This window comes from Psychrobacter sp. M9-54-1, assembly GCF_016613355.1.
In the GTDB taxonomy this organism is placed as follows: Bacteria; Pseudomonadota; Gammaproteobacteria; order Pseudomonadales; family Moraxellaceae; genus Psychrobacter; species Psychrobacter faecalis.
Genome location: NZ_JADGFW010000002.1, coordinates 1 through 57,671, shown reverse-complemented (window position 1 = coordinate 57,671; position 57,671 = coordinate 1). Strand labels below are relative to the sequence as shown.

47 protein-coding genes and 4 tRNA genes (1 of these 51 running past the window's edge) are annotated in these 57,671 nt (G+C 43.4%); 30 read left to right on the top strand and 21 right to left on the bottom strand.

Going from position 1 to position 57,671, the window contains the following annotated elements; all coding sequences use genetic code 11:
- Positions 1-846, bottom strand: the 5' portion of a protein-coding gene (locus IQ457_RS00630; RefSeq protein ID WP_200661666.1) for a glutathione S-transferase family protein. It extends 132 nt beyond the left edge of the window; only the first 846 of its 978 coding nucleotides appear in the window; it begins with the start codon at positions 844-846; its stop codon lies beyond the left edge, outside the window.
- Between the two features lie 424 nt (positions 847-1,270).
- On the opposite strand from IQ457_RS00630, the gene IQ457_RS00625 reads away from it, so the two are divergent.
- The gene (locus tag IQ457_RS00625) at positions 1,271-2,044 is read left to right on the top strand and encodes a TSUP family transporter (RefSeq protein WP_200661665.1); all 774 of its coding nucleotides are present in this window, start codon (positions 1,271-1,273) and stop codon (positions 2,042-2,044) included.
- Between the two features lie 37 nt (positions 2,045-2,081).
- On the opposite strand, the gene IQ457_RS00620 is transcribed toward IQ457_RS00625, so the two are convergent.
- On the bottom strand, positions 2,082-2,807 hold the full coding sequence (locus IQ457_RS00620) for a GntR family transcriptional regulator (protein ID WP_102076937.1): 726 nt from the start codon (positions 2,805-2,807) through the stop codon (positions 2,082-2,084).
- Positions 2,808-3,105: 298 nt separating this feature from the next.
- Here IQ457_RS00620 and IQ457_RS00615 point away from each other — a divergent pair, with 298 nt between their 5' ends.
- The 4 genes from IQ457_RS00615 (at position 3,106) to IQ457_RS00600 (ending at position 7,814) form a co-directional block, all read left to right on the top strand.
- Positions 3,106-4,395 carry an SLC13 family permease gene (locus IQ457_RS00615; RefSeq protein WP_200661664.1) on the top strand — a complete coding sequence of 430 codons (1,290 nt, stop codon included), beginning with the start codon at positions 3,106-3,108 and terminating at the stop codon, positions 4,393-4,395.
- A gap of 300 nt (positions 4,396-4,695) precedes the next feature.
- Positions 4,696-5,733: a Bug family tripartite tricarboxylate transporter substrate binding protein gene (locus tag IQ457_RS00610; protein ID WP_068406035.1), complete on the top strand. Its 1,038-nt coding sequence runs from the start codon at positions 4,696-4,698 to the stop codon at positions 5,731-5,733.
- A gap of 117 nt (positions 5,734-5,850) precedes the next feature.
- Positions 5,851-6,306: a tripartite tricarboxylate transporter TctB family protein gene (locus tag IQ457_RS00605; RefSeq protein ID WP_068406033.1), complete on the top strand. Its 456-nt coding sequence runs from the start codon at positions 5,851-5,853 to the stop codon at positions 6,304-6,306.
- Between the two features lie 5 nt (positions 6,307-6,311).
- Positions 6,312-7,814 carry a tripartite tricarboxylate transporter permease gene (locus IQ457_RS00600; RefSeq protein ID WP_068406030.1) on the top strand — a complete coding sequence of 501 codons (1,503 nt, stop codon included), beginning with the start codon at positions 6,312-6,314 and terminating at the stop codon, positions 7,812-7,814.
- Between the two features lie 267 nt (positions 7,815-8,081).
- On the opposite strand, the gene IQ457_RS00595 is transcribed toward IQ457_RS00600, so the two are convergent.
- Positions 8,082-8,158 (bottom strand) — tRNA-Val (locus tag IQ457_RS00595).
- 211 nt (positions 8,159-8,369) lie between these two features.
- On the opposite strand from IQ457_RS00595, the gene IQ457_RS00590 reads away from it, so the two are divergent.
- A complete protein-coding gene (locus IQ457_RS00590; protein ID WP_200661663.1) occupies positions 8,370-9,122 on the top strand; it encodes a type 1 glutamine amidotransferase in 753 nt (250 codons plus the stop codon).
- 73 nt (positions 9,123-9,195) lie between these two features.
- On the opposite strand, the gene IQ457_RS00585 is transcribed toward IQ457_RS00590, so the two are convergent.
- The 3 genes from IQ457_RS00585 to IQ457_RS00575 form a co-directional block, all read right to left on the bottom strand.
- Positions 9,196-10,140 (bottom strand): DMT family transporter, encoded by a 945-nt coding sequence (locus tag IQ457_RS00585; RefSeq protein WP_200661662.1) that lies wholly within the window; start codon positions 10,138-10,140, stop codon positions 9,196-9,198.
- A gap of 102 nt (positions 10,141-10,242) precedes the next feature.
- Complete coding sequence (locus tag IQ457_RS00580) at positions 10,243-10,731, bottom strand: M48 metallopeptidase family protein (protein WP_144297041.1); 489 nt, start codon at positions 10,729-10,731, stop codon at positions 10,243-10,245.
- Between the two features lie 51 nt (positions 10,732-10,782).
- The gene (locus IQ457_RS00575; protein ID WP_144297040.1) at positions 10,783-11,127 is read right to left on the bottom strand and encodes a DMT family transporter; all 345 of its coding nucleotides are present in this window, start codon (positions 11,125-11,127) and stop codon (positions 10,783-10,785) included.
- Positions 11,128-11,582: 455 nt separating this feature from the next.
- Here IQ457_RS00575 and IQ457_RS00570 point away from each other — a divergent pair.
- From IQ457_RS00570 to IQ457_RS00560, 3 genes are all read left to right on the top strand, one after another.
- Positions 11,583-11,658, top strand: a tRNA-Asn gene (locus IQ457_RS00570).
- A 207-nt stretch (positions 11,659-11,865) separates the two neighbouring features.
- Entirely contained in the window at positions 11,866-12,195 is a 330-nt protein-coding gene (locus IQ457_RS00565) for a CopG family transcriptional regulator (protein WP_068408103.1), read from the top strand.
- A 234-nt stretch (positions 12,196-12,429) separates the two neighbouring features.
- A complete protein-coding gene (locus tag IQ457_RS00560) occupies positions 12,430-13,185 on the top strand; it encodes a hypothetical protein (protein ID WP_242465300.1) in 756 nt (251 codons plus the stop codon).
- 241 nt (positions 13,186-13,426) lie between these two features.
- Here IQ457_RS00560 and IQ457_RS00555 read toward each other — a convergent pair.
- From IQ457_RS00555 to IQ457_RS00545, 3 genes are all read right to left on the bottom strand, one after another.
- Positions 13,427-13,517: transfer RNA gene (locus tag IQ457_RS00555), tRNA-Ser, on the bottom strand.
- Between the two features lie 154 nt (positions 13,518-13,671).
- Entirely contained in the window at positions 13,672-14,805 is a 1,134-nt protein-coding gene (locus IQ457_RS00550; protein WP_200661689.1) for a type I glyceraldehyde-3-phosphate dehydrogenase, read from the bottom strand.
- 118 nt (positions 14,806-14,923) lie between these two features.
- Positions 14,924-16,846, bottom strand: coding sequence for an AAA family ATPase (locus tag IQ457_RS00545; protein WP_200661661.1), 1,923 nt, complete (start codon positions 16,844-16,846; stop codon positions 14,924-14,926).
- 322 nt (positions 16,847-17,168) lie between these two features.
- Between IQ457_RS00545 and exaC the strand changes: the two genes are divergently transcribed.
- The 10 genes from exaC to IQ457_RS00495 all read left to right on the top strand — a co-directional run bounded on the left by exaC (position 17,169) and on the right by IQ457_RS00495 (position 29,373).
- Positions 17,169-18,695 carry an acetaldehyde dehydrogenase ExaC gene (gene exaC, locus IQ457_RS00540; RefSeq protein ID WP_200661660.1) on the top strand — a complete coding sequence of 509 codons (1,527 nt, stop codon included), beginning with the start codon at positions 17,169-17,171 and terminating at the stop codon, positions 18,693-18,695.
- A gap of 111 nt (positions 18,696-18,806) precedes the next feature.
- On the top strand, positions 18,807-19,835 hold the full coding sequence (adhP, locus tag IQ457_RS00535) for an alcohol dehydrogenase AdhP (protein WP_342343295.1): 1,029 nt from the start codon (positions 18,807-18,809) through the stop codon (positions 19,833-19,835).
- Positions 19,836-20,007: 172 nt separating this feature from the next.
- Positions 20,008-20,340 (top strand): DUF779 domain-containing protein, encoded by a 333-nt coding sequence (locus IQ457_RS00530; RefSeq protein ID WP_068408108.1) that lies wholly within the window; start codon positions 20,008-20,010, stop codon positions 20,338-20,340.
- 109 nt (positions 20,341-20,449) lie between these two features.
- Positions 20,450-22,093 carry a GMC family oxidoreductase gene (locus IQ457_RS00525; RefSeq protein WP_200661659.1) on the top strand — a complete coding sequence of 548 codons (1,644 nt, stop codon included), beginning with the start codon at positions 20,450-20,452 and terminating at the stop codon, positions 22,091-22,093.
- A 356-nt stretch (positions 22,094-22,449) separates the two neighbouring features.
- Positions 22,450-24,090 (top strand): ABC transporter substrate-binding protein, encoded by a 1,641-nt coding sequence (locus IQ457_RS00520; protein ID WP_200661658.1) that lies wholly within the window; start codon positions 22,450-22,452, stop codon positions 24,088-24,090.
- A 200-nt stretch (positions 24,091-24,290) separates the two neighbouring features.
- Complete coding sequence (locus IQ457_RS00515; protein WP_193031282.1) at positions 24,291-25,307, top strand: ABC transporter permease; 1,017 nt, start codon at positions 24,291-24,293, stop codon at positions 25,305-25,307.
- 139 nt (positions 25,308-25,446) lie between these two features.
- Entirely contained in the window at positions 25,447-26,361 is a 915-nt protein-coding gene (locus IQ457_RS00510) for an ABC transporter permease (RefSeq protein ID WP_200661657.1), read from the top strand.
- The gene (locus tag IQ457_RS00505; RefSeq protein WP_242465299.1) at positions 26,362-27,444 is read left to right on the top strand and encodes an ABC transporter ATP-binding protein; all 1,083 of its coding nucleotides are present in this window, start codon (positions 26,362-26,364) and stop codon (positions 27,442-27,444) included.
- A complete protein-coding gene (locus IQ457_RS00500) occupies positions 27,441-28,412 on the top strand; it encodes a peptide ABC transporter ATP-binding protein (RefSeq protein ID WP_200661656.1) in 972 nt (323 codons plus the stop codon). Before IQ457_RS00505 ends, IQ457_RS00500 begins: the two co-directional genes overlap by 4 nt.
- On the top strand, positions 28,405-29,373 hold the full coding sequence (locus tag IQ457_RS00495) for a DUF4424 family protein (RefSeq protein WP_200661655.1): 969 nt from the start codon (positions 28,405-28,407) through the stop codon (positions 29,371-29,373). The genes IQ457_RS00500 and IQ457_RS00495 overlap by 8 nt, the downstream gene beginning before the upstream one ends.
- Positions 29,374-29,399: 26 nt before the next feature.
- Here IQ457_RS00495 and IQ457_RS00490 read toward each other — a convergent pair whose 3' ends face one another.
- Positions 29,400-30,431 carry a nuclease-related domain-containing protein gene (locus tag IQ457_RS00490; RefSeq protein WP_200661654.1) on the bottom strand — a complete coding sequence of 344 codons (1,032 nt, stop codon included), beginning with the start codon at positions 30,429-30,431 and terminating at the stop codon, positions 29,400-29,402.
- A 210-nt stretch (positions 30,432-30,641) separates the two neighbouring features.
- Here IQ457_RS00490 and IQ457_RS00485 point away from each other — a divergent pair, with 210 nt between their 5' ends.
- On the top strand, positions 30,642-31,247 hold the full coding sequence (locus IQ457_RS00485; RefSeq protein WP_200661653.1) for a YceI family protein: 606 nt from the start codon (positions 30,642-30,644) through the stop codon (positions 31,245-31,247).
- 160 nt (positions 31,248-31,407) lie between these two features.
- Here IQ457_RS00485 and IQ457_RS00480 read toward each other — a convergent pair whose 3' ends face one another.
- From IQ457_RS00480 to serS, 3 genes are all read right to left on the bottom strand, one after another.
- Positions 31,408-31,608: a hypothetical protein gene (locus tag IQ457_RS00480; protein ID WP_200661652.1), complete on the bottom strand. Its 201-nt coding sequence runs from the start codon at positions 31,606-31,608 to the stop codon at positions 31,408-31,410.
- A 313-nt stretch (positions 31,609-31,921) separates the two neighbouring features.
- A complete protein-coding gene (tkt, locus tag IQ457_RS00475; protein WP_200661651.1) occupies positions 31,922-33,919 on the bottom strand; it encodes a transketolase in 1,998 nt (665 codons plus the stop codon).
- 279 nt (positions 33,920-34,198) lie between these two features.
- Positions 34,199-35,485, bottom strand: a complete 1,287-nt coding sequence (gene serS, locus IQ457_RS00470; protein ID WP_200661650.1) for a serine--tRNA ligase — start codon at positions 35,483-35,485, stop codon at positions 34,199-34,201.
- 533 nt (positions 35,486-36,018) lie between these two features.
- Here serS and IQ457_RS00465 point away from each other — a divergent pair.
- Entirely contained in the window at positions 36,019-36,684 is a 666-nt protein-coding gene (locus IQ457_RS00465) for a YcxB family protein (protein ID WP_068407072.1), read from the top strand.
- Between the two features lie 380 nt (positions 36,685-37,064).
- Entirely contained in the window at positions 37,065-37,553 is a 489-nt protein-coding gene (locus IQ457_RS00460; RefSeq protein WP_068407074.1) for a Dps family protein, read from the top strand.
- Between the two features lie 159 nt (positions 37,554-37,712).
- Here the strand turns inward: IQ457_RS00460 and IQ457_RS00455 are convergent, their stop codons facing one another.
- From IQ457_RS00455 to IQ457_RS00445, 3 genes are all read right to left on the bottom strand, one after another.
- Positions 37,713-38,411, bottom strand: coding sequence for a DUF2057 family protein (locus IQ457_RS00455; protein WP_102077249.1), 699 nt, complete (start codon positions 38,409-38,411; stop codon positions 37,713-37,715).
- A gap of 95 nt (positions 38,412-38,506) precedes the next feature.
- Positions 38,507-39,310 (bottom strand): DnaA regulatory inactivator Hda, encoded by an 804-nt coding sequence (gene hda, locus IQ457_RS00450; RefSeq protein ID WP_068407080.1) that lies wholly within the window; start codon positions 39,308-39,310, stop codon positions 38,507-38,509.
- 217 nt (positions 39,311-39,527) lie between these two features.
- Entirely contained in the window at positions 39,528-40,634 is a 1,107-nt protein-coding gene (locus IQ457_RS00445) for an AI-2E family transporter (RefSeq protein WP_200661649.1), read from the bottom strand.
- Positions 40,635-41,008: 374 nt separating this feature from the next.
- On the opposite strand from IQ457_RS00445, the gene purM reads away from it, so the two are divergent.
- Both purM and purN read left to right on the top strand, forming a co-directional pair.
- Positions 41,009-42,058 carry a phosphoribosylformylglycinamidine cyclo-ligase gene (purM, locus tag IQ457_RS00440; RefSeq protein ID WP_200661648.1) on the top strand — a complete coding sequence of 350 codons (1,050 nt, stop codon included), beginning with the start codon at positions 41,009-41,011 and terminating at the stop codon, positions 42,056-42,058.
- On the top strand, positions 42,058-42,759 hold the full coding sequence (purN, locus tag IQ457_RS00435) for a phosphoribosylglycinamide formyltransferase (protein WP_242465298.1): 702 nt from the start codon (positions 42,058-42,060) through the stop codon (positions 42,757-42,759). Before purM ends, purN begins: the two co-directional genes overlap by 1 nt.
- Before the next feature lie 221 nt (positions 42,760-42,980).
- Here purN and IQ457_RS00430 read toward each other — a convergent pair whose 3' ends face one another.
- Positions 42,981-44,369 (bottom strand): NAD-dependent succinate-semialdehyde dehydrogenase, encoded by a 1,389-nt coding sequence (locus IQ457_RS00430; RefSeq protein ID WP_200661647.1) that lies wholly within the window; start codon positions 44,367-44,369, stop codon positions 42,981-42,983.
- Between the two features lie 373 nt (positions 44,370-44,742).
- The gene (locus IQ457_RS00425) at positions 44,743-45,732 is read right to left on the bottom strand and encodes a LysR family transcriptional regulator (protein ID WP_068407091.1); all 990 of its coding nucleotides are present in this window, start codon (positions 45,730-45,732) and stop codon (positions 44,743-44,745) included.
- Positions 45,733-46,476: 744 nt separating this feature from the next.
- On the opposite strand from IQ457_RS00425, the gene IQ457_RS00420 reads away from it, so the two are divergent.
- The gene (locus tag IQ457_RS00420; protein ID WP_102077245.1) at positions 46,477-48,063 is read left to right on the top strand and encodes an isocitrate lyase; all 1,587 of its coding nucleotides are present in this window, start codon (positions 46,477-46,479) and stop codon (positions 48,061-48,063) included.
- 289 nt (positions 48,064-48,352) lie between these two features.
- Complete coding sequence (locus IQ457_RS00415; RefSeq protein ID WP_200661646.1) at positions 48,353-50,077, top strand: CYTH and CHAD domain-containing protein; 1,725 nt, start codon at positions 48,353-48,355, stop codon at positions 50,075-50,077.
- 161 nt (positions 50,078-50,238) lie between these two features.
- Here the strand turns inward: IQ457_RS00415 and IQ457_RS00410 are convergent, their stop codons facing one another.
- Positions 50,239-50,778, bottom strand: a complete 540-nt coding sequence (locus IQ457_RS00410) for a L,D-transpeptidase (RefSeq protein WP_068407100.1) — start codon at positions 50,776-50,778, stop codon at positions 50,239-50,241.
- Between the two features lie 155 nt (positions 50,779-50,933).
- Between IQ457_RS00410 and IQ457_RS00405 the strand changes: the two genes are divergently transcribed.
- Entirely contained in the window at positions 50,934-52,235 is a 1,302-nt protein-coding gene (locus IQ457_RS00405; RefSeq protein ID WP_200661645.1) for a hypothetical protein, read from the top strand.
- Between the two features lie 121 nt (positions 52,236-52,356).
- Here the strand turns inward: IQ457_RS00405 and IQ457_RS00400 are convergent, their stop codons facing one another.
- The gene (locus IQ457_RS00400; RefSeq protein WP_068407105.1) at positions 52,357-53,595 is read right to left on the bottom strand and encodes an argininosuccinate synthase; all 1,239 of its coding nucleotides are present in this window, start codon (positions 53,593-53,595) and stop codon (positions 52,357-52,359) included.
- Positions 53,596-53,927: 332 nt separating this feature from the next.
- On the opposite strand from IQ457_RS00400, the gene pyrC reads away from it, so the two are divergent.
- From pyrC to IQ457_RS00385, 3 genes are all read left to right on the top strand, one after another.
- Positions 53,928-54,998 carry a dihydroorotase gene (pyrC, locus tag IQ457_RS00395; protein ID WP_200661685.1) on the top strand — a complete coding sequence of 357 codons (1,071 nt, stop codon included), beginning with the start codon at positions 53,928-53,930 and terminating at the stop codon, positions 54,996-54,998.
- Between the two features lie 298 nt (positions 54,999-55,296).
- Positions 55,297-55,980 carry a ribonuclease T gene (gene rnt / locus IQ457_RS00390; RefSeq protein ID WP_200661684.1) on the top strand — a complete coding sequence of 228 codons (684 nt, stop codon included), beginning with the start codon at positions 55,297-55,299 and terminating at the stop codon, positions 55,978-55,980.
- 353 nt (positions 55,981-56,333) lie between these two features.
- Positions 56,334-56,409: transfer RNA gene (locus IQ457_RS00385), tRNA-Glu, on the top strand.
- Positions 56,410-56,805: 396 nt separating this feature from the next.
- Here the strand turns inward: IQ457_RS00385 and IQ457_RS00380 are convergent.
- A complete protein-coding gene (locus IQ457_RS00380) occupies positions 56,806-57,429 on the bottom strand; it encodes a BLUF domain-containing protein (RefSeq protein ID WP_102077240.1) in 624 nt (207 codons plus the stop codon).
- Positions 57,430-57,671 lie beyond the last annotated feature (242 nt).

The following is a 57,671-nucleotide window of genomic DNA, read 5'->3' as shown; positions in this document are numbered from 1 at the left end:
GATACCGGGCACCTGATATAAATCACGCAGATAACCCCAAAGATTGGGATAATCAACAATACGGCGGATATTACATTTAAAATGCCCAACATATACCTCATCGAACCGTACTAGCGTGGTAAATAAGCGCCAATCGGCCTCAGTAATCGTATCACCGAGCAAGTAACGTTGGTCAGCCAAACGTGCCTCTAACGTATCAAGCGCGTCAAATAGCGTCACTACCGCTTCTTTGTACGCAGCTTCGGTTGTGGCAAACCCTGCTTTATACACGCCATTATTCACCGCTGAATACACGAATTCATTAATCGTATCGATTTCTGCGAGCAACGCTTTTGGTAAAAAATTAACGTCCGTCGCCCCTACTTCATCGAAAGCAGAATTTAACATCCGAATAATCTCAGACGATTCATTACTAACGATGGTATGGGTTTTTTTATCCCATAATATTGGCACTGTGACGCGTCCGGTATAATCAGGCTTAGCAGCGACATATACTTCATATAAATAGCTGGCATTGACAATAGGGTCAGCAATCACGCCAGCTCCTTCTGCAAACGTCCAACCTTTATCGCCCATAAACGGATGCACAACAGACAGCGAAATCATATCTTCCAAGCCTTTGAGCTTGCGATAAATCGTGGTGCGGTGTGCCCAAGGACAGGCAAGCGAGACATATAAATGATAGCGATTGGCTTCGGCCTTAAAGCCACCCACGCCAGTTGGGCCTGCGCTACCGTCCGCTGTTACCCAGTTTCTAAAACCAGCATCTTCGCGTACAAAGCGTCCATCGCTCGCCTCGGTGTCATACCATTTATCCTGCCATTGACCATCGACCAATAAGCCCATGTTTTGCTCCTAATTATTTTAGTTTTAAATGAATGGATACTAAAAACGACTGCTAGCAAACAATCAGCATTAAATAACTGTCATCGTTATTAGTTTTAAGAGTTATAGTAACATTTCTATGTGGCCTAGCCATTAGCTTTGTTCGTCTCTCAAACAAAGCTTAATGGCTAGCAGGTCTAGCGGAACAACAATGAGCAAGCGTTGGTGCCACCATACTTTATCAAAGATTAAGATAATGTAAGTCTCTTTCAAACAGCATTAAATACCAGTTATTTTGAACTGAGCTATTATTGGTTCTACAGCTTATTGCCGCGATCTGCATTTTAGGGGCTGTAATAAAGTAGATTGCTAGGTTAAGCATCTCGACTACTCATACTATCAGTCATTTAAGATACTTTAGAATTTGATGGAATAGGATTTTATAGTGACCAATGTTTTAGAGCTATTGCACACCATCCCGAATTGGCACTTGGCTGGCTTGTTTGTCGCTGGCATGGTCGCTTTTATCATCTCTACGGTGTCTGGTGGCGGCGGGGCCATGCTATTGATACCTGTTACCTCTTCAATGATAGGAACAGCCGTTACGCCTCCCGTGATCAATTTGGCCACGCTTATTAGCAATGCCTCACGGCTCTATCTATTTTGGCATGACATTGATTGGTCCTTGACCAGATACTATGTTCCTAGTGCCATCGTAGGGGCATGGCTTGCCGCCTTGGTATTTAGTCGCTTGGATGCAGGGTGGATTCAGTTATTGGTTGGCGTATTTTTGGTATCGACCATTTTCCAATATAGGTTCGGTAAAGTCGATAAAACCTTTGATATGCCAAAATTCGGCTTTATACCTTTGGGTTTTGTCATTGCTTTTATGAGTACTTTGGTCGGTGGTCTCGGCCCTATACTCAACCCTTTTTATATGAATGCTGGGCTAGAAAAAGAAAACCTGATTGCTACTAAAACTGCCAACTCCTTTTTTGTGGGTATCATGCAAATCGGCGGCTACGCTTTCTTTGGCGTATTCCCTGCCAGACTTTGGCTATATGGACTGGTACTAGGGTTAGGTGCGGTCGTCGGCAATATCATTGGTAAGCATTTTTTAGCGGGAATGACGATTAGTCAGTTTAGAATAATGCTACTCATACTCATGGTTATTAGTGGGCTGATAATGATAATAAGAAACGTCAATGTGCTGTTTTAATAAGTCATTTGGTTTTATTGACGATCTATCATAATGATTAAATGATATTGACTTCATAACTAAATTTCCCTGCCAGTCCATATGACTCTCTATACTCGATAGGGTCACCCTCTAAATTTTTGGCAATACGGCATACTTTAACCAAACTTTCTTGTTTATTATTGCCTAAATAAGGGTCTATATGATTGGTTATAAAAAATAGCGTCTCTACGGCAGACGACACAAACTGTCCACACTTTGTATAATAAAAAGGATAAAGAAGATTCTCAAAATCTTCAGGCGCCAAGTTGGCAAAGGCTTCGTAACAGCTTTTAGGAAGCCATATCTTTTCACTCAGTAAGACTTTGTCTTCGACGATACGAACCCGCTCTATATAAATGAGCGCTTCATGTTCATCTATATCTAATTTTTGGTTAATATCATCAATCGCGTCTATCACTGAGATTTTTTTAATTATTCCCGTTGGCGTGACATAACCAGACTCTTTATCACGAAATTTAAAAAACCTTAATAATGAGCTATTAAAATCTGGACGCTTTAAAAACGTCCCTCTGCCCTGCTGTTTTATTAAAACCCCTTCCTCCACCAGTTTTTCAACCGCTTTACGCACGGTGCCTACCGATACCTGATATTTATCAGCAAACTCCTGCTCGCTAGGTAAAGGTGTATTTTCATCCCACTTGCTCTCTGTCAGTAAGGTTTGTATGTGCCATCTTACCTGCTCATATCGTGGCATTTTAAAGTTTTTGAAATTGTCTATCATTGTTTCACCGTCATGGAAAATTTTTAATAACTCGATTCTTTTTAAGCGACATTATTGCCGTAAAAGTAAGACCATTCTAATCGTTTTAATAGGTATTTTTGATCCGCTTGTTATTATCAACCTTATCTAATTCATATGAGTTTTTTTGCTATCATTCTACTTAATTAGAGGCGCTGCTCAGGCTTATTTGACTTATCGTTTATGAAGTTATTTTTCGATATTAGCGTACTGCTTTTTACTCTATAAAAGCTGCTATGGCTTTTTATAGAATTCATACCGTTAAAATCAAGGGGCAGTTGTGACACTTTATATTCTCGCAGCCATCGTAATATGCATTATTTTAGGCTATACCACCAAAATCAATATCGGCTTGTTTGCTATTGCGTTTTCGTATCTGATTGGTTGTTTCGGTATGGGTCTAAAGGCTTATGAGATTATTGAGCTATGGCCGCTAAAAATCTTCTTTGTCATTTTTGCTGTGACGCTTTTTTATAACTTCCCTCTCGCAAACGGTGCGTTAGAAAAACTATCGAACCATTTAATCTATAGGTGTCGTCATTTTCCAGCATTTTTGCCATTGATTATCTTTTTTGTTGCTACAGTTGTCGCAGGCTTAGGCGCAGGCTATTACACCGTTTTGGCGACAATGGCACCGATGATTCTGCTTTTGTCTAAACGTACCAATTTAAATATCGTCATTGCCACCTTATCTGTCAATTATGGCGCGCTCGCCGGTGCAAACTTTATTACCTCACAAAGCGGCGTTATCTTTAGAGAGCTGATGCGCGGCGCAGGCGTTGCCAATGACAATAGCTTTACTTATGTTTTAGGGGTTTTCGCTGCTACTTTTGTCATACCTGTAATCCTCTTGGGTGGCTATAGCGTGTTCAATGCCAAAAATAGCAAAATCTCGATTCAAACGACAGTGCCAGAGCCTTTTGATAGTAAGCAAAAACAATCTATTATGCTGATTTTTATCATGATGGCGACTGTGCTTATAGTGCCCATTTTAAATCTGCTCATGCCGCAAATATCAGCGATTGAGTTTTTGAACGCTCGGATTGATATTGGTTTTATCGCGGTTATTTTTGCTTTAATCAGCCTATTTTTAAAGTTAGGCGACGAAAGAGCGGTGATAGCACTCATACCTTGGAATACGCTTATTATGATTTGCGGTGTCGGTATGTTGATTCGCCTCGGTGTAGAGGTAGGAGTTATTTACGAGCTCACCGAATGGCTCAGTACCAACGTCCCTATCTGGTTGATACCGACGCTAGTCTTCGTTATCAGCGCAATCATGTCCGTATTTGCCAGTACACTTGGCGTCGTCGCCCCTACTTTATTTCCTATAGTGTTACCCCTAGCCGTTGCTTCTGGCATAAGTCCTTTATTACTTTTTACCTGTATTGTTGTGGGCGCGCAAAGCTCATCACTGTCACCTTTTTCATCAGGTGGTAGTCTCATGTTAGGCGCTTCTCAAGTCGTTATAGAAAAAAATAAGCTCTTTACTGCTCTGTTATTCAAAGCCGTGCCCTTAGACATCTGTATTGGGATAATAGCAATCTTAGTGATCCAACTTATCTTTTAATGCCTTATAAATAAGAGAAAGCTATAAAAGTGTTTGTTATTTATAACTGAAAGCTAAGCATAAGAATAATAGTCAATACCCTTATGCGTCTCTATAGTATAATAAAATTCATACAGACATACATATGTTTCTTGTCATTTACAAAATATTCTGTTACTTTTATACAGTGACAAAAAAACATATTTTGATGAAATGCAGTAACTTCGTTAGTCTGATCGTAGCTTCAAACATTAATAACGGGTTGCGCCGATCAGAATTCTATTGAAACTTTAGTACAAATATACACACAAGGAGTGTCGTGTGAAAAAACTTTCCTATCTGGCTCTTGGCCTATCTATTCTATCTTTGACTGCCTGTAACAACGCTAATGAAACGACCAGTACAGACGCAGCCGCGACAGATGGCTCAAGTGAGCTGACTGCTCCTTCACGTCCTGAATGTATCGCACCTGCCAAGCCAGGCGGCGGCTTTGACTTGACTTGTAAGCTTGCTCAAGCGGGTTTGAAAGACACTGGCATCTTAAAAGATCCTATGCGCGTGACTTATATGCCAGGCGGGGTTGGTGCGGTTGCTTATAACAAAATCGTTGCCAATGATCGTGATAATGGTGATGCCATTATTGCCTTCTCAACCGGCTCTATTCTTAATTTATCACAAGGTAAATTTGGTAAATTCACTGAAAAAGATGTGAAATGGCTAGCCGGTGTCGGCACAGATTATGGCGCTGTCGCCGTCAATGCGGATTCAGACATCAAAACTTTAGATGATTTGGTTAAGGTTCTAAAAACAAATCCAAAATCAGTCAGCTTCGGCGCGGGCGGTAGTGTCGGTGGTCAAGATTGGATGCAAACTGCCATATTGGCCAAAGCCGTTGGCGTCAATCCTAACGACATGACGTATGTGGCGATGGAAGGTGGCGGTGAAGCAATCACAGCGGTCATGGGTAATCACATCACCGCCGTTAGTGCTGGCATTGCCGAGCTTATGCCGCAAACCACTGCTGGCAAATTGCGCGTCCTAGCCGTATTTGCCGATGAAAGGTTGGATGGCACTATGAGCGATATTCCTACTGCTAAAGAGCAAGGCTATGATGTCACGTGGCCGGTCGTTCGTGGTTACTACATGGGTCCAGATGTGAGCCCAAGTGCTTATAACTGGTGGAAGGATGCCTTTGATAAGATGCTTGCCGATCCAAAATTTGCTGAGCTACGTGAACAGCAAGAATTATTGCCGTTCTCTATGACCGGTGAAGAGCTACAAGAGTATGTTTATAAGCGTACGGGCGAGCTTCGTGAGTTGTCTGCTGAATACGGTCTTGTTGAGGCTGAAGCCAAATAGTGAGCTTGGTGTTCAATCACGTTATTGATTGAATACTAAAGTTTAATCGTATTCTCAAAAGGCTGGCAAAAAATAGAGATGCCAGCCTTTTTGCCCTAACATTCTAGGAGTCCTATTATGACTATGGAACGTCTGTTTTCTGGGCTAATGGCACTGGTGAGCTTATTTTTGATATACCTAGCCATTGGCTATGTCGCCCCTATTGCCTACGATCCCATCGGCCCTCGCCCTTACCCGATTTTAATTTTTTCATTGCTGGCATTTGGCGCGCTAGTTGTTGCTTTTCGTCCAGCAAGCTTTACCAAGCCGATAGAATTAGGGCTTACCAAACCAATCATTAGAAACTTAGTACTTTGTGCGCTTGCGTTACTTGTCTATGGTTTGATTTTTGAGGTACTGGGCTTTATTGTTGCCACCATTCTGATGTCCTTTGCCGTAGGTTTACTATTTGCTGGCAACCCGCTTAAAAGCTTTATCTTTTCAGTGTTAATCAGTATTGGCTTATACGTCTTATTTGACATACTTTTGGATGTCAAATTACCACTTGGATTGTTATCAGGGATAATAGGATAGCCAGTATGGATACTTTTGATTTTTTGATGCATGGTTTCGCTATTGCATCTACCCCAGAGAACTTACTGATTGCACTTATCGGTGCTTTTTTGGGTACCATTGTCGGTATGTTGCCTGGACTTGGTCCTATTAACGGTGTGGCGATATTACTGCCTTTCGCCTTTGCTTTAGGATTACCACCAGAAAGTGCGCTCATCTTACTTGCCGCCGTCTATCTTGGTTGTGAATATGGTGGTCGTATCTCCGCCATTCTTATCAACGTACCAGGTGATGCTGGCGCTATTATGACGACGTTAGATGGTTATCCATTAGCCAAACAAGGCAAAGCTGGTATTGCACTGTCTTTATCCGCCGTTAGTTCCTTCATTGGTGCAACGATTGCCACGATCGGTGTGGTTTTATTTGCCCCGTTATTAGCCAAGTGGGCCATCTCATTTGGGCCCGCCGAATATTTTGTATTGATGGTATTTGCTATTACGTGTCTAAGCGGTTTGGTCGGTGATCAACCGGTTAAAACTGGTATTGCCGCTCTAATCGGTCTTGGTTTGGCGACGGTTGGTGTCGATGCGGTTACAGGGATTTACCGCTTTACTTTTGATTCGGTCAATCTATCTGATGGCATCCAATTTACCACCATTGTAATTGGTTTTTTCAGTGTCAGTGAAATCTTAATCTTACTCGAAAAAACTACTACTGGACACAAGGTCATTGAGCAAGGTAAGCGTAGTTTATTAAACCTTAAAGAGTTTATGTTTACCTTGGGCGCGATGTTACGTAGTGGTTTAATGGGCTTTGTCGTTGGTATCTTGCCAGGTGCAGGGGCTACTATTGCAAGCGCCATGACTTATGCCAGTGAACGCAAAATCGCTGGTGATAAAGGTACGTTTGGCGACGGTGATCTGCGCGGTGTTGCATCGCCAGAGGCAGCGAATAATGCCTCAGCTTGTGGCTCGTTTGTGCCTATGCTGACTTTAGGTGTGCCAGGTTCAGGTACCACAGCGGTCATGATGGGCGCATTGACTCTATATAACATCACACCAGGTCCGCAGTTATTTACCGAGCAGCCTGATATCGTTTGGGGTCTGATTGCCTCTTTATTTATCTGTAACGTTATTTTGCTGGTAATGAATATTCCATTGGTTGGCTTATTTGCAAAATTGCTAAACGTGCCAAATTATATCTTAGTACCAGCAATTGCTGCGGTCAGCTTTGTTGGCGTATACTCGATTCATAGTACGACTTTTGATCTGGTCTTTATGGTCGCACTCGGGGTGTTCGGTTATTTCTTACGTAAGTTAAACTTCCCATTATCAGCGCTTATTTTAGGTTATGTTTTGGGCGAGCTGATGGAATCTAACTTAAGACGCGCGCTATCTATTTCTCAAGGTGAGCTAAGTATTCTGTGGGGCAGCCCTATCACTATGGTGCTATGGCTGTTGGCAATTTTGATGGTGTTTATGCCAGTGTTGCGAAGTATCTATCGTAGAAAATTTAAGCCTGCTGTTTAGTTTTTAGCGATTCTGTTTTTGAAACACTCTGCTGTGGTGGTTGTACTTTAAGTATGATCACCATTTTTTTATGAAAATTAGCGTCTATCGTCTAATTTTCCTACAAAAAACATAACCATTGCATTAGCTAATGTCGTCTTTTTGAATCGTGCGGAGCTGATTATCTAACTGTGTTTATAAAATGTTGGGTGCAGATATTTCCTGCTACAACGCTTGTAAAACGGGCATAAAAAAAGCCCCAATCATCAAGATTGGGGCTTTCGAATCTGGTAGGCGTAACTAGATTCGAACTAGCGACCTCTACCATGTCAAGGTAGCGCTCTAACCAACTGAGCTATACGCCTATTTAGGACATGCATTTTAGCAAGTTTTTAAAACTTTGCAAGCCTTTTCTATCACAATATTAGGTTATTATAAGAATAGCTAATTTTACGCTTTATAATGAAACACTTAAGAGAATTAGAGTACTCTAAATAGTTTCCACTATCTAAGACAGCTCATAGCTTATAGACTGTCAATATTATAAAAATATAACTTCTTAATCGAGATCATCAGATGACCTTACGCATTCATGCTTTATTTCACACAGATTACGAAGACCTCAACTTTATTAAGCATTGGGCAATTAATCATCAACACACTATTACCTACACGCGTTCTTATAATAAAGACACCTTGCCAGCGCTCGGCAGTTTTGACTGGTTAATTGTGATGGGCGGGCCGATGAGTGTCCACGATGAGGACAACCATCCTTGGTTAATTGAAGAAAAACGTCTGATTAAACAAAGTATGGATAGCGGAAAAACAGTGATAGGTGTATGTTTAGGGGCGCAGCTTATTGCGCACTGCTTGGGGGCGAGCGTAAAGCCGGCAGGCGTAAAAGAAATCGGCTGGTTACCCATTCAGTTGACTAAAGACGCTCAGGCGCATCCTTTACTACAGGACTTACCAAAGCAGCCGTTTACGGTCTTTCATTGGCATGGCGATGGGTTTGAATATCCACAAGGAGCGATTCCGTTAGCGACATCAGCAGCGTGGCCTAATCAAGGCTTTCTTTATCAAACGCCGCAGCAAAAAGCGCTTGCCACTTGGGTCATGGTTTGGCAGTGTCATTTTGAAGTCACCAAAGAAAGCATCGTTAAGATGGTAGCAAATGGCGACAATGCCATTCAAAAAGGACTAATTAACTATCCTAAAACCGTACAATCACCTACTGAGATAATAACGCTTGGCGATAAATATATTGCCGATAACAATGCGCGCTTAGCAGCCATGCTCAATCGTATGACAAAGACGGCGGACATTTAAACCTAATCTTTCAATCCTAAAAAAACTTAACGGTTTATCTACTTTTTACCCCTTTTAGCCGCAAGCCCACCCTTTATCGAGTCTGCTGGTTTGATGCCGCCATTTTTACCCCGCCATAGGTAACCAACACGACACCAAGCGCTATCAAGGATGCACCCAAAAACAACCCTTCTGGCGGACTTTCTCCCTGCAAAAAGATAGCGACAGGCACACCGACGACCGCCCCAACCGAACCTAATAAGCTTAGTAATACTGGGCCGCCCGTTTTTTGCAGTAAAAATAACAGTAAAAACTGACCAGCGAAAACGAACGCCTGCACCGCAATCAACCCTAACGGCAACATCTCAGCTAGCGGAACGGCAAGAGAATAATTAGGTAAAATGCTAAACAAACCAAGTAGCACGGATGCGGCTATCAGCATACCCGGTGCCAGCGCGCTCGGAGAGAGATTATCAGGCCAATATAAGGTGCGATAAATATTACCAATTGCCAATAAGACCGGACCACAAAGCGCTAGCCCAATCCAAAACACACTGGCATCGGGCGCAGCGAATTTACGGGCGGCGAGCACCCCGGCGCCGACAAGTGCCGCGACCACGCCAAGCGCGCGCAGCTTGGTAAAGCGCTCTATTCTTAGAATGATAGCGGCGAGATACGTCAATAGCGGCGGCAGAGAAATAATCAAGGCGACAAAACTGGCGCCGACATGCGGAATAGCGGAGAAGAAAATGAGATTGGAGCCTGCCACACTCACCAACGCCGCAACCAAATAATAGCTCAGGGTTGATTTACTTAACGGCGGCAGCTCGCGGCGTAACAACGCATAACTAAATAAAATAAACGCCGCACCCGTAATAGACCAAAACAGAAATCCCAGCGGCGTCAGACCGACCTCGCCGGCAAATTTGGCTAGATTGGTAGAAATACCGATCAATCCACCACCCGCGATCAAACACAGTACAGGAATGAGCCAGGCTTTTTTACCTTTAGCCATGGACTGCGGCGCTGACTGACTCATAGACTACCTTACTCTTAAAACAGCGGCCTTATTCATCGTCATTAGCCCTGTTACTATTTTATTGATTAGCATTATTGTTAGCTTTTATTTCATCACGATAGATTAGCACTCGCGCCAATGCAACCATAAACGAGTATCAAGCTCATATTGATGATAGTTCGGCTCCATATGACAGCAAAGTTGATAAAAGGCCTTGTTATGCTCTTGCTCCTTAAAATGCGCCAACTCATGCACCACTATCATTCGCAAAAACTCAGGCGGCGCTTCCTTAAATAGGCTGGCTACCGTGATGCTATTATGTGATTTTAGCTTGTTGCCTTGCACGCGCGATTGGTAGGTATGAATGCCAAGTGCCTGATTGAGCACCGCAAGCTTACTGTTATAAGAAACTTGCGACAGCGGACTGCTTTTGCGCATATACTGATTTTTGATCTCATTAATATATTGATATAGCGCTTTATCGCTTTGTACTTGGTGACGGTTTGGATAGTTTTTATCCAAATACTCACCCAGCCTGCCCGTGCTAATCAGCGTCGCCGCTTGGCTTTGAATTTGCTCAGAGTAATGCGCGATATACTTTAATGTGGTCAATGTGTTTGTCCTTGACGTTTCAATGTTTAACGACTACTAATGCCTGTTTACTTAATGTGCCACAGAATTAGACAATAAATTCATCACCACTACCCCACCAACAATCATCGCAATGCCGATGATCGCTGCGGTATCGAGCGTTTGCTTAAAAAAGAACAGTCCTACTAATGAAGTCAATACGATACCAAGCCCGCCCCATAATGCATAAGCTATACCAATAGGGATGATTTTTATGGTTTGGGTTAATAAATAGAACGAAATCGCATAAAGCACCGCCATAATGAGCGTGGGCACAAAGCGCGTAAACTGCTCTGACTTGACCAAAAAGGTAGTGCCAATGACTTCGCAGACAATAGCGATGGCAAGGTAACCGTAAGCAATCATGGTTGGACTCATATGTAGGGCACCTATATTGGTAGAAAGTATTGAATTAGAAACAGTCAGTTAAACAAAACGATAAAAAATCTGGGCTAACTATTTTATAGGTTTATATGAGTGCGTGAAATAGAGATTTTAAGGGTTAAAGTAATATAAGGTTTTTCTTTAGTTTCAAATAGATAGTCTTATCAAACTAAGGAATAAAGTAAGTTGTTATAATATTAAGAAAAATTAATTTTTATACACATTTTAGCAGCAGCAATCATCGTCACCGTCAATAAAGGCGCCGCTTTAACAAGAAACACCCACAATTTTATCCTATTTATAATTATATTTATTATTTATCGCCTAATAAGGTTGACAGCCCAGAACTACTTGGCTAAAATGTGCCCCACATAACGCAAACAAGATAAGCAATCGCACCTACCAAAGGCTTTGTAAAACTTGTTTAATCAACCGTTATCACAACTTATTCTCCAATAGCTCAGTTGGTAGAGCAACGGACTGTTAATCCGTGTGTCCCTGGTTCGAGCCCAGGTTGGAGAGCCATATTCTAAAAGACCTTCATCAACTATTTGATGGAGGTTTTTTTGTGGTCGTTATTTAATCCTTAATATCTTACCTTATTCACCAATACAATATTTATACGGCGACGGTGTTCTTTTAGCGACTTTTATTGTATGGTAGGAGTGGCTGTGACCAAGTTCGTTTTTGTCTGAGTGTTTTATTCCTACTCACTAAAAGTAATGGTTTATTATGATACCTGTTCGTATAAAAAATAAATTCTCTGATCATCCGCAAAAAATCACGCGTCCGATCAGTATTCGCTTGTCTGAAGAGATGATTAGATTATTAGAGTCTACCTCAGCAGAGCTGGGCTTTAAACGTATCCAAGGTCTGATTCGTCTTTATATCCGTCAAGGATTGGATCGCGACCATCAAGATTATACCTTGGCGCATGATGAAGTGTTTATTGAAAGCCTACGTAAGCGTGGGGTCAGCCAACGTATCATTGATGAGGCGATTGTGGTCACGCATAATAATACTACCACCCACCCGCTGTCTGAGCTGCAGGATAAAGAGTAGCATTTGGCTTATCATACATACAAAAAAAGACTAAGTTTGCTTAACGGCGCTTGGTCTTTTTTTTGCTATTTAATTTAAACTTGCTACGTAAAATATGCCCTTCTCAATGCGCTTAATAACATCGAATACCCATTAGCGATAAACATACATACAAAATTATCATAAGCGCTATATTGATAAGCGCTATATTGGTCTAAAAGTTATTAGTATCTGTATGGGTTGAGAAGGAGGCATATGATGACTGGTTTATATAAACACGCAGGCCGTGCACGCTATATTAAAAAGGTTATGTTATTGGCATTTACTGTAGCGATGTTGCCAGTTACCAATGGCTGCACACAGCCGCCAGCAGATCCAAGTAGGCAGACTATACCAACCAACTCTGACCAATGGCAAAAAAAGCTTGGCGATACGTTTGAGCGGTTGCCTGAGGCTGATAGACAGCTCTTGAGCCGCTATATGCTACGTATGAAGCTTAGCGGCGCGTATGAGTCCGGAGCGATGCCACGTATCACCATCAAGCAAGCCATTATCCAGCAGCGTGAATATGAACGCTTGCATCCAAATAATCCCACTGGCAAAAAAAGCCCGATTGTCACCAGTCCGCAAGTGCATACTGCCAAAGCACAAAATTACCCTGTCGCTTTACTGCCCGTCAGAACCAGCGATAGCGACAGTTTAAACCAAGTAAAACTACAGTTTATGCTGTCAAACCACGGTAAGGTAGCGATTAAAAGTTTTAAGGGTAAGCTCACCATGCAAGAGGCCAATTTGACCAAAAGTAAAAGCTTTAATGTACCGTTGACCCAGTTCCAGCCACCAATCGAACCTGAACAGTCTGGCAAAATCATCATCGAAAGCAGTATTGAAGATATCAATGTCATGCGCGCGATTAAAAATCATACGGACATACACATTGAGATTAGCGAAGGCAAACTGGTATTAATGGATGGGCAAGAAGTAGAGTTTGAGCAAACGCTGGCGAAATAATAGAGAGTTCATATAGTCCATTCAAAACAAAATCGATAGGAGCATAACGATGTGCGACTGGTATAAATTTTCCTTGCTTGCTGCTAGCGCAGAGGCTGCGAAAAACCCATCCCAGTCGCACGGCACGGTATCAGTTTTAACGTAAGGCTGCTATGAAGCGGTCACTAAGGCTTTTAAAAACCACATTTATGCAAACATAAAAAAAGCCCCAATCAATAACTGATTGGGGCTTTTTCGAATTTGGCGGAGACGGAGAGATTCGAACTCTCGAAGGGCTATGAACCCTTGCCGGTTTTCAAGACCGGTGCATTCAACCGCTCTGCCACGTCTCCATTGGTGCATCATTATATAGATATCATCGTATAATGCAAGCGCTTCATATTAAAAAAATGAAATTAATTTACAGCCAGTTTTAAATCAATGACTTAGCTTGTGTCAATTCTTTCTACTTAGCCTTTTTATCTCAGTATATTCACTTCAAATATGTTATTTACTTAAAGCGAGATGTAAGCACATATCAAGCAGCCTGTTGGCATACCCCCACTCGTTATCGTACCAAGCAAACACCTTATATTGCTCGCCTACTTGCATCAACTGCTGACCATCGATAATCAGCGATTCTGGCTGATGGATAAAATCACTGGAAACGAGCGGCTCATCAGTATACGCCATGATATTTATCAAATCACCAAGGCTAGCAGCTATTAACTTTTCTCGTATCGCATCGACGCTGACATCCGGCGTAACAAAGACAAACGTCACATCAATCGCCGCCACATCGATGGTCGGTACGCGTATCGAGTGACCGTTTATTTTGCCTACCATCGCAGGCAATACCCGTTCTGTCGCAGCAATACTACTTGAGGTGGTCGGAATAATATTATAACCAGAGGCGCGCGCGCGTCTTGGGTCGCGGTGCGCTTGGTCGAGCACTGTCTGGTCAGCAGTCACGGCATGAATCTCGGTCATCATTGCCGACTTTACGCCAAATGCCTTATCAAGAGTAGCAATCAGCGGCACCAATGCCTGCGTGGTACAAGAAACGCTCGAGATAATCGGCAGCTTGCGTGTGAGCTCAGCGGTATTGACGCCCATGACAATACAAGCATCGACATTGTCAAAGGGCGCTGCACCAATAATGACTTGCTGTGCACCCGCTGCTATATGTAGCTGTGCTTGCTCATAAGAGCGAAAATGCCCCGTACACTCTAATACCACATCGATACCAAGCGTTTGCCATGGCAGGTTTTTTGGGTCAGCTTCTGAGAGCATTTTGATGCAATAAGTCAGGTTGTTCTTAGTCAAACACAGCTGAATATTGTTATTATCGTCTAAAACCTCCGCACTGACGCCAAGGCGACTTAAGCGACCATGAGTACTATCGAATTTTAACAAATGCAATAAGATATCAGCCGATGCCAAATCATTAATCGCCACCACATGAATAGCGCGTCCCAACACCTCAAAGCGCTCTAACAAGGCACGCAGTACATTACGTCCAATACGGCCAAAGCCATTGATAGCAATCCTCAAGGGCTGCGTATGCTCGCCTGTCGCATGCGTAAGCGCCACTCTAGGTTCGGCGTTCAATTGGTAAGTTGCGCTAGAAAAATCAGGCATAACGTCAGACATAAAAGGGTATCGCTATAAAGAGATATAAAAAGAGTGGCGCGCTACATTGAATATTATCAGCATGATGAGAGTCTATCTTTAAAGATTTTTTCTCACTGATTGGAGGCTACGGCGTAATAAAAATCAATGCCAAACGAATGGTGTTGTAATTAATCGCTTGTTTTAGATGCTCAAAAATTGGACGCAGCTTAACACTGCCATCATCGTTAAAGTCATTAGGGTTATTGGCGACCTTAATGGCCACATAAGCGTTGCCAACCGCCGTCATCACTTCATCGTCTGGGCGCAGATGATCACAAGCCAAACTTGGATCTTGCGATTTTAATTCTGCAATATGGCGCATGATGGTCGATTGTGACAGCTGCCGCGCTTGTGAAATTTCGGCAATCGATAAGCTCTCTTCTAATAAAATACGAGTCGCCAGCAAGGTGCTGTCCGATTTATCAGAAACTTGATTGCCAAGTTTCTGTTTTTTATCTATCTGCGCTTGTTGTTGCTCGCGGCGTTTCTTCTGCAAATTGGCATACGCTTCAATCACCGACTTGCTAAGCGTGCCGCCTGATTTTAGAATAAATTTCTCATGCGCCTGCGTCATGCTTTCTTCATCGAGCATGGCATAATTGGCATCCGCTTCCTCTGACAGTGCCAAAAAGCGTTTATCGGCGCCGCGTGCCAGCGGATCAAGCTGCAAGCTCATGTCATTCATACCGAGCAATTGCAAACCTGCCAGCGACTTTAAGCGTGACAATGCCACATAACCTTGTCCAAGCTCAAAAGTGCGCGATAAATCAATCTCGGCCGCCTCAAGGGTCATGCCTTGCGATTTATGAATAGTAATGGCCCAAGCCAAACACAGCGGCACTTGTAAGTAGCTTGCCAGCACGTCGCCGGTTTCGTCTTCGATGATCCATTCTTCAGGCTCAGCGATGACTTCACGACCTGAGTTTAGTCGAACTACAGGCATTTTTTGCGTGGTTGGTTTTTCATCTTTTGGTTTTTCCTTACTTTCTTTATCTTTTTTGGCTTTGTTTTTCGTATTCTTAGCAATAGCATCTTGCGCAGTATCTTCAATCAAATCATCGCTCGTATCTTTACTATCGTCAATTTTTACCGCAGCAAAACCAATCAGCTCACCCATCGTGCCGTTAGAGACACCAAGCTCGCTGTTGTTTTTGATAAACATCACCTTAGCACCGACCTTTAATACCAAATCGTCTTGAGTGCGTACCGTTTTTTTGAGGGTCTCAACCAATTTACTATCGCCAGTCGAGGTGGCCTCAAAACGCATCATCTTCCCATCTAAGGCGGCCAGCTCTTTATCATTGATTTTATTAACGTTGAGATTATGGGTATAAAGACGGGTACGCTTGATATCAACGTCTTGATCAAAGGTCGCCTCTAAGGCAGCAATGGCTTCAAAGGTCACTTCTTGACGACGGATTTGATTGAGGATATCGTCTAAATCAAGCCCGCCATTTGCTGCTTCGCTCACTTGTCGATGTTGCTCAGATAGATAGCAAATATGAAATTTGGCATCGAGCCACGCTTCACTCATAAAAGCAAACTTTTCACGGTTGGTTTCGCCTTTACTTCCAATCGGTGGCAGCTGAAAAAAGTCGCCTGCAACGACGACCTGAATACCGCCAAAGGCCTTGTCGTTTTTGCGCACATACTTTAAAACTTGGCTGACCAAATTCAGCTGCTTAGCGTGCAACATCGATATCTCATCGATGATAAGTACCGCCGTGTCTTTTAATCTATCGGCCAAAAACTGTTTACGAGATAAGTTGGCCAAATCGCGATCAGATAACTCGTCTTTAATCCCAATGCCCGACCAACTATGAATGGTCGTGCCGTTCATATGGGTGGCAGCAATTCCGGTACTAGCCGTCACGGCAACGGGGACACGGCGCGCGCGTAGATAATCGATATATTGGTTGAGTGTATAGGTCTTGCCTGAACCTGCTGAGCCAGTCAAAAAAACATTTTGACCCGTTTTTAAAATATCAAGAGCAGAAGATTGACGCATATATCCAAACCAACCAATAACATAAGAAAAAGGAAACTACCGTCGTAGCATCATAATGGTAGCAATTATAACAGCTGTACCAAGTTTTCGAACCAATTTAAGCAGATACTTATGCATAACCTAAATTTATGAAACAACCTGATTTGCTTTAGTAAAAGTAACTATCCTTATGTATAAAAGTTCAGTAGGATAGACTGACAACCTGATCAGGAAGATCCAGCAAAACCGTGCAAGTGACTTTATAGATATGACCTCAAAAGATCATATATCAAAGGCTTGAACGTTTATTTGCTTTATAAATTAATACAACAAGGAGTCGTTAATGCTACACGCCTATCCCAATACAGAAAACAGCCCCGTCCAATTCCGCGAAAAATATGACAACTTTATCAATGGTGAGTGGGTCGCACCAGCCGATGGAGAATACTTTGACAACACCAGCCCCATTGACGGTAAAGTCATCTGCCAAGTCGCCCGTTCAAAAGAAGCGGATATTGAAAAAGCCTTAGACGCTGCTCATGCTGCCAAAGACGCTTGGGGCAAAACCAGTGTCGCTGAACGTGCCAATCTACTGCTCAAAATTGCAGATAAGATGGAAGCCAATTTAGAAGCCATCGCCATTGCCGAAACGTATGAAAATGGCAAGCCTGTACGTGAAACCCTAGCAGCAGACATTCCATTAGCTGTCGATCACTTTCGCTATTTTGCCAGTGCCATTCGTGCACAAGAAGGCGGCATCAGTCAAATTGATGATGACACGGTTGCTTATCACTTCCATGAGCCACTTGGTGTCGTCGGCCAAATTATCCCATGGAACTTTCCGATCCTCATGGCAGTATGGAAGCTAGCCCCTGCGCTTGCTGCTGGTAACTGTATAGTACTCAAGCCTGCAGAGCAAACGCCTGCCTCTATCCTATTTATGCTAGAGACGATCGGGATTGCTGATATCTTACCAAAAGGCGTGCTTAATATCGTCAATGGTTTTGGCGTTGAAGCCGGTAAACCACTGGCCTCGAACCCGCGCATCAACAAAGTGGCCTTTACTGGCGAGACCACCACTGGTCGCCTTATCATGCAGTATGCCAGTGAAAATATCATTCCCGTGACGCTTGAGCTTGGTGGTAAAAGTCCAAACATTTTCTTTGCCGATATCATGGATGAAGACGATGATTTCTTGGATAAAGCCGTTGAAGGTTTGGTCATGTTTGCCTTAAACCAAGGTGAGGTTTGTACCTGTCCGTCGCGTGCGCTGGTACATGAGAGTATTTATGATGAATTTATCAAACGCTGTGTCGAGCGTGTTGAAGCCATCAAAATGGGCAATCCATTAGACACTGACACCATGATTGGTGCACAAGCCAGCTCAGACCAGTTAGAAAAAATCTTATCTTATCTGGATATCGGTAAAAAAGAAGGCGCGAAAGTCTTGGTTGGCGGCGAGCAAGCCAAACACGATGGCGAGCTTGGCGACGGTTATTATGTGAAACCGACCATCTTTGAAGGCACCAATGATATGCGCGTGTTCCAAGAGGAAATCTTTGGACCAGTACTTGCCGTCACGAAATTTAAAGACGACGAAGAGGCCATGAGCATTGCCAATGATACCTTATATGGTCTTGGTGCTGGAGTCTGGACACGCAGTGTACACAAAGCCTATCGCTTCGGACGTGGCATCCAAGCAGGTCGCGTGTGGACCAACTGCTACCACATCTATCCTTCGCATTCTGCATTTGGTGGCTACAAGCAATCGGGTATCGGCCGCGAAAACCATCTGATGATGCTCGATCACTATCAGCAAACCAAAAACATGCTGGTATCCTATAGTCCTAAAGCGATGGGCTTCTTTTAAATCAGTCTTTCAATTCAGTTTTTTAAAGGCACTTTATAAATAATTATAAAGTGCCTAGTTGGTGCTCTCTGAGCATATCGACTTAAAAGGCAGTAATAAGGAGAAAGTAACGTGACTAATAAGATGAAAGCGGCCGTTTTACATGAATTCGGACAACCCTTACAGATTGAAGAAGTAGATATTCCGACCCCAGGTGCTGGTCAGATTGTGGTTAAAATGCAGGCTTCAGGTGTTTGTCATACTGACCTTCACGCTGTCGAAGGTGATTGGCCAGTCAAACCAAGCCCCCCGTTTATCCCTGGTCATGAAGGTGTCGGCCTGATCACTGCTGTGGGTGAAGGTGTTAAGCATGTTAAAGAAGGCGACCGTGTCGGTGTGCCTTGGCTCTACTCTGCCTGTGGTCACTGTACGCACTGTCTAGGTGGCTGGGAAACCCTGTGCCTAAGTCAAGAGAACTCTGGTTATTCAGTGAATGGTAGCTTTGCAGAATACGTATTGGCAGATGCTGACTATGTTGGCATTATTCCTGAGAGCGTTGACTCTGTTGAGATTGCACCAGTTCTATGTGCGGGTGTGACGGTATATAAAGGTCTGAAAATGACAGACACCAAACCAGGTGATTGGGTCGTCATTTCAGGTATCGGTGGACTTGGTCACATGGCGGTACAGTACGCCATTGCCATGGGACTGAACGTTGCTGCCGTCGATATTGACGATGAAAAGCTCGATTTTGCCAAAAAACTGGGGGCAAAAGTCACCGTCAATGCCAAAAACACCGATCCTGGTGAGTATCTGCAAGAAGAGATCGGCGGTGCTCATGGTGTGCTAGTGACAGCCGTCTCCTCTAAGGCCTTTGATCAAGCGCTGACCATGCTGCGCCGCGGTGGTACTTTGGTCTGTAATGGTCTACCAACAGGCGACTTCCCTGTTTCTATCTTTGATACGGTACTAAATGGTATTACCATTCGTGGCTCAATCGTTGGTACACGTCTAGACCTACAAGAGTCGCTAGATATGGCAGCGGAAGGTAAAGTAAAAGCGACCGTTGCCGCTGAGCCGCTTGAGAATATCAATGATATTCTTGATCGTATGCGTGATGGCAAGATTGAGGGACGTATCGTGATTGACTACGCTATGTAGACATTGCAACTGTCTCAGTGATTGGTACGTTTAGTCACAAAACATCACTTAATCACTAACGCTAGGTCGTATCGTTTTCAGCCACATGCTATGAATGATGTGAGTGAAGATGATACGACCTTTTATATTTTACCGATTAGTTTGGGTAAAATATAAAAATAAGGAGCACGTTATGAAACTTGAAGCGACAGAAGCCTGCGTTGCGTTAATTGAGCTATTAAAGTCCAAACACGGTGACCTGATGTTCCATCAATCTGGCGGCTGCTGCGATGGCAGCTCACCGATGTGTTATCCGCTGGGTGAGTTCAAAGTTGGTGGTCAAGACGTACTCGTCGGTGAGCTTGCTGGTTGTCCATTTTATATGGGTAAAGCCCAGTATAAACTCTGGCAACATACTGATTTAACTATCGATGTAGTCGATGGTCGTGGTGCGAGTTTTTCACTGGAAATACCTGAAGGCAAACGCTTTATTGTGCGCTCTGAAATATGCGCCATTGAAGATTGAATGAATGCCTAGCGTCAGTATTCTGTTAGGTCTATACTAATCAATGACCTATATACTGGAAAGCTAGCTCTCCAGTTTGATTGGCATGGAAGCTATAAGGAATATAAAAATGGAATTTGACGCAAAATTTGATTACGTCATCGTTGGTGGCGGTTCTGCAGGTTGTGTGCTCGCTAGCCGGCTGACAGAAAACCCCGACATCAGTGTTTGCTTGTTAGAGTACGGCGATGAGGGCAAAGATCTTGCTATTCGCGTCCCTGCAGGGCTCATCCTTCTCGTCCCTGGCAAACCGCTAAAATCAAACAATTGGTGCTTTCATACTACGCCGCAAACCCACCTCAATAACCGCCGCGGCTTCCAACCTCGTGGGCAGTGTTTGGGTGGCTCATCAGCCATTAATGCGATGATTTATACTCGCGGCAGCGCGCTTGATTATCAGCGCTGGGTTGAGCAAGGCTGCGAAGGTTGGGGATTTGATGATGTCCTGCCCTACTTCATCAAGTCAGAAAACAATGTTCACGGTAGCGATGCGCTGCATAGTGATAGCGGGCCACTGCACGTCAGTGATTTACTCAGTCCTCGTGAAGTCTCAAAAGCGTTTGTAGAGGCAGGGATAGCCAATGGACTTGAGCATAACCAAGACTTCAATGGCAAAAAACTTGATGGTGTTGATCTGTATCAAGTGACGCACTTTCATGGAGAGAAACAAGGTCAACGCTGCTCTGCCGCTGCCGCTTATCTACATCCAGTACAAAACCGGCCAAATCTGACGGTCATTACCCATGCGCAAGCCAACCGCGTCATTATTGAAGACAATCAAGCAGTCGGCGTTGTCTATGAAAAAGATGGGGTTAAACAAACCGTTATGGCGCGTCATGAAGTCATATTATCAGGAGGCACCTTTGGCTCACCCAAAGTTCTCATGTTATCGGGCATAGGTCCTGCTGAACACTTGCAGTCACACGGTATAGATGTCGTGGTAGATGCGCCTGAAATCGGTGGCAACCTACAGGATCATTTGGATGTGGTATTTGATTACGAGGTAAACACCACGGATGTCATCGGTATCGGCATGATTGGTGGCAAAAACTTCTTTAAAGCGCTTTCACAATGGCGAAAAGATGGCACTGGCATGCTATCGACCAATTATGCTGAAGCGGGTGCTTTCTTTAGCGTTGGTGACGCCCCAAAAGAGTGGCCAAATACCCAGCTGCATTTTGTCATATCTCGCGTGATTGAACACGGTCGTGACCTTAGACGCGGTTTTGCTGTTTCTTGTCACGCCTGCTACTTGCGCCCTGAAAGCCGCGGTACGGTTAGGCTTGCGTCAGCTGACCCCTCAGAGTGCGTATTGATTGATCCCAACTTCCTCTCCCATCCTAAAGACGTAGAGTATATGGTCGCAGGCGCTGAGCGTACGCGCGCCATCATGCAAGAAGCACCCATCGCCAAATATATCACCGAAGACTACCCTGCCCCTTATATCGAAAAAGACGGCATGCTTGGCTATATTCGTAATAAATCAGATACCATCTATCATCCAGTCGGCACATGCCGTATGGGTTCAGATGATAAGTCTGTGGTCGACTTAGAACTAAAAGTGCGCGGCGTCAATGGATTACGGGTTATTGATGCGTCTGTGATGCCGACCTTGATAAGCGCTAATACCAATGCGCCAACCATTATGATTGCCGAAAAAATGGCTGACTTCATTAAAGCAAAACATCATCACGCTGAGCAAATCGCATCATAGAAAAAATAAGTAAAATATTTTACGGCAAGCGCTTTTATCTCATAAACTTTTCTATTGAAGATAGCGCTTACATTCAAAAATACGGATATTAAAACGGGACATTTTCTATCAAATTAAATATATTGATACCTTGCGTTACAACTGTGTAAGGTAGTATATTTAAACCACTTATTTATATTGTTATTTATCGCAGCCTGCAATTTGAGTTAAAAATCTCTGACTCATTTTCTTTTTGCATAGTATAAACACTCTATTTATAAACACTTTAAAGGGAATTAGCAGCTCGCTGATTATAGGATTCACTTATGAACCTATAGATATATTGGCGACTACTTATCATTACATAGGATGTAAGAATGCAAAAATCACTCTTCAAACTGCCCCTGTTAGCGACCGTTATCTTGGGTATCAGTGCCTGTAGCGGCGACAATAAAACCACCGACGACTCTGCTGCTAGCTCAGACGCCAAAGGCGCAAAAACCTTGCTTTATTGCTCAGAAGGTAGCCCTGCTGGTTTCGACCCAGCTCAATATACGGCAGGTACGGATTTTGACGCTAGCGCCTACCCTATTTACAACGCTTTAGTAGAATTTAAAAGAGACGGCACCGAGATTCAGCCTGCGCTGGCTGAAAGTTGGGATATCAGCGAAGATGGCAAAACTTACACCTTTAATCTACGTAAAGGCGTCAAATTCGGTAAAACCGATTACTTTACCCCTACCCGCGATTTTAATGCTGACGATGTTGTCTTTACCCTAGAACGTCTCACCAATCCAGAATTTGAATTTAATAAAGCCTACCCTGCCGAATTCCCGTATTCGGTCGGCATGGGGTTGCCTGATCTTATTTCTAATATTGAAAAAGTTGACGACAATACCGTCAAAGTCACCCTAAGCGAAACCAACGCGCCATTTTTACAAAACCTAGCGATGGCCTTTGCTTACATTGATTCTGCTGAATACGCTGACCAATTAATGGCTGCTGGTAACGCAGCTGATATTAATACCAAACCAGTTGGTACCGGTCCTTTCGTCTTTACGTCCTACCAAAAAGACGCACAGATTCGCTATACCAAAAACCCAGACTATTGGAACAAAGATGACATTCATATCGACAATTTAGTATTCGTCATCACCAAAGATTCGGCCGTGCGCGCGCAAAAGGTGCAGGCTGGTGAATGTCATGTGTCTGCTTATCCAAAACCTGCCGAAATTGAATCTGTCAAAAAATCCGGCAAAGCCACGGTTCTCGATCAACCCGGTTTTAACGTCGGCTATGTCGGCTACAACGTTGAAAAACCGAAACTTAGCGACCTTAAAGTTCGCCAAGCGTTAGATATGGCGATTAATAAAGACGCTATTATCAACGCGGTTTATCAAAGTGAAGGCCTCAAAGCCACCAACCCTATGCCGCCAACGCAGTGGGGTTACGATAAATCGATCAAAGATGCGCCTTATGATGTCGAAAAAGCCAAAGCCCTTATCAAAGAAGCAGGTGCGGATAACCTTTCTATCAACCTATGGTATATGCCGGTTCAGCGCCCTTATAACCCAAATGCCAAACTCATGGCTGAAATGCTACAAGCAGATTGGGCGAAGATTGGTGTGAATACCAAGCTTGTCACTTATGAATGGGGTGAGTACTTAAAACGCGCCGCTAAAGGTGAGCCTGATGTCATTTTGGCAGGCTGGACCGGTGACAATGGTGATCCTGATAACTGGCTTGGTTCGCTATTATCTTGTGACGCGGTCGGTGGTAATAACTACTCGCGCTGGTGTAATAAAGATTTTGATAATTTAGTGACCAGTGCCCGTCAGATTACCAATCAAGATGAGCGTGTCGATGATTATGTAAAAGCTCAGCAGATATTTAAAGAGCAACTGCCTTGGACGACAATGGCGCATTCGGTCGTGACCGTATTCACCGCACCAAACGTTGTCGATTATAAAATCAGTCCGCTTGGTGCCATACGCTTCGATGGTGTGAAAGTTGAATAGCATCAGCCAATAAAGTCCGGTATGACAGGCACGGTTATTTAATTCATATTTCATATTCGGCTGGTCAGACGTTTTGTTTGTTCCAGCCGAATTTCTATGAATCAAACGTCTTGTTAAACATTTTGTCACGGACGCTTTTATCACTGCTAATGCTTTACTCTTCGATTTATAACTTTTGAACCACAACTATTGAGCAGCCCATGCTACTTTATATTCTGCGTCGAATTGCGATTTTAATTCCTGTCTATATTGGCTTAACGCTATCCACTTTTACTCTGATTCGTCTCGTACCTGGAGATGCTGTCGAGATTATGATGGGTGAACGTATGGTCGATCCAGAGCTACATGCGCGCGCCCTAGAAAGACTTGGATTGGATAAACCCCTCATCGTCCAATATTGGGATTATTTAACCGGTATATTGACCGGTGACTTTGGAGCGTCTTTTCGTACCCGCGCCCCCGTATTACAAGATTTCTTTGCCCATTTTGTCCCAACGCTGGAGCTTGCAGTATGTGCGATTATCATTGCGAGTGTCGTCGGTGTCAGTTTAGGTATTTTTGCAGCGCTGCGCCGTGGCACATGGATTGATTACACCTTAATGTCAGGAGCGCTGGCTGGCTACTCGATGCCTATCTATTTATTAGGGCCTATCCTAACCGGTATATTTGCCCATTATTTAAACCTTTTGCCGGTCGCCGGTGTCATTTCTGTCGCGCAGTTTTTAGATGTTCACCCACTCTACGGCTCTTGGTTATTGGGCTCTTTAACATCCGGTGAGCCTGGCGCATTTTGGGACGTGGTAAAACATTTTATTTTGCCTTCTATTGCCTTATCGACCATACCACTGGCGATGATTGCGCGCATGACACGCTCGGCGATGCTAGAGGTATTGGATGAAGACTATGTGCGCACAGCACGCGCCAAAGGTTTATCGCCGCGCCGCGTGATATTGGTACACGTGATGCGCAACGCCTTAATTACCGTAGTCACTGTGATTGGCTTACAGATGGCGACCTTGCTCGCTGGCGCGATTATCACTGAGACCATCTTTAGTTGGCCGGGCGTTGGTAATTGGCTACTTGATGGCTTTTTTACCCGTGATTACCCTATTGTGCAAAATGGTATTTTATTGGTCGCCACCGCCTTGATTTTAGTCAGTTTATTTATTGATATTTTATATGGTTTGATCAATCCGCGTATTCGACATACCTCTTAATTTGATAATGATAAATACCCATATTATAAATAGTGGTGATACGCGCTTGCATGATTTAGAGCAATTTTTAGCAAATCCTCAACTTTTCAAGAAATGAGGTTCTACATGCTCTTAGCGCTGGCCACTATAGGAACTACTCATGAAGCCTTCTGTTCTTCCCTCAGATCTTAATTTGATAGCTGCCACACCGCCGTCATCTCTGCAGTTATTTTTGTCGACGTTTTGCCGAAATAAAGGCGCGGTACTGGGCTTTCTTGTCTTAGCCTTGATGGTCGTTATTGCCATACTTGCGCCCACCCTTGCGCCGCATGACCCTTATGAATTATTTACCGGCCAAGAGCAATTACCACCCGCCTTTTTAAGTGGCGGTGATAGTATGTTTTGGCTCGGTACTGATGATGCCGGCCGCGATACGTTATCACGGGTAATGTATGGCGCGCGTTATTCTTTATTTATCGGCCTTAGCGCAACGACCCTTGCGATGTTGGTCGGTATCTCTTTAGGACTGAGCGCGGCGTTTTGGCCAAAGGTTTGGGGCAAAGCGGTGATGCTGGTCAATGATATTTTGATGTCTTACCCCAGCTTACTATTAGCGATTATTATTGCGGCTATTTTAGGCCCTTCTATGACCAATACCATTATTACCATTGCCTTGGTTTGTACGCCGCCGTTTATTCGTCTAACTCGGGCAACGGCGATGGTCGAGCTACAGCGTGAGTACTTTATCGCTTCGCAAGTGATGGGTGCTGGCGTACTACGCTTATTATTTATCACCATTTTGCCCAATTGTATGGCACCGCTTATCGTCCAAGCGACAATGATTTTTTCCTCTGCCATTTTAGAAGCTGGGGCGATTGGTTTCTTAGGCTTTGGCGTGCAACCACCAGATGCTGAATGGGGCGCGATGCTTGGTACGGCGCGACAATATATTCAAAGTAATGTTTGGCTCGCCATTTGGCCCGGCGTCGCTATTTTCTTAGCTGCCCTGTCAATTAACTTGACGGGTGATGGCTTACGCGATGCGCTAGATCCCAAATTAAAGCAGGTGACCTAAATGACTGATACGTTAAATACAATCGTCACTACTGAAACTTCGATGACTGGTTCATTAAAAAAAGAAGCGCCACTTTTATTGGATATTGAAAATCTTTCGGTCACCTTTGGTCAAGGCGCGCGCGCTTTTCGCGCCGTTGATGATGTATCGTTGAAAATCACCCAAGGTGAAGTTCTCGCTGTCGTTGGGGAATCCGGTTCAGGTAAGTCGGTCACTATGATGGCGCTGATGGGCTTATTGCCGCCTTCTGCAACCGTTCGCGCACAGCGGGTGATATTTGACAATAAAGACATGCTGAGTATGTCCGCCAAAGAAAAACGCGGCATCATTGGCAAAGACATTTCGATGATTTTTCAAAATGCCATGTCCTGCCTAAATCCGAGCTTTACCGTTGAGATGCAATTGGGTGAAGTACTGCGTAAACACCTTGGCTTACGCGGTTCGGCGGTTCGCACGCGCATCTTAGAGCTGCTTGAGTTGGTTGAGATGCCCGATGCCAAAAACCGACTGAAAGTTTATCCGCATCAATTATCGGGCGGTATGAGTCAGCGTATTATGATTGCCATGGCGATTGCCTGCGAGCCAAAACTGCTTATCGCCGATGAACCCACCACCGCGCTTGACGTCACGGTACAAGCGCAAATTATGGATTTGCTCGGGCGCTTACAACGTGAAAAGCAAATGGCCATGGTATTGATTACTCATGATTTGGGTTTAGTCGCGCAAAACTCACGTGATGTCGCCGTTATGTATGCCGGACAAGTGGTTGAAACCAGTACAGTGCCAGAGATTTTCCAGCATCCTGCTCACCCTTATACCGATGCCTTGCTACAAGCTATTCCTGAGCTGGCTATCGGCCAAGATAGGCTCAATAGCTTACCGGGTGTGGTACCAAGCCAATATGACCGTCCAAGTGGCTGTTTGCTCTCGCCTCGTTGTCCGTATAAAGAACCCGCTTGCGAAGTGCCGCCGCCTATTTTAGAGACGCCTACTGGCAAAGTGCGCTGTATTCATGCCGAACTACCAAGCTTACCTACTCGCATTTCTACCCCGCACCCTGCTACTTTGGAGTCCCAAGTATGAGTGATAAAGTGGTCTTAAAAGCAGACAATTTACACAAGCATTACCCAGTATCGCAAGGTTTGGGCAAACCAAAAGCATATGTTAAAGCGTTAAATGGTATCTCGTTTGAGCTTCAAGCGGGCAAAACACTTGCGGTCGTTGGTGAGTCAGGCTGTGGCAAATCGACACTTGCCCGCCAATTGACCCTAATTGAAGAGCCGACTGATGGTGAGCTGTCTATCAATGGTGAAGCGACCACTGGCTATAGCAGAAAAGCGTTAAAAGATTTGCGCACCGAGATTCAGATGGTGTTCCAAAACCCTTATAGCAGTCTCAACCCGCGTCATACGATCGGTTATCAATTAACCGAGCCATTAGATATCCATACCAAACTGTCAAAGGAAGAAAAGCGCGAAAAAATAAACGAGATGATGAGAAACGTCGGTCTACGTCCTGAACATGCTGGCCGTTTTCCGCATATGTTTTCGGGTGGTCAGCGCCAACGTATTGCCCTCGCCCGCGCCATGATGCTCAATCCAAAAATCGTCGTTGCTGATGAACCGACCTCAGCGCTCGATGTATCGATTCAAGCGCAAGTATTGAATCTATTTATGGATTTGCAGGACGAGTACCATACGGCGTATGTTTTTATTTCACACAACTTATCCGTAGTCCGCCATGTCGCCGACGATGTGATGGTCATGTATTTAGGTCAAGCCGTCGAACATGGGCCAAAAGAGGCAATTTATAACGCGCCAAAGCATCCTTACACCATCGCTTTATTAGCGGCTGCGCCAACTGTCAGTGGTCATAAAAACGAGTTAACGCTACATGGTGAGCTGCCAAGTCCGCTTAATCCGCCAAGTGGTTGCGCCCTACATAAACGGTGTCCTTATGCCAAACCTCAATGCAGTGAAGTAGAACCAAAGCTGCGCGAATGGGATGGCCGCTTGGTTGCGTGTTTACGTTTGGAAGAGATTTATGGATAAGCGGCATTTTGTATTTAGCGGTACATTAGCTTGTGCGGTGCTGTTCGTGATGACTGCTGCCCAAGCCAATGACTCTACCGGCTATATTGGGACAGGCGGGGTTGGGTATATTAAAAATAAACATATCAGCATGCATAGTGAAGATTTATACATCTCAAAAGATGAAGTCCGCGTCAATTATGAATTTAAAAATCTAAGCAATAAAGACATTACCGAGACCCTTCTTTTTCCTATGCCAGCTGTGCCTAGCTTTACAGACTCAGATTACGCTAATACTAGTGCTACTTATGATAACTTTAAAATTTGGGCCAATGGCAAACCTATCATTCCTGATCAGCATGTCCGCACTTTTATGTACCCGATCATCATCGAAAATGGTGAGCGGGACTATGCAGAAACCCCTATTGATACCACCAATATTTTCAAGGCTTGTGGTATTAGTGACGCTGAAATGATGTCACCTTGGACCTATCGGTTTGATACCGACGATATCAATCAACGGCTTTTGGACTGTAATAGCAAGGCACTCGATAAGTTTATCAGTGATAGAGAAAGTCTCTATATCCCTTGGGATTCACAGGTGATTTATAGTTGGGAGCAAAAGTTCAAAGCCAATACGATCACCAAGGTCAAACACACGTATAAACCGTTAGTAGGTGGATCAGTATCTTTAGGCGAGGAAGAATTTTCAAATTTTTGTGTAGATAAATCAACTCAGCGAGGATTTAATAATAACGGACGGCCCTATCATGCCTTAAGCTATATCCTAACGACGGGAGCAAACTGGGCCAAACCGATTACTCATTTCAAACTGACCGTCAAACGCGACCTTAACGAACTGGTCTCCTTCTGTTGGAAAGGTAAAGGTAAAATCAAAAAGATTGGACCAACGACGTTTGAAATAAAAGAAAGTAATTTTGTGCCAACCCATGATTTTGACGTCGCTTTTATTATGAAGTAGCCGTTAGTTTTTAGGATAACTATCACCTAATTAATATTCACCACACCGCGACACTTAGGAAATTGACTGCAACCAAAAAAGGTCTGACCTTGCTGCTGGCCTTTTTTTGCAACGCGCTTGACCATCTCACCATGGCATTTTGGACAAGCGGGAGTATTATCAGAAACAATTGACGCTTCAACTGGCTCGATAATAGAAGCCTCCTTAGTAGCATCTTTCTCTATCTCCGGCTCTGAGTCCAAAACCTCAAATGGGGTAATAAAGACATTATCATCATTATTGAGTTGAGAGATAGGCAGCACATTGCTAGAAGAGACAATCGGTACATCGACCGCTTCAACTTCCGTTTGCCCAGACCATCGCAGTACTTCTCTGCTTTGAAGAATGGTATTTTTAGGAGGTTGTTTTGCTATTAATTCAGGCGCAGGCTGATTCGCTGATGTAGTAACTGACTTAGCATTTGGTTTATCACTAGCTTGCTTGTTTGACGGATTATGCTTCTCTTTTAAATAGGCTTTATGCGCTCTGTTAGTACGCCAAGACTTGCTAAATCGATTGTTTTCAATTTGCTCAACAATGGCTTTGACTTCTTCATCGGTAAGCATTTTATCTTGTTTTTTCTTGATATAAGATGCCATGCCGCTCGTCAATACATGCTCTGGTAACTTATCGCGAGTTTTAAGCTCACACTCGCCGATAAAGGCAATCATCGAATGGAAATAACTCATCTCAAGTTCTAATAAATCAGACAGCGTTTTTATATGTAGATAATTTTGGCGCAATGGATTTTGAAATTTATACTTGCGACCCATGATGACCTGCGTCCATTGTCGCTGCTTTTCGTTACCAAATATCCAGCCTTTATAGTTTTTGGTTTCGATGACAAAGATGCCATACCTAGAGACGATGACATGGTCAATTTGGGTGCTGCCGCCATTTGCTAATGGCAAAGTGATATTGTTTAGACGATGATAAACGTCTTTTTCAAGTTTTAGCCACATGGCCACATTGATGACGGTCTCGCCGACGATACCTTTAAAGCTGGACATCAAAGACATGGTTTTCTACTATATAAAAAGTCATATTGGTTATTTTAAGCGATAAGCCAGTATAAGACTTACTTCTAAATCGCTCATAACTTTAATAATACATTGAAACAGCACAATTGTAGTAGGCTATCGTATTATTATTTCAGCTATAACGCTCAGTTGCGCCCTAAAAGCATGTTCAATACTGACGACTTTAATACCACCCTTTGGATCATACGTATGAATACTCGCGCCGCCTCTTTGTTAAAGATTACGCTTGGTACCTCTTTATTATTATCTTTGCCTATAATGGGAGTCGCCGCCAACACGATGCCACAAAAGTGGAAACTGGACGTGCCTAAGACCAGCGCTGATTTTGAGGTCAAGTATTTAGGCAAGGCGACCACTGACGGTAAGTTTCGTAAAGTAAATGGCGCGATCAATTATGACGTCAAAAAGCCTGAGAGTACGACCATTAATTTTACCGTGCATACCGATAGCATCGATACCGAGCGCAAGCTACGTGACAGTTTTTTGCGCCGAAAGGAGCTGCTCAATACGCAGCAGTATCCAACGATGACATTTGTTTCAAAAAAGATCAAGATGATTACACCGAAACAAGCAAATGTCACGGGCGATTTTACCGCTTTAGGTCAAACCAAACCGTTAACGGTAAGAGTGACTTTATCTGATGTAGAGATTGACCCCGCCACCTCTAAACCGACGTTAAAGTTTCGCGCGACAGGCGTGGTCGATCGCTATAACTACGGGGTGACAGCCTTCCCGAAACTGATTAGCAATATCATTCCGCTTGAAATATCAGGGAAGCTGATTGCAGCTAATTGATTAAGTGACAAAAAACCCAACTTAGAATTTCTAAGTTGGGTAGATAACATTATAGATTTTCAAGACGTTCTTTACAGAAACGCTTAATTATTTAAAAATATTATGACCTAAAAATCACTCGAAAATAGATTAAATATTATAAACATATTTTCTAACGTTTTTAGTACTGCCATATTTGCTCTTCTGCTATACCAGTCTTATCTATTTTATTTCTTCTCTTCTGAATTTTAGTATCTATTTTTTCCTGCTTTTTCATTGCCTTTTGGTTGATATCGTCTATCATTGCTTGAATCTTCTTATCAACTTTGGCCTGTTCTTTTTGATGATACTTATCTACCTTATCTAGCTCTTTTTGACGCACCTTGTCTATTAATCAACGTGCCAGTACAAAACAGGTACACGTCCTTAAGCTCGCTTTAAATTAGCAAAATAGATATAACACTAACCACGGTCAACTAAAAAAACACATTAAGCTTGGTTATAGGGCGGCTGGTCGAACTTTGCGTTACCATTTAACGACTCATGGTGCATTAAGTCTCGACACTAACCTACCCAGCAATCTATTTACAGGGCTTTTTATAATATTTCAAAACCAAAAGTTAATCACAAAAAAAAGAGCCACCATATTTTTCTAGTAGCTCTTTCTTGTTTAAACGCTAACTAAGTTAGGTTTATTAAACCAAACTATTCACCGCATCAATCACCGCTTCCGTAGTAATACCAAACTCTTGATATAGCTCCTCAGCTGGCGCGGATTCACCATAAGTCGTCATACCAATGACTTTGCCATCTAGACCGACAAACTTATACCAGTAATCGACGTGTGCTGCTTCTACCGCTACGCGGGCGCGGATATTAGCTGGCAATACCGCTTCACGGTAGCTAGCATCTTGCTCTACAAAAATCTCGGCACATGGCATAGAGACGACACGGACGCCAACGCCATTTGCGCTCAATGTTGCGTGCGCTTGCATAGCAAGACCAACTTCTGAACCTGTCGCGATGATAATCGCTTGTAGCTCACCTTCCTCTTTCGCTAACACATAGCCACCTTTAGCGATGTTAGCGACTTGCTCGCTATCACGTGCTTGATGTGGCAAGCTTTGACGGCTAAAAATTAACGCAGATGGATTAGTTTCAGACTTAATCGCTTCAACCCAAGCGCTGGCCGATTCGGTCGCATCACACGGACGCCATGTGCGTAGATTTGGCGTGGTACGTAAGCTAGTCAATTGCTCAACTGGCTGATGCGTCGGGCCGTCTTCACCCAAACCAATTGAATCATGAGTGTAAACATGAATCACACGCTGCTTCATGAGTGCGCCCATACGCACCGCATTACGCGCGTATTCCATAAACATCAGGAAAGTTGCCACATAAGGGATAAAGCCGCCATGCAACGCGATACCATTGGCAATCGCTGTCATACCAAACTCACGCACGCCATAATAGATATAGTTGCCGTCAGCGTCTTTTTCGATGCCTTTCGCACCTTTAAATAGCGTAAGGTTTGAGCCTGCCAGATCCGCTGAACCGCCCAATAACTCTGGTAATAACGGCTGTAAGGTATTAATCGCATTTTGACTGGCTTTACGACTGGCAACATCGCCGCCCTGCTCTTGCGTTTGCTGAATATAGGCTTGTGCTTGGCTTTCAAAATCCGCTGGCAATTCTCCGTTTAAGCGGCGTAGTAACTCAGCTGCCAACTCTGGATAGGCTTTTTTATAGGCTTCAAAGTCGGCATCCCAGTTCTTTTGTTGGACGTCGCCTTTGGCTTTTGCATCCCATGCTTCATAGATTTCGTCATCTAATTCAAACGGCGCATGAGTCCATGCTAAAGCGTCACGGGTCAAGACGATTTCGTCATCACCAAGTGGTGCACCATGACTGGCTGCTAAACCTTGCTTGTTTGGGCTACCAGCACCAATCGTCGTTTTACAAATAATTAAGCTTGGCTTAGTGGTCTCAGCAATGGCTTGCTCAGTGGCTTTGGTAATCTCATCGGTATCGTGACCATCGACTTTGATGACCTGCCAGCCATAGGCCTCAAAGCGCGCTTGCGTATCATCAGTGAACCAGCCTTCGACATCGCCATCGATTGAGATGCCATTATCATCATAGAAAAAGACCAATTTGCCCAAACCTAACGTGCCAGCCAATGAGCAAACTTCATGGCTGATACCTTCCATCAAGCAGCCATCGCCTAAGAACGCATAAGTATGATGGTCAACGATGTTATGGCCGTCACGGTTGAACTGCGCCGCTAAGGTTTTTTCTGCAATCGCAAAACCAACGGCATTGGCAATACCCTGACCTAGTGGACCCGTTGTGGTTTCAATCCCTGGCGTATAGCCAAGTTCAGGATGGCCTGGAGTTTTTGAATGCAGCTGACGAAAGCCTTTTAAATCATCAACGCTGACATCATAGCCTGATAAATGCAGCAAGGAATAAATGAGCATCGAGCCATGACCGTTTGATAGTACAAAGCGATCGCGGTTGTGCCATTGCGGGTCAGCAGGATTGTGCTTTAAAAATTTGCGCCACAATACTTCGGCAATATCAGCCATGCCCATCGGCGCGCCTGGGTGTCCAGAATTGGCTTTTTGAACCGCGTCGAACGACAGTACACGGATGGCATTGGCAAGTTTGCGTTCATTAATTGGGGTCGGCATAGAGTGTCCTAATATTCGAATGAAAAGTATGGAGCATAAGAGAAAGGGTTACTCAGAGGGCAATCCATCAGAAATACGACAAAAATACAATGGATGTCATCAAAAGATAGACTATAAAATCACATGCAATATTAACATATTTGCCATCAGGCAATCTAAAAATGCGCTGACAGAAGCGTTTGTATTTAACAATCATTCGTATCAGTTTTATTAAACCAGTACGTATGAAAAAACCGCGAGTCAGCAACCAACCCGCAGTTTAGATAAAAAACTAAATCATTAAGCTAAAATGGTTTCAACTCCGCCCATGAACGGACGCAATGCTTCAGGAATGGTGATACTACCATCAGCATTTTGATGATTTTCCATCACTGCCAATAACGTACGACCGACTGCCAAACCTGAACCATTTAGCGTATGCGCTAGGCTGGTTTGCTTGCCATCTTTAACGCGCGTGCCCATACGGCGAGCTTGGAAGTCGCCACAGTTTGAGCAGCTTGAGATTTCACGATAAGTATCTTGGCTTGGCAACCACACTTCGATGTCATAAGTTTTTTGAGCGGCAAAGCCCATATCGCCAGTACATAGTTTGACCACACGGTACGGCAGATTCAACTGCTGCAAAATGTACTCAGCTTGTGCCGTCATCGCCTCAAGTAAGTCATCTGATTGCTCAGCGGTAGCGATATTGACCATCTCAACTTTTTCAAACTGATGCTGACGGATTAGACCACGGGTATCGCGACCATGCGAGCCGGCTTCACTACGGAAACATGGCGTATGGGCGGTAAATTTTAACGGCAGCTCTTTGATATCCAAACGTTCACCGCGTACCAAGTTGGTCATGGGCACTTCGGCCGTTGGAATCAGATAAAAATCTGTACCTTCGTTATTGGTATGATTGGTCAATTTAAACAAATCATCTTCAAACTTCGGCAATTGACCCGTACCTTTTAAACTCTCAGAATTGACGATATAAGGCACATAGGTTTCAGTGTAGCCGTACTTGATGGTATGGGTATTGAGCATAAACTGAATCAAAGCGCGATGCATTTGCGCAAGCTGACCTTTTAAGACGTTAAAACGGCTACCTGTTAATTTTGCAGCGGCTTCGAAATCAAGCATACCTAGCGTCTCACCGATATGAGTATGGTCTTGAATCTCAAAATCAAACGCGCGCGGCGTACCCCATTTGCGCACTTCGACGTTATCATCTTCTGATGTCCCGACTGGCACATCGGCGGCTGGGATATTTGGGATTTGCATGGCCGCTTGGCTAATACGCTCTTGCAAGGTACGCAGCTCATCTTCAGCTGTCTTAATCTCACCGCTGACACTTTGCATCTCAGCCAACAGTTCGCTGGCATCTGCGCCCGATTTTTTTAGCGCACCCACTTGCTTAGCACCGGCATTACGACGCGATTGCAGCTCTTCGGTTTTGACTTGCAAAGACTTACGTTCGTTTTCGATACTTTGCCAAAACGCCATATCAAGCGCATAACCACGCGTGGCCAGCTGCTGTTGTAAATCCGTTAAATCACCGCGTAAGAGTTTTGGGTCAATCATAATAGTTGCCTGTAGCGCCAAAAGTGAGTAAGAAATAAAAAGGGAAAATAGTAGCCAAGTATAGTGCTTAGATATCACTAGCCATAAATGAGATAAAACAAAAAATAGCGCGCAAAGCCTTATAAAACCACTATAAAGCTTTGCCATAAGGCCACGTCAATCTGAATAATAAATAATAGTCACTATCATACCAATACCGAGCAGATTTGACCATGTTTTGGCTATATTTTGCCACAATCTAGCACTTTCTTTGCACAAGCTTTATGGGTTAAATAACAAATAATAAAAGTCACGCCATGCTCTTATACATCAAGTTCTCTCATTGACCTTAGTATAAATAAGGATGCTATCTGAAAAATAACCGAGCTATTGGTCGACAGACCCGCTTATATGTTTCATTTAAGAGCAGTTTTCGGTAAGATAAGCGCATATCTTTATTCTACTTTCCGCCAAGCATCGCTAAGTATGGCATCGCAGCCTCGCTTTGGCGCTTTTCATCCCACGCTTTTAAAATACGTATCTGAGAAACCTTTATGGCCCTGTACCCCTACACGCTTCAACCTGTCGCCTTAAACCTAACCGAGGCCGAATTTCATCAAGCCCAATATGAGCTATTTGCCAGTGCCAGCCCGTCGTTTGGTCTGTCGAGTATTAAGATGAAAGAGTGGATTATTATGGCAGTCGTCGTCATATTAGCCATCGCGGGCTTGGTTTTTTTAACTGGTTATTCGACCATTATCTTTTGGCTGATGCTAGCGGCGGTGGTCATTTATCTATTGGTACGTACCCTTGGCTTTAAATGGTATGTCAAAAAAGAGTTTGAAAAACAAGTTGCTGACCAAGAAATGCCTGATGAGATGCGTCAGATGAAATTGGGCGTGCAAAAGCATGGTTTAGTCATGGCAATGCCAGTCAATCAGCCTGATATGTTTAATAGCAATCAGATGCGCGGTATGCAGATGCGTGCTGGTAGCACTCAGCAAGCGGTTATTCCTTGGAGCGCCGTCAAAAGCTGGGATGAAACCGATGACTACATCTTCATGATGTTTGAGCTAAAAGGTCAACAGGGCAGCCAAATCATTCCTAAGCGTTTACAAGCGCAAAAATTCCCAATCGATACCGTACGTCAGCACCTACAAGAAGTCATTGCCGTTAAAGGCTTAAACCCTGAAAACTTACAGCCACCTGCAAAACTATAAAAGTGACTTTTAAATTAAGAAGTAGCTTTTAGAGTGCTGTGGTTAGTCGTTTTTTATAATTCAGCATTAAACTTATATAAATGTTGGCTTTATAAAATAGTATGAATAGCGTGGATATTGTGACTTTATAATTCTATCAAATCAATCACAGACTTAGATTAATTGAATTTAACTTATCATAGTATCTTTGCTATTATAATAAGCATAAACAGATAAGGTATAGATACCTAAAAACCTGTAGAAGATATATAACGAGCATAGCAATGCAGGATATGACTTGCTACACTCTTAGACTTCTACATTTGCCTTAGATGATTAAGTCTAAGTTTATAAAAATAACCAGTCTCTCAAATCAACACTCAAACTATAAGGATAATATTATGAGTAATACTAATAATGCAACCAACCAAATCGGTCTAGAAAAAGCAGATATGAGCGAAGTGATTGATAAGTTAAACGATCTACTATCAAGCTATCATATGTTTTATATCAACGTACGTGGTTATCACTGGAACGTAAAAGGTGAGCATTTCTTCACCTTGCACCCACAGTTCGAAGAGCTATATACCAATTTGCAAGTAGAAATTGATGAAATCGCTGAGCGTATCTTAACCTTGGGTGGCACGCCATTGCATGCTTATAGTGACTTTAGTCAACATACCAACATTCAAGAAGATAAAAACGTTAAAGACGGTAATGCTTGCGTGCAAGGGGTAGTGACTGGCCTACAAGCACTGATTGAAGAGCAACGTGAAGTGTCAGCATTGGCAGAACGAGCGGAAGACCAAGGTACAGCAGACTTAGTTGATGAGTACGTACAGCAGCAAGAAAAGCTGATTTGGATGTATAACGCTTTTTTGGCTAAATAACGGCTAAACAGATAAATACATAAAACCATTTATCACTCAATTCGTTTATTAACTGAATAGATAGTAAGTAAGGAAAAAGCACCTAATTTAGGTGCTTTTTTTGTGTTCGCTTTGCTAAAAATCGATAAACGTTAAGCTCTTTCAATAGCTGAACCTATTCTACTTCTGAATCCACTGACGTATTTTTTCACGCTCGGCTGGCGTTGCTTGTAACCAAAGTTGCATAAACTGATCTAAAGTACTGGTAGAGGCAGCAGCGCTTGTCGTTTGCTGAACTGTGGTCACAGCACCTGTATTAACAGTGCTGGCAGTAGGTTGACCTAACGCAGCAATGGCACGTTGGTTTTGTAGCTCAGCATCATTTGCGCCGCCAAATACACCACCCAATGTTTTACCCAAACCTGATAGCAAACCACCTTGGCTGCCTTCCAAAGCTTGCTGACTGGCAACTACCGTATTATTCTGTTGCACCGCTAGGGTTGGACGCTTGGCATACTCTCTTGCTGCTTCATATTTTTCTGGCTGATTTGGCATAACGAGACGATAGGTCTGATTATCTTTTAATTCAGCCGTCACACTCACATTACCCGAGCGCAAATAATCGTGCTCATCACGGCGCAAGTTATATAAGCGATCATATTTAGCGGTAATCGCATGCTGACCAGGCTCTAAGGTAAACGACTTCGTCAGCGGCTGAAACGGGCTTTGCTGGATTTCTTGCCCATTGATAGCGGTCACTTTGATATGGTCATCAACAAGCAGAGTCACTGCCGCGTGCGATAACATAGATACTGAACCAGCAGCAATCAATAAGGAGCCAACAGTCAGTTTTTTTAGCAAAGAAGCGTTTGGTTTCATAAGTTATTCCAAGGATAGTAAAGTAGCGGTATAAAGGGCGTGTCTATGAACATTAAAAACTAATTATTAAAAGCTAAAGGTCAAAAAACGAAAGGTTAAAAGTCGAGCGGCATGGTATGTTGATCTTGATTAGCGACCTCATTGTCACCTTGCGTTTCTTGGGCGATATCAGCAAGCTCGGCGGCGAGCGTCTGCTCATCAATCGTGCGCAGCGCATCGCTAATGACCGCTTTGGATATATTACTACGACCAAGGTTAGAAAACATCGGCTGAATGTAATTTAGGACGTCCATCATAGCGCCGATACGATGCGGCCCTTCGGTGAGCAAATGATTGATAATACGCTCATCAAACTGCCAACCGCGGCGGCGTAAGATAGATTGTAGCAAAGCTTGACGGTCTGCCAAATCGTGACCGGTTGGCACTTTAAAGCTTGGTGACTGCGCCAAACGGGTGAGGAGATCTGTTAACTGAAACGGTAATTCGGTCGCAGGTTTGTTGGAGGCAAAAATCAGCTGCCGTTGTCCTTCTCGGCTACGATTGATTAGGTGAAATAAGGCTTCTTGCCATTGGCTGCTTTGCTCAAGCACTTCTAAATCATCAATCGCAATCAAGGAAAAATTTTCTAAAGAAGATAGAACATTGACATCGGTATGAATCAGCTCATTTAATGACAGACAAATCGCGGATTTGTCCATCTCGATAAACGACTCACAGATGGCGGATAATAAGTGCGACTTGCCCGTCTCTGGGCTGCCAAATAGGTACAGCTGACCTATCAGGCCGACATGTAGCTGCCGCACTGCATCGATAATAGACATCCAACCTGGACCGGCAAAGTCGCTGAGACTCGCATCATGCTTAATGTCCAGATTGAGACTTAGCTGTGCTTCTGCCATGAATCATCAACTCGGTTTGCGTAGCGCAATCACTAAAAAGGCTAAACGACTAATATTCTGTAAACTGGCTTTGCTAACTTTCACATTTAGCAAAGCCAACCTAATAACGGTAAATACCGTTAATACTGCGCCTATATATAACATATTTGCAAAATGACTGACAAGTCTTTTACCCATTAAGCCCAATCTATCATTATTCATAGAATGTCTGGGCGATTTATTTTTCTTCAAATAACGCCAATTGTTTACGGCCTTTATAAAAGTCAGTAGATCGATAATAGGCGTATAAATGACGGAATAAGACATTAAGCACAGCGGACACCGGTAGCGCAATCAGCATACCGACGAAACCTAATAAGCTTGCCCCAGCCAATACGGCAAAAATAACCCATAACGGCGATAAACCGATTTTGTCGCCCAACAATAACGGTTGTAAAATATAACCCTCTGCCGCTTGTCCGACCAAAAACGCGCCAACCACTAAGGCTAGATAAGTCCAGTCTAAACCAAATTGGAATAAAGAGGCGATAATCGCGGCGATAAAGCCGATACCAAAGCCTAAATACGGTACGAAGCTTGCGATACCAGCCACCATACCAATAATCAAACCAAGCTCAAGCCCAATAAGCTGGAGCTGTACAGCATAAATGACGCCTAATAATACCATGACCAATAATTGACCTTTAATAAATGCCATCAAGGCTTGATCGCATTCTTTAGCAATGGCAACCACCTTTTTGCAATAAGGCGCCGGAATTGCCATTTTCCAAGTATGCAGACGCTGATCCCAATTAAATAGGAAATAAAAGGTTAAAATCGGCACCAGTACAATCAAGCCAGCATTATTAATAAAATTCATACTAGAGACCAAAATTTGGCTCATCATGCTGCTGGCATCAGCGAATTTATAATTGGTCTGCATATAATCAACCAAAGTATCAGAAAAGCCTTTGGCTTCGAGTTCTGGCAGACGAATACGGCTGTTATTGATAAACCACTCACGTACAACTTGGTTATACCAATTTAATACTTTGGGTAGATATTCCCACGCCGCTTGCAGTTGATGCCATAAAGTCGGTATTAACCACCAAAGCAGCAGCACCATACCAAGCGTAATCGTCGAATAAACGATGATAATGGCTATCCAACGCTTGATATATTTTGATAAACGCTTAACCAGCGGATTAAACAAATACGCCAACACAAAAGCCACGACAAACGGCACGATGACCGGCATCATCAAATACAATAAAAATACCGCTATAACAATCGCAACGACGATAAATAAGCGCCGAAAAAAGGGATCTATTGGTTGGTTTATCATTAAGGGTAACCCTACGATTAAGTCAATGTAAAATACTGGCATCTGATGATTTGTTCACTGAAATATGTCTTCAGCGGCTTTATATTTGTCATGGTCATTAGCAGCGTCATTGTCGTAGGTTTTGCCAACGACTTTGGCGTTCTATTATCGCAGAGTCGAACAAAAAATCAGTCATTTTTTGTTTCTTAATTTTTTATTGTACCTAAGACGGCTTTATTAGCTCTCTTCTGCAAATATCCGCCAAATATTGGTAAGTTGCTTTGCGGCTAAGGGTCATTTTTGGGTATAATGCGCGCACTATCTGCAAAATTAACACGACCGATCCGCTTTTCTACTGACCGACCTTCATTCCTTATAAAATTTGTGAGATGACCATGAGTAACAAGCCTTCTTTAAGCTACAAAGATGCTGGCGTTGATATTGATGCCGGCGATGCGTTGGTGCAACGTATTAAATCAGTGGCAAAAGCCACCTCTCGTCCTGAGGTTGTGGGCGGACTTGGCGGTTTTGGGGCGCTTTGTCGTATTCCGACTGGTTATACCTCACCGTTGTTGGTTTCGGGTACGGACGGTGTCGGTACCAAGCTTAAATTGGCCTTGCAATTAAACCGTCATGACACCATCGGTATCGACTTGGTGGCTATGTGCGTCAATGATTTATTGGTTTGCGGTGCTGAGCCATTATTTTTCTTAGATTATTATGCAACGGGCAAGCTTGATGTCGATGTCGCGGCAACTGTTGTCACGGGCATTGGCGAAGGCTGTAAATTATCAAATTGCGCGCTCATTGGCGGCGAAACCGCTGAGATGCCGGGCATGTATCAAGATGATGATTATGACCTAGCCGGTTTCTGTGTCGGCGTAGTCGAAGAAGCGGAAGTTATCACCGGTGAAAACGTCAGCGAGGGCGATGTATTGATTGCCCTTGCTTCAAGCGGCGCGCATTCTAATGGCTACTCATTGGTACGTAAAGTCATCGAAGTTAGCGGTATTGATGTCACGACAAGCGATGAGCAATTAGATGGTCAGCCTATTCAGGATGCACTGATGGCACCGACACGTATTTATGTTAAAGCCATTAAAGCCTTGCAAGATAGCCTTGGTAGCTCAGCCTTACATGCGATGTCACATATTACTGGTGGCGGCTTAACCGATAATCTGCCACGTGTACTACCAGATAATTTAGCTGCTAGTATTGATACGAGCAGCTGGCAGTTCTCAGAGCTATTTACGTGGCTACAAACCCATGGCAATATCGAGCAAAGTGAGATGTACCGCACCTTTAACTGCGGCGTCGGTTTTGTCATCGTTGTACCTAAAGACAAAGCAGAAGCGGCTATCAAGACCTTAAATGATGCAGGCGAAAAAGCTTGGAAATTGGGTGAAATGGTTAGCCGTGAAGCGGACGCCGTGGTGTACCGTTAATGCCAGACGACAATTTAAAAAGCATGGCAAAGCAATCCGCTAAACCGTTACGCGTCGCTGTTTTGGTATCTGGTAGTGGTAGCAACCTGCAAGTATTGATTAATGCCATGCAAGCTGGCGCGCTACCGATTGAGATTGTTGGCGTTATCAGTAATCGCGAAGATGCTTATGCCATTACTCGCGCCAATGACGCTGCTATTCCAGTCGCCGTCTTATCTCACGTTACTAGCGGCAAACGCATGGGGATCAAAACCTTTGAAACCCATGCTAATGCTCAATTAACCACTTGGCAGCCTGATGTGACTGTGCTTGCAGGATTTATGCGCGTGTTAAGCGCCTCATTTATCGATAATGCGCCTGCGCCCATGATTAACCTGCACCCTGCTTTGCTGCCTGCTTATAAGGGCCTAGATACCCATCAGCGTGCGATACAAGCGGGCGAACGCCATCATGGCTGTAGTATTCATGTGGTCACCGCCGAGCTTGATGCCGGTGCTGTGTTGACCCAATCGCTGCTTGAAGTCAATTACAAAGACACTGCGGATAGCCTGCAAGCACGCGTACAAAAAGCGGAGCATCAACTCTTACCGTGGACCCTATTGCTGATTGCTAAGGGTATTATTGACTTAGGTAATCCGCATGAGGATACTAATTCATCTTATCTACCGGCTTTACCGCTAAAGCTATGGTTAGATGTTTAAGCTTTTCTAATAAACTAAAAAGCAGAATCCATAACGGGTTCTGCTTTTTTATGCTTAAGTCAAAGATAATATATAGTGAGTGAAAAGTAATATCGATACATCACGCACTGCTTATATCGTCGCGTTTTTAGGATATTTTGACTATATAGCAATAGCAAAAAAAATACCTCGTTACTGAATAACGAGGTATCTAAGATTAACAGTCTAAAACACTTTAATAATTAAGCAGGCTTTTTATTAACCACATGTACTGCTTTAATATTGACAAATTCTTTGATACCAAAGCCACCATGTTCACGGCCATAGCCTGAATCCTTCACGCCACCAAATGGCAGACCTGGATTGACCAAATTATAGCCATTGATGTAAACCATCCCCGTATCGAAATGCTGCTGGGCTAAATTAATCGCTTTCTCTTCGTCTTTTGAAAAGATAGCACCGCCGAGACCATAGCGACTGTCATTGGCAATGCGGAAAGCATCGTCTTGGTCTTTGGCACGAATAAGCGCGGCAACAGGACCAAATAACTCATCTTTATAAGCTGGTTGATCGGGTTTGATATTTTCCAAAATCGTTGGTGGATAAAACGCGCCCGGCTTATCAGGTACTTCGCCGCCAATCGTAATGGTCGCACCTTTATCCACGCTTTCTTGCACTTGCTTGTGCAAAGTATCGCGTTGTTTGCTACTCGACATCGGACCTACGTCAGTCGACTCTTCCATTGGATCGCCAACTTTATAGCTGTTGAATTTTTCGATCACTAAATCTCGGAATTTATCATACACGCTATCGACGACGACAAAACGTTTGGCGGCAATACAGGTTTCGCCATTATTGTATAAACGTGCATGGGCACAGGTCGCTGCTGCTAGATCTAAGTCGGCATCCTCTAGCACAATAAAGGCATCATTCGAGCCAAGTTCCATAACCGTCTTTTTCAGTACTTTGGCCGCTTGCTGCGCCACTACTCGGCCAGCGACATCACTACCCGTTAAGGTAACACCGCGTACTTTTTCGTGCTCGATCACTTTTTCAGATTGATCATGATTGATAATCAAGGCACGGAATAAGCCTTCTAGTAAGTCAGATTCTTGCATGATTTTTTCAATCAATTGACCTGAGCCAGTCACGTTGGATGCGTGCTTAAGCAGGATACTGTTACCGGCCATCAAGTTAGCAATGGTATAGCGGAATACTTGGTAAGCTGGGAAGTTCCACGGCTGGATACCATAAATAATACCGATAGGGTCATAGCTGATTAGGCCTTTTTTAATGCCTTCGATATCGCGTTCATCGTCAGCTAAAGCAGCAACGCCTTCACTCGCCGTAAAATCACAAATCGCTTTACATAAATCTACTTCAGCTAAGCTTGCCTCTAAGGTCTTACCACGCTCTTCAGTCATTAGCTTCGCAAGCTCGTCCTTATACTTCATTAGCGTCTCGCCAATCGAGTTAATGACTTTGGCGCGCTCATCGGCATCAACCAAACGCCATTTTGAAAACGCTTCGTGCGAGGCATCGATGATTTTGTTCACTTCATCATCGCTCATATAAGTGTAATTTTTAATGTCTTTGCCCGTTGCTGGATTCACAGTGGTAATATCTGCCATGATAATTGTCCTTATTTATTTGCTTATTATGTAATGGATACTTATTAAACGAGCCATGATGACTAAGAAATACTCTATCGTTAAGTGTGTCGATATTATCGAATTACTTAACAATGCTCGCTTTAGTTGTCTTTTTTCTTAATGTCTTTCTAGCATAGCAAAATGCATTGGTTATAGTTTTACAAGTTATGAAGAAGTGTGCTTAAGATGTTAATAATGTGACACCCTTATAAAGACTGGCTTTATTTAAAAAAACTAAATTTAGAGAATCTTTTGAGTTAAGGAGCTTTTAAATTAAAAAAGGTTGATCTAAAAAATAGAGGCAATAAAAAAACTAGCCCATGATACATGCGCTGGTTCTTTAAAAGTTGTGCTAAAACAAATGGTTAATGACTGGAATCTCTGGTGGCGGATTCTCTTCTTCGGCGACTACTTGCCGTGCTACATGCATAATCAGCTGACGTAACCAACGATGCGCTGGGTGATGCTGTAACAATGGTGACCACGCCATCGTCAGCTCAAACTCAGGGATAAAGAATGGTGGCTCTTCCATAATGATACTGTCATTATTGGCCTGCATTCTCGCCACCCGCGTCGGCAAGGTCGCAATCAAGTCTTTATTGGCGGCAAGCATCGCTGGCATTTGATAGTGACGGGTAAAGACGCTGATTTGGCGTTTTTGACCTAGGCGTTGCAATGCCTGATCGATAGAACCGAGCCCACCTGATTTTTCTGGATTGACCCCAAAGCCAACGCCCATACCTGTTTTGGACACCCAAACATGCTGCGCCTTGAGATAATTTTTTAAATTAAAACGATTGGCATATGGCCCTTCAGCGGATAACAAACAGCTAAATGTATCGCGCCAAACCAATACTTGGTGGAAACTTTGCGGAATCTCATTAAAACGGTTAATCGCTAAATCTACGCGACCTTGCTCCATATCACGGTAGGAAACATCAGAGGGCGTCAGGAAGTCCAAAATCACATTGGGCGCTTCAGAGCGTAGTGCTTTGACCAGTTTTGGCACCAAAGTCGCCTCAGCATAATCTGAGGTCATGATACGAAAAACGCGCGAGGTACTATAAGGGCGAAACTCGGTACGCGGCTCAAGCACTTGCGTCAAATCTGCTAATATCTCACGAATACGTGGCTGCAGCTCAAGCGCGCGCTCGGTCGGCGTCATACCTTCCGATGAGCGCACCAATAACGGGTCATTAAATAACTTACGTAGGCGCCGCAAAATATTACTCATCGCCGGCTGGGTAATGCCGAGCTGCTCAGCTGCACGTGTGACGTTTTTTTCACGCAGTAGTACATCTAAATGTACCAACAAATTCAAATCAACCCGCTGCAAATTCATATCTATTTCTCTTTACCGTAGAATAAATGCCACCATAAGCTTAAAAAAGCGCGGCATCTTCCGTTCTATTATTTTGCAAAATTGTTTTTCGACTGCTTAAATCAAGCGTTTTTCTAACTAAATAATTTTAATATATGCTTATTATACCCCAGTTTACCCTGCTCAAGCCATTGTTATATCTATACTATAACCAAATGAAATACCCAAGATAATATTCATAAACTAGATAAATCAGGGTAACCTAGCTATAGTGCTTAGCAAGCGCTGATAAGTCATTTTTAAATCTTATGTCATCAGCACGGCTTTTAATGATTAAATGATGGCTGCTATTTTATCGCATTTTTATACTAAAAGATGGTCAGAAAGCTTATTGCGTAAGCTTTATTATGCCAGCCGTTTTTTATAAATTTGGCGTTTTGCTCGCGGCAGTTTTTAGGCTTGAATTGATACTATATACGTTTTAGGGTAATAAGTGGTTTAACTGGCAAGCACATCTTAACTAAAACAGCGTCAATTAAATCTAAAAAATAAAAGCTGACCAATAAGACAGGTTTTATTTGCTTTTATAATCATTTTCTTATAGTTTAGTAAAGATTGCTCAGGCAAAAGGTTTATATCCCGAACTTTACTTTTGCCAATGTATTTCTTTTCAAGAAACATCATTTTACCAGCAACACTTATCTGCATATTTTACTTAAGTAATTTACATCCCCTTTAATCCCCACCCCACCAAGGAGACTATAGATGTCAACTGCATATAAATCAGCGATTGATCTAGTACGTGAACTAAAGCAAAAGCACGGTAACTGGCAGAATATCAGCGAGACTGATGCCGCACGTATGATGATGCAAAACCGTTTCAAAACTGGTTTAGATATCGCCAAGTATACTGCAAAAATCATGCGTCAAGACATGGAAGATTATGACAATGATACGTCTCAGTACACGCAATCTCTAGGTGCATGGCACGGTTTTGTTGCTCAGCAAACTATGTACGCTAAGAAAAAATACTTTGGCACTACCGCTAAAACGTACATCTACCTATCAGGTTGGATGGTTGCTGCTCTGCGTTCTGAGTTTGGTCCTCTACCTGACCAATCTATGCACGAAAAAACGTCTGTGCCTAAACTAATCGAAGAAATCTACACCTTCTTACGTCAAGCTGATGCTAAAGTGTTAAACGACTACTTCCGTGAGCTAAACGCTGCAGAAGAAGCGGGTCAAGACACTTCAGCTATCCTAGAAAAAATCGAAAACTTCGATTCACACGTTGTGCCAATCATTGCTGATATCGATGCCGGTTTCGGTAACGAAGAAGCGACTTACTTGCTAACTAAGCAAATGATTGAAGCCGGTGCTTGTGCTATCCAAGTTGAAAACCAAGTGTCTGACGCAAAACAGTGTGGTCACCAAGCGGGTAAAGTAACCGTACCGCATGAAGACTACATCGCAAAAATCAATGCGATTCGTTATGCATTCCTAGAATTGGGCGTTGAAGACGGTATTATCGTTGCTCGTACTGATAGTGAGGGCGCATCACTCACGCAAAAAATCCCAGTATCAAATGAGCCAGGCGACCTTGCTTCTCAATATATCGACTTCCTAGAAATGGAAGAAGTGACCATCGAAGAAGCTAATGAAAATGACAGCCTTCTTAAGCACAACGGCAAATTGGTTCGTCCTAAGCGTCTAGCTAACGGTCTATATCAGTTCCGTGAAGAAACCAACATCGACCGCGTCGTACTTGACTGTGTCACTGCTCTAGAAAACGGTGCTGATCTACTATGGATCGAAACACCTACTCCAGACGTAGAACACATCAAAATGATGGTTGACCGTATTAAAGAAGAGCAGCCAAAAGCGAAGCTTGTATACAACAACAGCCCATCGTTCAACTGGACGCTAAACTTCCGTAAGCAAGTTATCGCTCAGTGGGAAGAAGAAGGCAAAGACGTATCAAGCTACAACAAAGACAACTTGATGAGTGCTGATTACGACGGTACTGAGCTTGATGAAGCTGCTGATATCGCTGCGAAGAACTTCCAACGTGACGCATCACGCGAAGCGGGTGTATTCCATCACCTAATCACGCTACCGACTTACCACACCACTGCACTTAGCGTTCATGAACTTGCTAAAGGCTACTTCGGTGAAGAAGGTATGCTTGCTTATGCAGCTGGCGTCCAACGTAAAGAAATCCGTGAAGGCATCGCTTGTGTTAAACACCAAGCAATGGCGGGTTCTGACCTTGGCGATGATCACAAAGAAATCTTCTCTGGTGAAAACGCTCTTAAAGCTGGTGGTGGCAAAAACACCATGAACCAGTTCTAATAATCGCTCACTTATAGTTATATTTTATAAGTAGCCGTTATAAAAAGCCGTCCTACCTTGTAGGGCGGTTTTTTTTGGCTTTAAATAATTTCCCTGTATAAAACGATAGCGTTATTAAATAGCCATTTTTAGCACATTTAGATGTCTATCGATTGAACTGGGAACACGCCCTAGTATCCGCTAATCAGCCAAAGTAAAACTTTTACTTGTCATTGTTCGATAGCTTTCATACGATGGTAATTATTTAACAGGTATTACTAACCATTCATAACTATAATCGGGAGCCATCATGCAAGAGATAGAGCTGAAGTTTCTAGTACCAGAATCGCGCCTAAAAGGTTTGATGCGCCAAGCGAATATTAAATCCTCACAGCTTACGCAGCTGGCCGCGCATTATTATGACACTCCCGATCAGCAGCTCGCTAAGGCGGGTATTGGCTTACGTATTCGTCAGGAAGGCGATGCGTGGGTGCAGACCATCAAAGCGGGTGGCGACGGTATTGCAGCGCGTTTAGAGCACAATGCGGTACTAGATACCCAACAAGTCCAAGCCATGTTGGACACCAATACGCTCATGCCTGATTTGAGCATTTATCAAGACACTTCCATCGCCCCTGCTCTAGAACCATTTAAATTAACGAAACTGGCCAAAACGCTCACCCGCTTATATGTCACCGATGTCGAGCGTATAACGCGATTGCTCACAGATAATAGCGACAAGGACAGCAGCAATCAGATTGAAATGGCATACGACTGCGGAGCGATTATCCACGGTAGAGATGATACTCAGCGCGATAGTATTCAAGAAATCGAGTTTGAGCTGATATCAGGCGATGTAGATTTTTTATTTACGACTGCCAAAACCTGGTGTCAGCGCCATAAACTCTGCTTGTCTACAGTGACCAAAGCCGAGCGCGGTGGCTTATTAATTACGGGGCAACAACATAGCCGAGCGGTTAGCGCCAATCTTAGCGCATTACCTGTCGATAAAGACAGCAGCAGGCCGGCATTTATACGGGCAGTCGTACATAATTGCCTATTGCAAATACTACCCAATAGTAGCGCCATCGTCGCAGGCAGTACGGACAATGAGCATATTTTACAATTGTATAACGGCATTCAGCGCTTACGTACCGCGCTTAAGCTATTTAAAGGCTTCTCCGATGAGCTCAATCCTGACTGGGTGATTATTCTTAAACAAACAGCGACTTTACTGGCTGATTATCGCAAGCTTGCTTATCTTGCCAGTCATATCGAGCCCTACTTACAAGCGCATGAGGCACCAAGCGTTGATTGGTCGGCAGAAATTGAAGCGGCGAAAATCACTCCTATCGATGCGGTACGTGCCAATAATTTACAACTGACGTTGCTTGAGCTAATAGCCTTTACCATGAGTGACCCCAACCTTGAACCACAGGCGAATAAACGCGCCGCTCATAAGCTTAGAAAAACATTGGACAAACGTTATAAAAAATTGTTGAAAGCTGAGAGTAAGCTCCATGAAGCTAGGAATGCTAACGCGGATAGCAAAGATTTAACTGGTGTCAATTTGGAGAGCGTGAGTTCAGAAAGTATTAACTTAGAAGGCGTTAAATCAAAAGGCGTTAATTTAGAAAGTAGAGAGCCGCAAAGTCTGCAGACGAAGGATATAGATTTGCCAGCCAAGGACGAAAAACAAGCCCAGTATAAACTGTACCGACAGCTTGAAAAATTGCGCTACGTTAGTGAATTTGCAGCACCCTTAATCAACAATGAAAATCTCAAAAATAAAAAGCTTAGCACTAAAAAGTCTGAAAAGAAAAGTAAGCGCTTCCTAAAGCGTCTCGTAAAAGCACAGCAAGCGCTTAGGCAACAACTTGATACCAATTATTATCAGCAGTGCTATCAATATAAAGCGAGCACAGACTCGAATGCCTTGTACGGCGCAGGCTGGTTGAATGCTTCTTTAATAGATACACAGAAAAAGTCTAAAAAACGCTTAGCTAAGCTTAAATCTTCGGATAAGTTCTGGTAATAAAAACTAAAACTGGCTTTTTGACCCTGTATCTTACTTATAATTAACTTAACCTTTACATAATTCAAAAAAAAGACAGCGACCATCAGGTACGTTGTCTTTTTTTATGCGTAATGTTTTTAAGCATGATGTTTTTTAAGCGTAGTGTTTTCGAGTAAATATCAACGAGCAATAATGGTCACAGTTGTGCCCTCGGTCACTTGTTCAAATAACTCCAAAATATCCTCATTGCGCATCCGTATACAGCCGTGAGAGAGCGGCTCGCCCATTGGTTCGCTGTCTGGTGTGCCATGAATATAAATATAACGCTGATAAGTATCGCAGCCGCCGTGAACATTACTGCCTTTATTCAACCCCTCTTCAAGACCGCGTAACCATAAAATACGGCTTAATATCCAATCGCGCTCTGGATACAGTTTACCAAGCTCTGCACTATAGACCTCGCCTGTCGGTTTGCGTCCCACAAATACCGCGTTCATGGGTTCATTGCCGCCGATTTTTGCCGCGATAATGTGCTTACCAAGGGGTGTGCAGCCGCTATCTTGCTGGCTGCCAATACCGTTTTTAGCGGTCGATACCGTATATTGAGTCATTCCTTTATCGTATTTATATAGCGTTAACGTTTGCTGAGCAATGTTAATAACCAGTCGCACATCAGAATTTTCGTTAAACTCTTCGGTAAAGCTTTCGTTATTTGTCATAAGATTTTCCAGCGCTCATAAATCTACAGCGGTTATTATCAACTGCGTTGAGAGTAAATAGTGAGCGAAATGTTTGCGTTTTTCTATTATTAAGGGATTGTATCAAGGCTTTTGGCACCGTAATATAGGGGCACACTTTTTGATGCTAGCAGATTATGACGACTATTTCACCGACACGTGTGTCGATGTATGATTTTCTCTATCAAGATACCAAGCCGATGGTGTCATTATTGGCAGACGTGGCTAAGCTGTCATTACCGCAAGCGCGTTTGGCGATGGATGCCAGTTTGCAAGCGATTATCAGCGCCTTACTTGCTTATCAGCAGCATAATGATGGCCAAGCAGTGAGTAAAAAACTGTTTACTCGTACCGCCGTCAAAGAACTAAGACGATATAATTCAATGAATTTTTCGACCATCAATGCGACTTTATATTATCGCCAAGAGGTGGCCGATGCGATTTTTCATGAGAATGCGCGCGTGATCAAAGCCAGTGATTACATTGCAGAGCGCATTGAGGCGACGTCACCGCAAGTGCAAATACTACTCACCTCTTTATGCGTGATTGTCTTACGTGAACTGGCGATTTTAGCAGAATATAGCCAGCTTGATAATGAGGAGCTGGACAAATGGTTCGCCTTGCAGCCGCAGTTTTTATCCGTCGAGCGCTTTGTGGCCAATAAACCAGCGTTAGAATCTACCAAGCGGGCTGAACCTAATGAGAATGAAAAAACAACCACTTCTACAGAAACTGCTTTACAGTCAGACTTAAAAGTAGATGTAGAGACAGAAGTAAGAAACACCACAGAACGCACTTTATTAAGCACAGCGCAGCTCGCTGATACCCCGCCCGCTTTTGATCCTTATTGGCACGAGTTGACGACATTTAAACCTGAAAACCATGAGCCTGTCCAAGACATGCAGCTAGCGACGGGCAATTATTTAAAGGTCATTGGGCGCTCACCTGCGAATGCTCAGCAAGGCAAACATAATGACTTATTGGTGTTTGCCGAAATGTCGGCCATAAGCTTGCCACACCAGCGTTGGCTGTTGCAACTGGCGAAAATTTCAGAAATATATTTGCAGCGTAACCGCCTAAGAATTACCTCCGAGCCTGCCAGCGCACCAAAACCACCTTTGGTAAGCTTAGGTCTAATTGGCGGTAATAACGACAATACGCCGACCACCACCAGTGAAAAGCCGATTGAATACGACGCACCTATACCACTTTGGAAAAACCCCGTTATCCTAATAATTATTGCAGTTATTGGTGTACTTGGCGGACTAGCGGCACTTAAATATCAAAACCAAAAATCTGACGGTATCAAATTGGCAACAGAAGAAGTCATCGAGCAAGACCTTATAAAGGAGCGCCAACAGCAGGATGTGGCAATTGTTATGATGGAAGACGATGAAGATGGTGCTAAAGAAACCAAAGAAGCGGCTCAAAAAGAATAATTCATAGATAAGTTTTGAAGTAGACGAAAATAGTCGAACAACCCTTAAAAAAACCAAAAAAAAGGCGCTAACTTATTAGCGCCTTTTTTTATGGTTTATCTAACACAGTGTAAAGAATCTTTTACTTCGATAAATCACGACCACGGCTGGCTTCAATCGCCAAACGTAGACCATTTAAACGAATGAAACCTTCGGCATCTTTTTGATCATAAGCACCGGCATCATCTTCAAAAGTGGCGATTTTTTCATCAAACAATGAATCATCTGACTTACGGCCGACGACGCTAACCGCACCTTTGTATAATTTGACGCGTACGGTACCGTTGACATATTCTTGTGATTTGTCAATCAAGGCTTGTAACATCATACGCTCAGGGCTAAACCAATAGCCGTTATAGATAATTTTAGCGTAACGTGGCATCAGCTCATCTTTTAAATGCGCCGCTTCACGGTCAAGGGTTAATGATTCGATACCGCGGTGGGCTTTTAACATAATGGTACCGGCTGGGGTTTCATAGCAGCCGCGTGATTTCATACCGACATAACGGTTTTCGACGATATCCAAACGGCCAATACCGTGCTTACCGCCAATCTCATTCAGCTTAATCATTACTTCATAAGGCTTAAGCGCTTCGCCATCGATGGCAACGATATCACCTTGTTTGTATTCTAATTCTAGATATTGCGCTTCGTCAGGTGCTTCTTCTGGACTGACTGACCAGCGCCACATATCGTCTTCTGCTTCGGCGTATGGGTCTTCTAAGATGCCGCCTTCATAAGAGATATGCAGTAAGTTGGCATCCATTGAGTACGGAGATTTTTTCTTATTGCCGGCATAATCGATAGCGATATTATGTTCTTCGGCATATTTCATCAAGCTTTCACGGCTTGATAAATCCCACTCACGCCACGGCGCAATGGTGACCACGTCAGGTGATAAAGCAACGGCACCAAGCTCAAAACGTACTTGGTCATTACCTTTACCAGTCGCACCATGACTGATAGCATCGGCGTTATGTTCTTTAGCAATTTCAACCAAACGCTTAGCAATCAAAGGACGCGCGATAGAAGTCCCGAGCAGATACTCGCCTTCATAAATGGCATTGGCGCGGAACATCGGGAACACATAATCGCGGGCAAACTCCTCACGTAAGTCTTCGATATGGATATGCTTGATACCCATCGCTTCAGCTTTGGCACGCGCCGGCTCAACTTCTTCACCTTGACCGATGTCAGCGGTGAACGTAATCACTTCTGCATCATAGGTTTCTTGTAGCCATCTGGCGATGATTGAGGTGTCAAGACCGCCGGAATAGGCCAAGACGATTTTATTAATATTTTTTGGATCAAGCTGAGCCATGAATAACTCCTAATATAAGAATTTATTATCGAATACATTTAATGAGAAATAAAAATGCGCAGGATAGGAAGAAAGAAATAAAAAATAGATTGCCTGCTCAGTGTACATCATATTTACGAGCGGCAAAAGTATCAGCGCCATTCGGTGCTAGGTTTTCACCGATAATTAGTATAAATGCATACATAGGCGCTGGTTACTTATCAACGAAATCATAACGCTTTTATGTACAGATATTTCGCCGCATATTTAGTCAAGTAGGCAAATCTGTTATGATAGCAGCTCAGCTAGACTCCCTTTTACTGCCGTATAAAGATATAGAGCGCGAAGATACTATGACCGATTCGATTAGAGAATTAACCCTGCTGCAGCCAGATGATTGGCATATTCATTTGCGCGATGATAAAGCGTTGGCGACTACCGTTCCGCACGCCGCCCAAAGCTTTAACCGCGTTATCTGTATGCCAAACTTGGTACCGCCTGTTAAAAATATCTATGCGGCGCAAGCCTACCGTGAGCGTATCCTGCAGCATTTAGAAGCAAGCGATTTGAGTGCGGAGCGTAAAGCAGCTTTTGACCCACGCATGACCTTGTATCTCACCGATCAAACCACCGCTCAGGATATCGAAATGGCAGCAAAATCTGGTATCGTGCAAGCGGTCAAGCTCTACCCAGCTGGCGCCACGACCAACTCTGCCGACGGCGTCACTGATATCAATGCTTGTGTTGATGTCTTTGAAGCGCTGGAAAAATACAATCTACCACTACTGCTCCATGGCGAAGTCACGCACGATCATGTCGATATTTTTGACCGTGAAAAGCGCTTTTTAGACGAAGTGTTGGCGCAAATCATCGTTAAATTCCCGACGATGAAAATTGTGCTAGAGCATATCACCACCAGTGATGCCGCCGATTTTGTTTTAGAGCAAGGCAATCAAGTGGCTGCTACCATTACGCCGCAGCACTTAATGTTTAATCGCAATCATTTATTGGTTGGCGGTATCAAGCCGCACTTTTACTGCTTGCCTATTTTAAAGCGTGAAAGCCATCAAAAAGTATTGTTGGATGTCGCCACCAGTGGCAATCCAAAATTCTTTTTAGGCACAGATTCGGCGCCGCATGCAACGAACGCAAAAGAATCGGCTTGCGGCTGTGCCGGCTGCTATAGCGCTGCTAATGCCTTGCCGCTATACGCCACTGCTTTTGATAGCGTAGGTAAAATCGATAAACTAGAAGGATTTGCCAGCCGCTTTGGCGCCCAGTTCTATGGTTTGCCAGTAAATGAGAGTACCATCACGTTGATAAACACGCCGATGCAAGTACCGAACAATTACCCTTATTTTGATGGCGCGTCGTTAACGCCCCTATTGGCTGGTGAGACGTTACCTTGGTCTATTAAAGCTTAATAGCGACAATGTAAAATTGTCTGCCTGCATTTATTTCTATCCTATGCTAGGTCTGCACTTTTGCTAAAACGCCAATTCGCTTAGCAAAAGTAAACCTCCTATCATAGGGTATTTATTGTTTATTTCATTCAATACCACAGCACGACTGATAAAAGCGATTTAACCTGATATGACCATTCAAAATGATGCCGGCTTACCTAGAAACAATTTGACTAATACGGAAAATGCCTGTCTTACTACTACCTCAAGTTCAAGCGCTACTGCCGATAGTAACGGCGCAACAGATGAACAAGCACCCATGCGCTTAAAAGAGCGTTTTCGTAAGTTTTTACCTGTTGTCGTCGATGTCGAAACCGCAGGCTTTAATGCGCAAACCGACGCCTTATTAGAGATTGCTTGTATTCCTGTACTACTTGATGAGCAGGGTGTATTTTATCCAGGTGAGGCATTTAACGCCCATATCGAGCCGTTTGAAGGCGCAAATCTTGAACCAAGCGCGCTTGCCTTTACCGGTATTGATCCTAATAATCCACTGCGTAAAGCCATTGCTGAAGATGAAAAAACGGCGCTGCGCCGTATTTTTAAAGGCTTAAAAGAAGTACGCCGCGCTGAAGACTGCCGTCAATGCGTTTTGATTGGCCATAATGCCCATTTTGACTTAGCGTTTTTAAATGCGGCAGTGTTGCGTACCAACAGCAAAAACCATAATCCGTTTCACAACTTCTCAGTTTTCGATACCGTGACGCTGTCTGCGCTTGCATTCGGACAAACTGTACTCGCGCGTGCTTGTAAGGCTGCTGGGCTTGATTTTGATGGTAATGATGCGCATTCAGCGCTCTATGATACCCAAAAGACGGCTGAATTGTTTTGTCATATTTTAAATAGCTACCCGATGCTCGCGAATGCTATCCATAACGAGCAGGAAAATACTGAGACAGCCGCTAACAGCACTGTCGATAGCAACGCTGACGACACCAAGTAAAATAAAGCATACGCCCTTTGCATTGTTAAACTCAATGAATAGTGTTATCTATAGCTAATCACCTATTATGGATTAGGTGAGCTTAACAAAAAGGGACTTTGCTATGGAACCACAGGTTAAATTATGGGCAACCATTATCGGTTACATGCTACTGGCGTTAACCATTAGCGCTTGTACGTCGTTGTGGATTCGGCATCATTTAAAGCGAAAAGACCTACATCCACGGCGTGCGCTTAAAAAAAGATACTTAATTTCAAAAAGACGTCGAAAAAGGCTTGACAGCAAGCGCGGTCGCCATTAAAATACGCACCACTTCGGCATAAATGGTGAAAGCAGCTGAAGTGTTGTTACTAGTCCCCATCGTCTAGAGGCCTAGGACACCGCCCTTTCACGGCGGTAACGGGGGTTCGAATCCCCCTGGGGACGCCACTATTTGGCGTCACTTATTAGCAAACTTGCTGTACAGCATCAATAAGACTGATAAGCGCACCAGCAAAACCCTGCTCATAGAAATATGAGTGGGGTTTTTTTATGCCTATTTGTTTTTCACGAATATCTATAGTGAGTGAAAATTAATATTGATACATCACGTACTGCTGATATCAATTTTTTGTAGCCTCTGTCTGCGCAAGCACAGCAAGCAAGAAAAGTTGATATCAGCAGTACCGTAGCTTTTTTAGAATATTTTGACTATATCTGTCTTTGATAAATATTTATAAATACTCGTAAATAAAGCGAGCGTGATTTATATTATTTTCTCGCAGCAAAAAGCCAGCACTGAATGCTGGCTTTTTAAATATCTATGCGCTAATTATTTACAACAATTTACCAAATCTTATCGGCTAACATCAACCAAAGCAGCGCCAACACGATTAAGCCCGCTAAGACACTTTGAATTAAGAAAAACGCTTGATGCTGACCGACGACTTTACCTAAGGTCACCCCTAGCGTACTGTATTTTATCGGCTGGGTATCAAGCTCACCAGTCTTTTCTTGATCTTCATAATAACCTTGCAGAATATCTAAAAATTGCTGCCAGCCATTAACTTCCCAAGTATGGGGCTTAAATGGCATAAAAGATTTTAGCTTTGGCTCATTCATCATCCAGCGCTCAAGAGTGATCGAGCGTAGCGACCAACCCGCAAAACGGCGTTCAGCAATCGCCGAAAAATCCAATATTTTTAAATCTTTATGTCGATCATCGACCAACAAGCGATTTTTCAGATTGGTCAATGCTTGTTCTGACCCTTCTACACATTGGAAAAAGTAGCCGTTGCCGTAGCAAAGGATACCGGTAATGTTATCGGCTTGATTACGCTCAATCGCGACCTCTGCGATGTCATTAAGCGTACTCGCACTTGCAAGACCAGTCGACGTAATGTGGCTCAGATATACAAGCTGGCAGAGATCTGGCGTTACTGGATTTGTCGAATCATTGACTGTTGACAATCAGCTTCTCCCTATTTTCAGGTAAATGTAGCTAAGACAACCATACTAACTTTCGATAAAAAATACTGACAAGACGTTTGAGGATAGCAAATCCGCTTGTTATATTATTGATTTATAAATGTTTATATTAATTGTATTAAGTTGGTTACATCATAGGCTAATTTCGTCATCAAAGCAATATATGTTTATTTTTAAATGACTACTTATTAATAACCCCAGTTCGGGATAAGCCACATTGTAAC

Coding starts and splice junctions, on each gene's coding strand:
- IQ457_RS00620 (WP_102076937.1), bottom strand. CDS start 2,807: ATGATAGACAATTTCAAAAACTTTAAAATGCCACGATATGAGCAGGTA.
- IQ457_RS00605 (WP_068406033.1), top strand. CDS start 5,851: ATGACTATGGAACGTCTGTTTTCTGGGCTAATGGCACTGGTGAGCTTA.
- IQ457_RS00600 (WP_068406030.1), top strand. CDS start 6,312: ATGGATACTTTTGATTTTTTGATGCATGGTTTCGCTATTGCATCTACC.
- IQ457_RS00590 (WP_200661663.1), top strand. CDS start 8,370: ATGACCTTACGCATTCATGCTTTATTTCACACAGATTACGAAGACCTC.
- IQ457_RS00585 (WP_200661662.1), bottom strand. CDS start 10,140: ATGAGTCAGTCAGCGCCGCAGTCCATGGCTAAAGGTAAAAAAGCCTGG.
- IQ457_RS00575 (WP_144297040.1), bottom strand. CDS start 11,127: ATGAGTCCAACCATGATTGCTTACGGTTACCTTGCCATCGCTATTGTC.
- IQ457_RS00565 (WP_068408103.1), top strand. CDS start 11,866: ATGATACCTGTTCGTATAAAAAATAAATTCTCTGATCATCCGCAAAAA.
- IQ457_RS00560 (WP_242465300.1), top strand. CDS start 12,430: ATGATGACTGGTTTATATAAACACGCAGGCCGTGCACGCTATATTAAA.
- IQ457_RS00550 (WP_200661689.1), bottom strand. CDS start 14,805: ATGCCTGATTTTTCTAGCGCAACTTACCAATTGAACGCCGAACCTAGA.
- IQ457_RS00545 (WP_200661661.1), bottom strand. CDS start 16,846: ATGCGTCAATCTTCTGCTCTTGATATTTTAAAAACGGGTCAAAATGTT.
- exaC (WP_200661660.1), top strand. CDS start 17,169: ATGCTACACGCCTATCCCAATACAGAAAACAGCCCCGTCCAATTCCGC.
- IQ457_RS00530 (WP_068408108.1), top strand. CDS start 20,008: ATGAAACTTGAAGCGACAGAAGCCTGCGTTGCGTTAATTGAGCTATTA.
- IQ457_RS00525 (WP_200661659.1), top strand. CDS start 20,450: ATGGAATTTGACGCAAAATTTGATTACGTCATCGTTGGTGGCGGTTCT.
- IQ457_RS00520 (WP_200661658.1), top strand. CDS start 22,450: ATGCAAAAATCACTCTTCAAACTGCCCCTGTTAGCGACCGTTATCTTG.
- IQ457_RS00515 (WP_193031282.1), top strand. CDS start 24,291: ATGCTACTTTATATTCTGCGTCGAATTGCGATTTTAATTCCTGTCTAT.
- IQ457_RS00510 (WP_200661657.1), top strand. CDS start 25,447: ATGAAGCCTTCTGTTCTTCCCTCAGATCTTAATTTGATAGCTGCCACA.
- IQ457_RS00505 (WP_242465299.1), top strand. CDS start 26,362: ATGACTGATACGTTAAATACAATCGTCACTACTGAAACTTCGATGACT.
- IQ457_RS00500 (WP_200661656.1), top strand. CDS start 27,441: ATGAGTGATAAAGTGGTCTTAAAAGCAGACAATTTACACAAGCATTAC.
- IQ457_RS00495 (WP_200661655.1), top strand. CDS start 28,405: ATGGATAAGCGGCATTTTGTATTTAGCGGTACATTAGCTTGTGCGGTG.
- IQ457_RS00490 (WP_200661654.1), bottom strand. CDS start 30,431: ATGTCTTTGATGTCCAGCTTTAAAGGTATCGTCGGCGAGACCGTCATC.
- IQ457_RS00485 (WP_200661653.1), top strand. CDS start 30,642: ATGAATACTCGCGCCGCCTCTTTGTTAAAGATTACGCTTGGTACCTCT.
- tkt (WP_200661651.1), bottom strand. CDS start 33,919: ATGCCGACCCCAATTAATGAACGCAAACTTGCCAATGCCATCCGTGTA.
- serS (WP_200661650.1), bottom strand. CDS start 35,485: ATGATTGACCCAAAACTCTTACGCGGTGATTTAACGGATTTACAACAG.
- IQ457_RS00465 (WP_068407072.1), top strand. CDS start 36,019: ATGGCCCTGTACCCCTACACGCTTCAACCTGTCGCCTTAAACCTAACC.
- IQ457_RS00460 (WP_068407074.1), top strand. CDS start 37,065: ATGAGTAATACTAATAATGCAACCAACCAAATCGGTCTAGAAAAAGCA.
- IQ457_RS00455 (WP_102077249.1), bottom strand. CDS start 38,411: ATGAAACCAAACGCTTCTTTGCTAAAAAAACTGACTGTTGGCTCCTTA.
- hda (WP_068407080.1), bottom strand. CDS start 39,310: ATGGCAGAAGCACAGCTAAGTCTCAATCTGGACATTAAGCATGATGCG.
- IQ457_RS00445 (WP_200661649.1), bottom strand. CDS start 40,634: ATGATAAACCAACCAATAGATCCCTTTTTTCGGCGCTTATTTATCGTC.
- purM (WP_200661648.1), top strand. CDS start 41,009: ATGAGTAACAAGCCTTCTTTAAGCTACAAAGATGCTGGCGTTGATATT.
- purN (WP_242465298.1), top strand. CDS start 42,058: ATGCCAGACGACAATTTAAAAAGCATGGCAAAGCAATCCGCTAAACCG.
- IQ457_RS00430 (WP_200661647.1), bottom strand. CDS start 44,369: ATGGCAGATATTACCACTGTGAATCCAGCAACGGGCAAAGACATTAAA.
- IQ457_RS00425 (WP_068407091.1), bottom strand. CDS start 45,732: ATGAATTTGCAGCGGGTTGATTTGAATTTGTTGGTACATTTAGATGTA.
- IQ457_RS00420 (WP_102077245.1), top strand. CDS start 46,477: ATGTCAACTGCATATAAATCAGCGATTGATCTAGTACGTGAACTAAAG.
- IQ457_RS00415 (WP_200661646.1), top strand. CDS start 48,353: ATGCAAGAGATAGAGCTGAAGTTTCTAGTACCAGAATCGCGCCTAAAA.
- IQ457_RS00410 (WP_068407100.1), bottom strand. CDS start 50,778: ATGACAAATAACGAAAGCTTTACCGAAGAGTTTAACGAAAATTCTGAT.
- IQ457_RS00405 (WP_200661645.1), top strand. CDS start 50,934: ATGACGACTATTTCACCGACACGTGTGTCGATGTATGATTTTCTCTAT.
- IQ457_RS00400 (WP_068407105.1), bottom strand. CDS start 53,595: ATGGCTCAGCTTGATCCAAAAAATATTAATAAAATCGTCTTGGCCTAT.
- pyrC (WP_200661685.1), top strand. CDS start 53,928: ATGACCGATTCGATTAGAGAATTAACCCTGCTGCAGCCAGATGATTGG.
- rnt (WP_200661684.1), top strand. CDS start 55,297: ATGCGCTTAAAAGAGCGTTTTCGTAAGTTTTTACCTGTTGTCGTCGAT.